This window comes from Exiguobacterium sp. SH3S1 (genome assembly GCF_004337105.1).
Taxonomy (GTDB): Bacteria; Bacillota; Bacilli; order Exiguobacteriales; family Exiguobacteriaceae; genus Exiguobacterium; species Exiguobacterium aurantiacum_A.
In genome coordinates this window covers 56648-98148 of the sequence record NZ_SJUW01000009.1, presented here as the reverse complement: position 1 = coordinate 98148, position 41501 = coordinate 56648, and the positions used below count along the sequence as shown (strand labels likewise).

Sequence of the window (41501 nt, the reverse complement as noted above, 5' to 3'; positions counted from 1 at the left end):
TGGCGCGAAACAAAACGTCAGACCTGAAAGGCATGACGTTACAGAGCGTGATGGCGATCATCGCGGTAAACCTGAAGCGGATCATCACCCTCTCAAAAGAAAAAACAGGATAAGGGCAAGGAAAAAGAGCGATTGTCCCGACTTGAGTCGGTCCAATCGCCCTTTTTTCTGTTCACGCTCGGATAGAGCGGAGGTTTTTCAGTGCCCTCGTGAGAACGAGTTATCGTTCTTCCGTAAGGGGTTTTGTCATGTCTTCTTCTATCAGGTCTTCTTCTATCGCGTCTTGTCGCTCCCGCGCCCCGAGCACGCCGTAGTCGAGGACGACGATCAAGATGGCGATCCCGGCGAGCGTCCAAGCGGCGTCGATGGCGAACTCGCCGACGATGAAGCCGAACAGGACGAAGGCGCCGAACGTCAGGTAATAGCCCTTGCGCCAAAGCGATCGGTATTGATTGGCGACGTCACGGTCCCATACGTAGAGGGCGACGTAGCCGACCAAGGCGATGAACAATGTGGCAAACATCCAATAGAGAAACGACTGCAGCGTCAAGCCGAACAAATACGCGAATAAAGGTTGATTCATGGAAATCCGCTCCTTCGGTGTATGGTCGTGTATGTCATAGAACTTCCTTCTATTCCATTTTCTACCTAAACACCGAATGCGTCAATACGCCTATTCACCAAAAACAATTTTTGATTCAAAAGACCTATTCTTGTTTGAGCCACATGAAGTCGTACGCCTCGAGCACGACCGCCTCGACCCATTCTCCCGTGAACAAGTTCGTCCCGCTCGCAGCGATGACGACCCGTTCGTCGGACACGTTCGTATAGAGCGCAAGCGTCTCGCCGCCCCCGCTCCGCTCGACCGTGAACACGCGTTTGTCCGTCGCGACGATGCGCTGCTCGGCGTACGGCGAGAAGGCCGGGTGCGTCCGCTTGACGTTCAGCTGGCTCAAGATGCCGGAGAACACTTGCAGGCGGTACGGGTCCGTCTTCAACTCTTGGACGAGCGCGGCCCGCTCGACCGGCGTCGTCACCCCGAGCAGCGTCCGGTAATCGACGGCCGGGATGCCTTGGAGCGAGAACAGGACGCTATGGGCGGCGAGCAACATGTCGACCGACGGCTCGAGCAAGTTCTTCTCGAACGGGTCCCGCTCCGGGGTCGACAAGAAGTTGAAGTACGTCTTGCCGTCCCCGGGTGCCTCGATGCTGTCGGCCCAGTCCGTCAACCCTTTGGCGTTGCCTTGGGCGAAAGCGAGCAGCGTATGGGACGCCAAGTCGAAGTGACAGATGACGTCGGCGACTTCGAAATAGGAACCGGTCCGGTCGGCATCCCCTTCATAGGCGAGGACGAGCTGCCCGTGCGGTTTATAGTGGTGGAGAATCAATTGCCATAGTTCGAGCACGTGCTTGATCCGCTCCTCGGGCATGCCCCGGAACGATTGGACGTGGACGCGGACTTTCGTCGCCCCTTGCGCGAGCCGTTCGATGAACGCGTCGGTCTCGTCGAGCAAATCGACTTGCAGCTCGTTATAGACGTCCGGCGTCATCTCATACATGAGATCGAACTCGTCGTGGAAGCGCCCGAGGTCCTCGAACAGACGGATGCGCGGGTTGACGGCCGTGTCGGTCGGCTTCACTTGATGCGGGAACAGCGACACGAGATACAAGTCGCTGATCGACGATCGGACGTGGTCTTTCAATAGCGTGTGCAGCGCGTCGAGGTCTTGCGTCCCGTCGGTCGTGACGGCGTTCGCGTCGACGATGAGGACGTTCGTCAGCTCGCTCGGCGCCTCGTGGTCATGCCACGTGTGGCCGGCCCACTTGTCGAACAGACGGCGCCAGTCGTCGGTTGTATGATCGTCTTCGAGTCGGTTGATTATCGGTTCAAGTTTGTCCCAAATCATGTGATCCCTCCTAGTACTGTCTCTATTAACAGTCCCACCGATGTGCCCGTTTCAAACGCACGAAAAAAGCCACCCAAGGGCGGCTTCAGTCCATCAAACGCTTCAGTTCGGTCTGGACGCTTGTGAGCGAGTCCTGATTTGGGTTCCAGTAATAAATACCGTCTGACTCCAGCCCGCCCGCCCCCTCGATCCGGAGCGTGCTGGCGTTGCGGAACGCCTGCATGTAGTCCGTCGACAGACCGATGAGCTCGTTGAACTCGATGTTCGTCTTGGCACGGTTGCCGGCGACGTCCAACAGTTTCGTCACTTTATCGACCGAGAAGTCGGAACGCCCTTTCTCGACGATGGCCGCGACGACGGCGCGTTGCCGCTCCTGGCGGCCGAAGTCCCCGTTCGGGTCGTTGTAACGCATGCGCGTATAGGCCAGTGCCGACTCACCCGTCAGCTCCACTTCACCGACCGGATACGAGTAGCCGTCCGACGCGAACGCGAGGTTGTTCGTCACCGTGATACCGCCGAGCGCGTCGACGACCTCGGTGAACGCCTCCATGTCCGTCTCGACGACGTAGTCGATCGGGATGTCTAAGAGTCCTTCGACCGTATCCATCGCCATCTCGGCCCCACCGAACGCGTAGGCGTGGTTGATCTTATCACGCATCCCGCGCCCGACGATCTCCGTCTTGGTATCCCGCGGGATGCTGAGCATCGCCCCTTCATCCGTCTCCGGGTTGAGCGTCATGACGATGATCGAGTCGCTCCGCCCTTGCTCAGTGCCGCGGCGGTCGACGCCGAGGAGGAGGACCGATACGGACCGTTTCTCTTCGATCGTCTGCACTTGTTTGCGTTCTTCAGAGATTTCCAAATTATCGTTCACCCGTGTCACCGTCTCATTGACGTCCCGGTACATCGACCAGACGAACAGCCCGCCGGCGATGAGGAAGACAGTCATGACGCCTACTGCGAGCAATACCCATTTCTTCCATGATGATTTCTTGCGATGTCTCGCCATCGGACCACCTGCTTTCAGTTAACTTTAGTATGAATAATTCCCGCTTACCGTGTAGTATTATAGCACGTTGCCAAAAAATGCTAACGATTTCTTTCGGATTTTCATGGGAAATGTGTGCGCTGTGGCCGGCGTCGCATCTGACCGGGCCAAGCCGCGTTGATCTCCGCCCCGAGCAGCATCGTCGCCGCCGTCAAGTAGAGCCAGATCTGCAGCAAGATGACGATTCCGATCGTCCCGTACGTGTCGCCGAACATCGAGAACTGGTCGACGTAGATGCTGTAGGCGGTCGACAACAGCTGCCACGAGATGACGGCGAAAGTGGCGCCTGGGAGCGTCTCCGTGAATTTGACGTGTTGCTGGGGCGCGAACTTATAAAACAGCGAGAACGCGAAGATGAGGATGACGGTCGAGACGGTATATCGGGCGAGCGTCGCCAACCGTTCAAACTCCTCGAGCATCGGGAACCACGCGTACACGAGCTCGACGAACTCGCGGCCGAAGATGTGGAATACAATCAAGATGACGGCGCCGACGCTGAAGGCGACGAGCGTCAACAGCCCGATGAGCCGACGGACGATGTAGCTGCGCGCCTCGGTCTCGCCGTAGGCGAACACGGTCAGCTTGACGAGCCGGGCCGCCCCGTTCGAGGCCGACCAGACGGCGATGACGGCACCGACCGAGATGAGCCCGGCGTTGATGTCGCCGCTGACGTCATAGACGACCGACAGCATGTCACGCACACTCGCACCCGGGATCAAAATCTCGATCTGCTCGATCAACAGGGCGTCGTCGATCCCGAGCCACGCCATGACGGCGAACAACAGGACGAATGTCGGGAAGATGGCGAGAAACCAGAAGAAGGCGAGCGTGGCGCTATAGTCGTTGATGTGATGGTCTTTGAAGCGATGGCGGACGTCGATGATGAGACGGAACAGTCGGTCGAGCACACGGGTCACCCCTTTTTCTTTTTATTATCGCACAAATTAAAACGCCCCATCCGCTTTGGATGAGGCGCCATTGTCATTGTTCCATCAATTCGCCGAGGTACGACTTCACGTCTTCTAGTGAGGCCGCATCCGGGTTCCAGTAATAGATGCCGTCGTCAGCCTTGCCGCCCGTGCCTTCGAGTCGAAGGACGTCCTGGTTTTTGAAGGCGGCCATATAGTCAGCCGACAGTGTCCGGATGTCTTTGAACGTCATGTTCGTCTTCGCGTTATTGCCTAAGACGTCGAGCATATTGTTGAACTTCGAGATCGAGAAATCGTCTTTCCCTTTGTTGACGAGCGCCGTGATGACGTCACGCTGACGCTCTTGGCGACCGAAGTCGCCACTCGGGTCGTCGTAGCGCATCCGCGTGTAGGCGAGCGCCTCGGGGCCCGACAAGTTGATAGTGCCCGGCTCGAACGAATAGTCGCCCGACGTGAAGGCGAACTTGTTCGTCACTTCGACGCCGCCGAGAAGGTCGACCGTGTCTTGGAACCCTTTCATATCGACTTCGGCGACGTAATCGATCGGGATGTCGAGTAAGTTCTCGACCGTCGCGAGCGCCATCTCGGCACCGCCGAACGCATAGGCGTGGTTGATCTTATCGGTCGTGCCTTTACCGACGATCTCCGTCTTCGTGTCGCGCGGGATGCTGAGCATCGCGCTCGCGTCCGTATTCGGGTTGAGTGTCATGACGATGATCGAGTCGCTGCGGCCTTGCTCATCGGCACGGCGGTCGACACCGAGCAACAGGACCGATACCGGTTTCTTGTCGTTGATCGTCTGCTTGTTCATCCGTTCTTGGCTGAGCCCGGCCGACTCGTTCAAACGACTGACCGTCGAGTCCACTTGGTTATACAAATAAGCTGCCACCCCGACTCCGATGAGCAGGAACAGTCCGACGACGATCCCCACAATCAACGCGATGCGTTTTGCGGGCGTTTTCTTCCTACGACGTTTCTTGACTCTCTTTTTCTTTTGCTCTTCCATGACATTGCACCTTTCCTCGAACCTGTAGTCAATTTCACATAGGTTTTATTTTAGCATGCACCTTATTATTAATATTTCCATTTTTTATAAAAGAGGTAAATGGTTGCCGATTGTTGTCGAATCATTCACTCGCTTATTTCTATCGGCCGGTTTTAAAAAAAGGTTTAGCTTTTCTAGCATATCTTTTTTAACCCTACCCTGAGCTCCAAAAACCGAAACCGCTACCATTCCGATCACCATGGGCACAAGGTCGCAGCACGCAGTTCTAATTCTGACGAAACGGATCGGGGACATCCTCGATCAGTTATTTTTTTAGGTCCGTTTCCTCATTTCTAAAAAATGTCATAGTACAAACGCATTATATTTTGTAATATTTGTATATAGCATCATGTAAATGTAATTGAAATCCAATTATTTTGCGAAGGGGATAGACGGATGCGTTTCGTCGTCACGTGTTTTATCGAGAAAAAAGAGCCATTTTCATTCATTATTTACGGGAGTTCGAGGCACCAGGCCGAACGGACGTTTAACCAGACGCTCCAGTTGGCCAGTCCGCTCAACGACTTCATCGAGGCGAGTGACGGACAGAAGATCCGAATCGGGTCGATCCTCGCCTACCGGATCGATGATATAAATCCTCTCTTTTGAATCCTCCCCATTTCGGGTAACCCTTATAAAGACTAAACCAATTGATTGGGGGAACGAATATGGAACTAGGAATGATTGGACTTGGCAAGATGGGACTCAACCTGGCGCTCAATTTGACGGATGGGGGCCACCGCGTGCTCGGCTACGACCCAGGCAACGTGTCGACGAGCCAGTTCGAGACGCTCGATTCGCTCGAAGCGGTCGTGGACGGGTTGAAGGCGCCGCGCGTCGTCTGGGTGATGGTGCCGGCCGGTGACGTGACCGAGCGTGTATTGAACGATTTGCACGCACTGTTGTCTCCAGGGGATATCGTCATCGACGGCGGCAACTCGAACTATAAGGAGTCGATGCGGCGGGCCGAGCACTTCAACGACAAGCTGATCTACTTCTTCGACGTCGGGACGAGTGGCGGCATGGAAGGCGCGCGCAACGGCGCCTGCACGATGATCGGCGGCGATATGGAAGCGTTCGGCAAGATCGAGGAGTTGTTCCACGACGTGTCGACGGACAACGGCTACTTGTACGCCGGGCCGAGTGGCAGCGGGCATTTCCTCAAGATGATCCACAACGGCATCGAGTACGGCATGATGCAGGCGATCGCCGAAGGGTTCGAGATCCTCGAGAAGAGCCCGTTCGATTACGACCACGAACAAGTCGCCCGTGTATGGAATCACGGTTCGGTCGTCCGCTCGTGGCTGATGGAGTTGACCGAGAGCGCGTTCCACAAGGACGCGAAGCTCGACGAGATCAAAGGCGTCATGCATGCGTCGGGTGAAGGCAAGTGGACGGTCGAGACGGCGCTCGAATACGGCGTCCCGGCACCGGTCATCGCCATGTCGCTCATGATGCGGCAACGCTCGCTCGAGGAGGACACATTCTCCGGCAAGGTCGTCGCTGCGCTAAGAAATGAGTTCGGCGGGCATGCGGTCGAGAAGAAATGACGAACTAGTATTAGAAAAAATCACCATGAAAATGCGATAAATTATATAAGAGACCAGGCCAATCCTTTCGAGGGTTTGGTCTGGTCTCTTAATGTTAAGTCTTTAACATTACTTAAATGCATTAGGATATTCTTTTAACAATTCAGTGGAGACGGTATTTTTAGGGATTTTTTTATATATGAATGTCTCAGTTTGTATCTTGCCGAAACTGTCAGTACCCACTTCAAGATTCACTGTAATTTCAGTGTCCGACACTTTTGTAACCACGTACCTAGAGCCGTCACTTTCAGGTAATTCCACCTTATTATTCTCTAGAAGAATTGATTCTCTGTAATAGTAATTATAACCACTAGAAGATGGTAAAATTTTACCTTCGTTAAGTAAATAAAATCCCCAAGACCTGTCTTCTTGAGTCTCTTCAATAACGAGTGTGTAGTAGCGCTCATCTTTCCATTCAGAAGATAGCTGCCAAAAACCAACAATACTATTCATGAAAGTAACATTCTTTTTCAAACGATTCATTTCTTCCTCTTCACGTTCTGCGAGCAAGGCTTCTAGTTCTGCTTGCGAATCTGGTTCTTCCTCAGTTTCGGTAACAATCTCTTCAATTGTCTGTTCTTCCACCTCATCTTCAGGTGTTTCTTCCCTACCAACACTCTCCTCAGAGGCACTCACTTGTGCCGCGAGGACACGTTTAGATTCTTGTGACGCGCTCTTCGAATACTGTTTATCTCCAAGTTTAAGTATTTCTTTATTAACGACACTCAATTTCGAAAGATCAATAGTTGCTGGTTTCCCTTCTATATAAACAACTATGGAGACCGTGTCACCTTTCTTCTGAAGCTCAATCACTTCATCATCAATAGATTTCCAGTATCCGATTAAATTATTTTGTACAAAGTTGACAGAGAGTGGCGTTTTTTCAGTTCCAAGCAAGTTTAATGCCCGTTCATTATTCATCTCATAAGCAATTTCTAGTGCCGTCTCTCCATCAACATTTTGTTTAGACATATCTGCGCTATCTTCTAACAAAGACAGCAACAATTTGTTGTCTCCTTCTTTTACAGCATATGTAGATAATGTTTCTCCGTTAAAATAAAGCTTATTTTTATCTACGCTCTGAGTAAGTAAATATTCGATGCGATCTGAATCCTTTTGTTCCATGGCTTTATTCATTGCATTTTCACCATAGCTATACCCCAAAACGCCATTTACACTTTTAACAAGAGTACGATCTAAAGAACTTGGAAAGGCTTCGTAGTTCTGAGCGAGCGTATAAGCATTTATTCCAAGGAAAGCTAATAGAACGACGGCTGAAGTAATTAATAACTTAATAAGCGCTCTTTTAAATTTCCCTTTTGGCTTTTTAGTATTTTGTGTCATTGAAGTCGTCTCCGTCATTTGATTTGCACGGTCTCGTCCAGTCCTAGTAAATTGTGATATTTCCAAACTAGACTCATTAGCAATGTCATCTTCTAAATCTGCATAGTTCACTTCATACAATGCAAGCTGATGCTTGAACTGATTTAATTCCTTGTCTTCCACCACAGGCTCGATGTAACGAAGTGGGCCATACTCGATTGTTCCGTAAGTCGTTGCAAACCAATGCATCAACTCGACTAGCTGCTCGTTCAACGAGTATACGTGCTGCTTGCTAAGCGAGGCTGTATGGTCGACTTCACGTAACAATCTCAGCTTTTCAGCGATTTCTCTAGGTACGTTTTCTAGTTCTTGGATTGAATTTAATCGATTTTCTGTAGTCATATGGCTAGAAGGCTGAGTATTATGCTTTTCAAGGAGATTGTGAACTAAAAGTTCGCTCAGCACCTTCATTTTTAGAACGGCCTGTTCCGGATTGCTCGCTAATTTCGTTTCAATGATCAGTCCTAAATTCGCATAATCAGGCCATTCTCTTTCTAAAAAATCATAATTACTTTCGTATATCATGTTCTTATACCTCTATTCGTTATTTTGGATAGTTATTCTCTAAATACTCATAGGCTTCCCGAATAAGTTTGAAACGATATTCGTCTCCTGTAGCACTATCTGGATGATAACGTCTTGCTAATTGCTTGTAGCGCTTCCGTATTTGGTCAAATGTGATATTATAAAGGCTTTCAAATTCCAACACTTTTAAATAAATCGCGAATGCTTCCCTACCGTAATCAGATTTTGATTCTGAGTTTTTAGAATAAGATTCTTTGTGTTCATGAGTAGCACTGTAGTAATCATAAAGTCGTTCGATTGAACTTTCTAAATAAATATCATAGTCATTCAAATATTGTTCTTTTTGTTCGACGCTACCTTGTTTAAAACGATCAAAGGATTTCACTTCACGAAAAAATTTGTTAAAAGCCATCACTTCTGCAACGACGTTCATTGCATTTCGAGCCACACTTTCTCCCAACGACTGAATTTCTCTTTCCTTCTCTAGAGTTGAAAAATAGTCAGAGAATTTCCCCACTGGAAAAATAAAATCACGAGAATTAATATTCATTTTTTTGATATAAAGCCGAGGTTTACCATTAACAAAGTGTTGAGCCAGGTTAAACATTACAACATCATTATGATGTACCAATCTTAACTGACCTTGCGTGTACCAAGCATACACACGATTTTTTGATGGAATAGAAAAGAAAGCTGCTTCGCCGCTATAAATCAAACCCTCGTTAGTTGTGAATGGTTGATTGCGTAAATCAATTTCTTCTACACCCGTCTTCACATACTCAGTATTTGAAAAAATATTAATTTCGTCTTCTTTCATTTTTTCATAAAATGAAAGACCTGCCCAAAATATAACCCCTAACACAATCAGGGTGAACATTTTTATACACTCCTATAAATTAAATATTATTTCGAATTTTCTCTAACCTTTTTGAATTTTATGGACTTTTAAAATTTAATGCAATGATTTTTTTCATGATAATGTCAATATATTGATAAAATCTATAGTTTCCCACTCGATTGGTACTTATAACTCTTACTTGCTATTAAAAAGGCGATGATTCTTTACACATCATCGCCTTTTCGAACTCGCTACCGTTTTTTTCTTTGGTTTTTCACTTTCTTCTTAGAAACTAAAACTTTATTTTTTTCTCTCAACAGCTCTTCTTTAGCCTCAATAAACTTTTCAAATTGCGCAAACCAGTCCGCATGTGCGCTGAATATTTCAGCTGATGGCCAAATCGAACTGGTTTGAACATGCTTAAGTGCAAGCATAAAGTATTGCGTCGCACGCTCCGTCTCATGTCGAACCAATAATTCTTTTAAATAGTCTAGCGCCCCAACTTCTTCTTTATCATATACAAGCCAAAGCTTTGAGAGTTCAAATGCTAAATCTTCTCTATTTTCGTTATGTAGATGTAGCATCAATTTCGTTGAAAGTTCTTTTCGTTTATCAAGTTGAGTATCCAACATGATTAATTCTTTCATCCAATTTTTCAATTTGATTGAATCTAAAGAACGAGCAGAGTGATTGAAGATTTGTTGAAGTTCCCTTTCGAGCTCTACAATAAATTTTTCTTCAATCATGTGGATCGTCTCATCAATCAAACCTTCCTCTGTCGTAATCACTACAGATTCATGTCTCAAGTTATAATCTCCCCGATAAGAGAGCCAATTAAATGAACCAAGTAACAACGTTTTCTTATCAAGAACAATCTCTTTGTTGTGCTGGTTACCGAACCACCTTATAAAAATAGCAGGTGTCCCATCTTTATGTTTTATAGAGCGTATTCTTTGAATCAATTCAGCATTAGGGGCTCGATCTTCATATTTAATTTGTTTAGCAATTCCCCAAGAAATATAGAGTGTCTTTCCTGAAGCAGCAAATTTCTCTAAACGATCAAACATTTCTCGATCCATAACCGAAGAAGATATCCAAGGAGAAACCATCAACATTTTCTTTTGAGTTTGCTCAAAAGAATCGATAAACCGATTTCGAATATCAATCCCGCGTAATAATTCGATGAATTTACCCTCTTGTTTCCCGTTCTGTTTCTCTGAATCAGTCTGCAACATTAATTCTCTTAACCGTTCATAGCGTTTTGGCATTTGATCAAGAATCTCTTCATGATATTGTTCACGCCATGTCTCGTTTTCCAATTCATTAATTTGATTCTCTAAAGATTCATCAAATTTACTGTTTGCCCCATTCCACACACGTGTGAACACGTGATCTTCGGCTAAATCATAAAGTCGAAATTCAAGTACTTTTCCATATTTTCTATTCATAAATTGCAAAGGGGAAATCTTTGAAATTATCTTCTCTTTCCCACCAATTTCGAAGGGTTGCCTACTACCTATCAAATATTGTCTGAATTCACTTTCTTCCAACACTCTATTTGTAAGACTAGTTTCACCTTCACTGTAACGATAGTATTGATGTCCCTCATCCTTTTCTGAGTGAATGAATGGGTTAGTATCAATATCGTTTAAAACTTTTTTCTGTAACGCATTGAACTGAAACTCAATTTTTTCTACTTGCGGCTCTCCAAGAACCGTTCCAGCAGCCAATTGTGTTTGACCAATTTTAGTTAGTCTATATACCTTACTGATTTTTTCTAAAATACCTGTTCTCTCCATTTGATTGATGAGGTCTTCTACAAATAGAGCGTCAACACGCAAGAATTCACTAGCGTCCGTTAAGCTAACTCCTGAATCGTTTTGTGCCAAAGTCATAATCATCTTTTTTAAAATATCTAATTTTGACTTTGTTGCTGATGTTACTTTAACCTCATATGAATCTATCGGCATTTCCCATTCGATTGTTTCAAGGATATGGAGATAATTTTTGTCCCCCATTGCTTCTTCAATAATTTTTAATTTTTGCTGATCATTACTTAGTTGTTCGCTTAACTTCCATAACATATGCTCACTTCTTCCTTATTTATTTCTTCCCATATGATCTCGAAGTCCATTATGTTCTTTTACAACATGCAATACATTTTTAAAGCGAGTTCGAGTTCTACCATTTTTAGCTCTTCTTGTAAACATTGCAGACGACCCTGTAATGATTAGCAGTTCTTTTGCACGCGATAAAGCCACATTTAATCGACGATATTCATTCAAAAAACCAATATCATCTTGTGGATTTTGGTGATTGCGCACAAAACTCGCGATTATAATATCGCTTTCCATACCTTGGAATCTGTCTACTGTGCCAATTCGGAAAGTTAAATGCTCAGTTTGAATTTCATCATCCACCAAGTTTTTTATTTTCTGAATCTGGTCCCCGTAAAAACTAATAATACCAACTTGTTTCTTTTCTTCTAACCCAATAAAACCATTTGCTTTCGCATTAGCTGTAGCTAATTCCAAATCTTCAATAATGCCTTGAATAAGATGTAATTCAGCTTCATTGTATTTACTAGTACTCCCCTGTTCACTTTTTTCAAAGAATTCAGGTTCATTTGGGAGATCAAACCACATCAAATGTTGGCCTCTTTTAACAATATTCCCTTCTAAAAAGTGATCTCTTTCCGCGTCTGAATCTACTAACCCACAACTTAGACCAAACACTGACTCTTTGGTCGATCCTTCATAAAATTGAGAAATTGTATTCATTATCGTTTCATGCATTCGATATTGAATCCGTAACGTTTGCTTATGGCGATTATCGAGCGAATTGAATAGACGTTCGAATAAAGATTCCTTCAAGGTGTTTTTTAAAGACTCTCGTTGTTCAATCGTCTCTTCTTTAGATGCAACTTCTTCTAGAGTTTCTTGACCCACTAAAGGCGGGAGCTGATGGTGGTCTCCAACAAGAATAATTTTTTTACCTTTAAGCATCGGCAATAATAATTCTGGAGGAGTTGCCTTTGATACCTCATCAATGATTACTACATCAAAATCGGGATATTCCTCTACGAAATCACGTCGTGCGGATTGGACACAAGTAGTTCCAATCACGTTAGCATGTTTAATATACATTTTTCGGATTTCTTCTAAATCATGCTCTTTTGCATCCTCAAGCATATCGCTCCATATTTTTTTCTGACGAAGAAGCACTTCGTCTTCTTTTATTGAAATTGTGTTTGTTCTAATAAGCCTTTGGAGCTTTCTGTTTTCTTTTTCAATTCCTTCTGGTGTTTTGTGAGATAGGAATTTTTCCAACTTGTCTATTTTTTCTTTCACTTCTCCCCGAGATTGCATTACATTTTCAACTTGTTGCGATAATTGCTGAATAACCTGTCGCACTTTTTCGAAATCAGCAAGATCGTTTTTCAAATATACGTGAGTAGTTTGAAATTCAATTTTCAATTGTTCGTTAGATGTATAAAGATTACGCTTCGTTTCTTCTATTTTTTCTATTTCTTCTAGCTCTCTGTCACATCTTTCATTTTCAAAAATGAGCTCCCTTAATGGATACGACATATACAAGTTCGAATTGCTACTTAGAACAACCACAGTCAACTCTTTTAAGCGACGGAATTCTCGTTCATGTTCGCTTCGTAATTTTAAGGAAATCGTTAATTCGTCATCTAGCAAACTTACTGCATTTTCATAATGAGCTTTCACCATTTTTTTATGTTCAGTTTTTAATTGGTCCAGCTTTTCAGACCATTTTTTTATTTGCTCATTTTTAGCCACGTCATCTTGAAGTCGTTTCGATATTTTTATTAGTTTCGTATAATCTTCAACTATAACGTCATAGTGCTCAGCATACTTGCCTGAAACTTTAATCCAGATTTTTTTTATAGGAGGAAGTTTAGGCACATTGATTATTCGAGAACTACTGGTTTCTAATAATCTATTAATATAATCCACCTTAAGAACTTCTTGCGTTGGCTGAAGAAGTTCTTTTGCAGTGGTTATATCGTATGCAATATCTCTTAAAAGTATTTCTTGCCGATTTAAAATTTTTTCGATAGGTTCAATAAATTGTTTTAAGTGTAAATCTGAAGCATAACTAGAAGTTTGTAATTCACTTTTCTCGCTGTTAATCCTTTTAATTTCTTTCTCCAGTTCAATCACTCTTGTAGATTTTCCGTCTATGTGTTGATAACTCAAATGATTTTCACTATCGTATTTGTTAAATCTATTCTCAGTTTCTTCTTTTTTAACTAATATTTTTTCGATTTTTTCGGTATAAGATTTTAATAATTCTTTTAATTCATTGAAGCGCTCAGTGTTATTTTTATAAGTGATTGCATTAGTGATTGCCTGTTTTTGTTCAAATAGAAAATTTTGTTTGTTTTCTTGACTTGCTTGATTAGACAAGTCAGTTAATCTAGTCTCATCGTTTTTAATTTTTCGTTCTATATCTTTCAATGTTTTTTCATGTTGTGTAATGTTCGTTTGGAGAATTTTAGATCTTTTTTGGTTATCACTAATTTGATTTCTGTAGTCTTGCATTGTTTCTAACATTTCATCGGATTTTTTTTGTAGAGAAGAAAAATCAAATGTTTTAGAAATGTAATTTTTATTTTCTTCAATAGTCTGTTTATATTGGTTTTCTTTAGTTCTTTTTTCTATTAATATTTTCTCCAATGTATAAATATCTTTTTTTACAGAAGATTGTGTTTGGTCTCTCCATGTAAATGCTACATTTTCCTCAATAAACTTTTTACCTTCTTCTTCAATACTATTCGTTCTACCTTTTCGAAGAATTCTAATTTTCGGATCTTCTAACAATTTACTTAGTGCATTATCAACAGCTAAATTAGATTGAGAAGCTACTAATGTTTTCAGTCCTTGAATCGCATTTTGATAACATATTTCAGCAATAACGGTTGTTTTCCCGGTCCCTGGTGGTCCTTGAATAAGATATAGATCACTAGCTTCTAATGCACCTTTAACCGCGTCCTTTTGATATGTATTTAAGTTGGATTGTAAAACATTATCAAATTCAAATTCTTGCTTTAACGACGACGTATCTGAAATCGGATCTTCCTCAAATAATAAATATTCAAGGTTAGGATTAAGAGATTTACCATTTTGAAGATTTTTAAAGCCATTTCTAAGATGACGTGCTTGAGATAAATCACCATAGTTGTTAAGTTTTACAGTTCCAATCTTTTTAGGAACCCATCTATTCCTTCTTAACAAATCTACATAGTCTTCATCTAATTCAATTGTGATTCTGTTTTTAAACAAATCAATTCTTTTGACCATCCCAACCTGTTCTTCAATTTCTCTCGAACTCTCTTCACTCTCTTTTGTATAAAAAGTTGCATTGGCCGATCGCAACTTTTTCCCCGCTACTTGTTCTTGTAGGTTATGGATATTCAAAGTTATCTCTCGCAAATTCGAACTAATACTTAACCCATGAAAAACAAGATCCGCTTGATTGCTTTCTGCTTTCTCTAACATTAAATCCAGATACACTTCCCAACTACGAAGACGTTCTTTTACAATCTTCGACTGTTCTCGCGCAACAGGTAGTGCTTCAATCTTTTGATGCAAATTTTGATCTAGAGTGAAAGAACTTTTTTCATCGATAAAAAAGTGTACCTCCTGACTGATTCTGCGTATGTTATCATCCCCAAAATGCTTCGGTACTACTCGACTCGCCATTACTAAAAAGCCATCTTCTTTCATAACTGTAGAAAAGACTAAAGCTTTATTATCTGTAATAGTTTTTACCGATTCATTCTTCAAAGGCGAAAGATAGAAGTTTAGATACAGACTTTCGTCCCTCCCGTTATCTTTCTCAATTTGAATATGGTATAAATTTTGAGTTGTCAAAAACTCACGAATCGTCAAACCGTTTAAAAGATTGTTTAAATCCATTTTTGCTTTATGTGTAAAATTTATATAGATTGGAACAGACTGATTTGTTTTTACTACTTCCATCTTATTCGGCACCTCTTATCAATAATTAATAGTTAAAATATCACAGCATTCTTTTAAAAATTATAGCATCGTCTTATATTTTTTGTAATTGTTTTCAAAAAAAGGGTTATTTTTATCGATTATTTTGAAGATAACTCAAAATAATATCTAGTGCAGGTTACCGGCACCCGTCATCGCCATGTCGCTCATGATGCGCCAACGCTCGCTCGAGGAGGACACGTTCTCCGGCAAGGTCGTCGCTGCGCTAAGAAATGAGTTCGGCGGGCATGCGGTCGAGAAGAAATGAACGGCCAGACCGATCCGTTTTGGATCGGTCTTTTGTATTGTGACATTTGTCCATCCGGCCTCGTCTCGTCAGTGGTTGATACACTTGGGATATATAAACAATGATGAGTAAAAACTTCTATTTTTTGTAAAATTAATCGCCGTATCGTCTGTGTATGATAGAGACAAGATCAAAATTATATCTAAAAGGGGACGGATCACTTTGCTCACACCATTCATTCAAGCAAACAGCTCGCAGACGCTCTATCATGCATTCGAGGAATTTGAATATTTTGAACTCACCGATGCCGGCTACGACATCGAGACGTGCTTCAACGAATTGATCCAGCAAATCATCGACATCGGTCACGAACGCAGTTACCTCTACTATGAGATGAACGGACCGCAAGTAAAGAATGTCATGTTATCCAACTTCTTATTCCAGATTTTAAAACATGATCGACCAATCGCCGCCATCACGGGTACGTACGATGAGGACACGCACGACGTTCTGTTCGAGTTCTCCCTTCTCGACCGTGTGACGACGGCGACTGCTGTCACCGGCTCATCGGGTATGATCACAATGCTGCCCGATGCCTCGAACAACGAGCTCGGATTCGAGCCGTGCGTGATCAGCTACAACTTCATCGAGAAGATGACGATCGCCTTGCTGGCCCGATTGCGTCATACATGAATGTTGCAAGTACGAGCAACGACGTCGCTCCACCACGCTGCTCTTTCCGGAAACGCGTGCTCGGCACGTATCGGACAATGTAGATGAGACTTAGAGGAGGCTGAGCCATGACCCGTTTCATTCACATCGCCGATATCCATCACGCAAGATATGACGACACGAACATCCTTGTAGAACATTCAAGTTTTGATATTCAGCGAGACAAACTCAATCAGTTGGCTCACGTCATCCATACCGAAAGCATCCAGGCAGTTCTCGTCGCCGGTGACATCGAAGTGAGCGATCCGAATGACTTCCTTCCATATTTACGAGACTGGACAAGACTCGGTGCATCCGTATACATCATCTTCGGTGACCACGATGTACATCGTTCAGTCTATACGGATGTATGGGAGACGGTTGAGCACGTCCATTGTTTCTTGGAACCCGACTACGTCTTCGATGTACGACTCGGTGCCGGTATATATGGTCTTAGTTGTGAAGCTAGACGAATTGGATTGTCTGAATCCTTTGTAACTGTGCCACAGCGACGAGACGCTTATCCGAATCTGTTTCTGACCCACGGCAATCGTACCGACTTCCCTAAAGACGTTGTCGCCTCGCTCGGCTACGACTACTATGCGTTAGGTCATTTGCATGAGTATAAACAGCCATTTACTCGTGGCGGTGTCCCGTTCGTCTACCCGGGCCATGTCTTCTCCGTCTGGGACGGAAGCGGCAAGGCTTGGACAACAGGTTACGTCATCGGGACGATTTCTCCAGACGGTGTGACCCATGAGTTCCGTCCATTCGAAGGACCGGAGACAAGACGCATCGCCTTCAACCGATTCGACCGGAATGAGGACCGGATTCGCCTGTCGCTCGATAATATCGATTGGGACAACGACGGCTGGATAACGGATGATGATTCCGTCATGCGTTTCCTCGTCTGCGCCATTTTGACACGTTATCCGGACGATTACTTCGTCACTCCGAGTGACCGAAGTCAAAACGTCACGCGCGTCTGTATGACTGGTCGAACGCTGCTTCGTAATGAAATTCGATTCGAAGATTTTTATCGTCGTTCCTTCAAGGCGACAGCGACCACCCATTGAACTACCCCCACCTACGCTTCGCTTAGAGGTGGAGGATTCCTGAGTCATCCGGTCTAACGACCGGAACCTGATCAGGCTAGCCCCGTCGTCCCGACGGTTGAAGAGGCCAAGATTCGTTCAGCCTCTCGTTTCAAGTTCAGTCCTGCGTTCACATCGCGGTCGTGGTGGATCCCGCAGCCCGGGCATGTCCACTCACGTATAAATGTCAACGTCTTTATGTACAATTTCGTTCGCTTAATAATGCTCACTATTGCTCACTTCATCAGCCACAGTTTGTTCTGACCGATGGTCTTTCAATCGATAAGAGTCCCCGGTGATTGGCACCACGGTTGCGTGGTGTAGAATCCTATCCAAGATGGCGTTTGCCAGTTTCGGATCGACGAACACCTCCTCCCATGAGCCGAAGTTGATGTTCGTGGTCAGGATCGTGCTCTTTTTTTCGTACCGCTGGTCGATGAGTTGGAAAAAGATTTTGGCGTCCTCTGCGTCGATTGGGAGATACCCAATCTCATCGATGATCAAGAGGCGATATCTGGAGAAGTGTTTCAGCTTGCTCTCCAAGCGGTTCTCCTGCTTCGCGGTCCGCAACTTTTGGATAAGGTCGTGGCACTTCGTGAAATAAGTGTTATGGCGGGCGAGCGCCGCCGTCACCCCGATTGATGTCGCGAGGTGCGTCTTCCCGACACCGCTCGGGCCTAGGAACACCACGTTCTCGTTCCGCTCGATGAAGCGAAGCGTATGAAGGTCTAGGATCTGTTCCCGGTTCAAGGACGGCTGGAAAGAGAAGTCGAACGTATCGAGCCCCTTCGGGCTGGGCAGGGCTGCCGATCGAATCATCCGGTGCGTCTTCTGCTTTTCCTGGACGTCGATTTGGTGGTTCGTGAGCTTGACGAGCACCTCGGTCAGCGACGCCCCGCTCTGAATCCCGAAGTCGATTACCTCATCGAGGTGGATAGCCATCTGATCGAGGTTGAGTGACATGAGGTTCTCTCGTAGCTGCTTGTAGCTGTTCGTCTCCCTCATGACCGGTACCTCTCGTCCATGAGCTGCAGGTTGCGCCGAGCCATCTCGTCGATGCCGCCCCGGTCGCCGACCGTCTGGCTAAGCTGTTGAAGATAATGGTGCTCCAGATAGTTCAATTTGTTGTCGCTAAGACGATGTTGGGCGATCGGTTTCGTGTTATGATAAATCCACAAGTAATCGTCATGCACCTCGAGTGCCACCCGTTCGCCTTCATATCCGGTTGGTACGGAATACTGGTTCGAGCGGTACGAGACCATGTTGGAGTGGTTCACCTTGGCCCGGGCGTGCTTGATGCGATAGGAATCTCTTACTCGTTCAGTTGGTAGCTGGAGTAGGAGGTTCCTTTCTTTTTGTAGCTCCAGAATCGGGATCTTTCCGGTCCCTTGATGGATCTCGCTATTGATTCGTCTACACAGTCTCTCGATGTAGTCGTGCAGCTCCTCGAGGTTATATTTGCCCTGGTAGGCGTGAATCTCGTCCAAGATTTTCATCGGCGCCTCGACCTTCCCTTTCGTCTGCGGCCGCCCGGCGATGCAAGGTTTCACCTGGAAACCGAAATCCTTCGCGAACTCCTCGAACCGGCGGTTCACGACGCCCTCGCCGTATCGTGTACGCGCCTCCGTCATGACGGTGCTCATATTGTCTGTAACGAGCTCATCGGGAACCCCGTCGAGTTTCTCGAACGCCTGCGTCAAAAACGAGAGGACGACATCTTGCGATTTTGACAGACTGAGGTGGAAGAAACGAAAACGGGAATACGAGAGTATCAGCACCGCCACGTTCACCTCGATCGTCTCGCCGTCGCGTGTCTCGTAACGGATTGACTCTTTCCAGTCTAGTTGCGCCTGTTTGCCGGGGGCCGTCTCGAAGCGGACGTGTTGCCCGGCTGCGGGCATTTTTTTATTCTCGTTGAAATAGGCGGCGAACTCGGGATGCCGTCTGATGTAGCTCCGGAATGTCGAGTCAGCACACTCCAACCCATGGTTGTCTTTCAGGTATTGCCAGAGGATGCGTCGATAATAGAATCGTTGCTTGGAATCCTCCGACAGGAGGGCCCGGATGATCGGATAATACGCATCGATCACCGATTCCCGGTTTCTCGTTGTTGGCTTCTGGTAGCCGTTGAGATATTTATTGACCGTCCTCCGGTCGACACCCATCTCTCTGGCGAGTTGGCTCTTGTTGATTTTCATGTTCATCTTCTCCATCATGTCATTGAATGTCCGTAGGTCCGAAAGTTCGTTTACCTCGAACGTCGTGTCTACGTTTAATTGAATTTGCATAGTCGTTCACCTCGTGAACAAGTATGCGAGAAGGAGACGAAATTGTACATTGTTATCCCAACGTTTTAGGACATCTTAAAACTATCATTTATACTCACGCAGACCAAGATGCTTCACGTCTTTGTGTTGATGGCCACAACTCGAACAGAGCTGGCTCGAGGCAAAGGTCTTGCCGACCTTCACGACGGTCTTCCCGTACCAGTCCGCCTTGTATTCGAGCATGCGGAAGAACTCCGACCAACTGACTTCGGAGATGGACTTGCCCAACTTGCGGTTCTTCTGCATGTTCTTCACCTGCAAGGTCTCGATGCCGATGACGTCGTGGTTTTTGACGATCTCGGTCGATACCTTGTGCAGGAAGTCGGTACGCTTGTTGGCGATCTTCTCATGGATGCGGGCGACCTTGCGTTTTTGTTTCTGATAGTTTCTCGCCTCGGACAGCTTGATGTTCTTGTCCAAGGCAATGAGCTGACGGCGGGAGAGCTTGCGCTGCTCGCGCGCCAGTCTCTTCTCAAGCGTGCGGAAATAGCGGTCGTTTTGGTACACCGTGCCGTCAGACAGGATGGCGAAGTTCTTGAGTCCGACGTCGACGCCGACGGTTGAGCCGGTCTTCGGCAGTTCGTCGATTTCCTGCTCGACGAGGAGGGAGACGAAGTATTTGCCTGAGGCGTTACGCCGGATTGTGGCGTTCAAGATGCGGCCCTCGACCTGCCTCGAGTTGGCGAACCGGACCCACTTCAATTTCGGCAGTTTGAGCCGGTCGCCGACGATCGACACCTCAGGAAGTTGAGACTTGCCTTGGATGTTGGTCCTGTAGGATTGGACAGGGTTCCGCTTCGACTTGAACCGTGGCCGTTCGTTCTGCCTCTTGAAGAAGCGTTCAAACGCCTCGGCCAGATGTTTGACGCTATTTTGCACAGAAGTACTATCGACCTCCCTCAGCCAGTCGAACTGTTGCTTCAAGGTGGGAATTTCTTTCGAACAGGAACCGTAGGACAAGCCTTTCCCTGTCGTCTTGTAGGTTTCTTCCCACTTCGACAAGAAGTGGTTGAAGACGAAGCGTGAACAGCCGATTGTCTTGGCAATCAGGGTTTCCTGCTCCGCTGTCGGATAGATCCGGAATTTATACGCTTTATGCTTCAACATGATGTTCACCTCCTTTAGGTATTTATACCCAAAAGAGAGATTGGCGATTCATCTCCCACTTTCACTAGGGCTTCACCCTTAACGTTTAGAAGTGGGCGTATTCTCGCCTAATTTTGATAAAGTTACGGGCGTCGTCTCAAAGAGCAAGCAGAGCAGATTTGGCAACTTGCCATGCATGACTCGCTCACGGGTCTGCCCTTGTCGCGTTTCTGCCTTTCAATACACATAACGACTCCTCTGAGATGCTCGGAGGAGTCGTTTGTTTGCTATCTACTTGGCATCACTCTTAATCTCCAGACTGACGTAAGACGTCTTCAATTTAAGTTGATACAACGTCCCGCTGTCCCCGAACGGGCGAACGTTTCCGAACGAGAACGTGCCCGTTTCCAAATATGTTCCTGCCTGCAGACGGATGAGCATCGTCGACGGAATCAGCATCTTGCGGCTGTTTATTTCAATCGTGTCCTCAGTATAAGCGACCTCGATGTCTGCTTGTTGATACAGTTCGTACTTTTGATAGGCGTCATACTGGGTGAGCGCCTCGAGATGCGGATACGTCCGGTCAATCATCTTGAACATGTCTTCAAACGAGTCTTTCATCGTCGCCCAGCCCTGTCCTTTCGAACGCCGTTCGTCCAGCACGTCGTCAGGATGGATAAAGTGCGACACGAGTCCAAAGTTCGCGATCGCGTCGACGACAACGAACTGGTCGTCTATCGTTTCATTATATCCGCTCGAAATGCGCGGAAAGTTATATAAGTGTTCTTGAACTACCCCCACCTACGCTTCGCTTAGAGGTGGAGGATTCCTGAGTCATCCGGTCTAACGACCGGAACCTGATCAGGCTAGCCCCGTCGTCCCTACGGTTGAAGAGGCTAAGATTCGTTCAGCCTCTAGTTTCAAGTTCAGTCCTGCGTTCACATCGCGGTCGTGGTGGATTCCGCAACCCGGGCATGTCCACTCACGCAGACCAAGATGCTTCACGTCTTTGTGTTGATGGCCACAACTCGAACAGAGTTGACTCGAGGCAAAGGTCTTGCCGACCTTCACGACTGTCTTCCCGTACCAGCCGGCCTTGTATTCGAGCATGCGGAAGAACTCCGACCAACTGACTTCGGAGATGGACTTGCCCAACTTGCGGTTCTTCTGCATGTTCTTCACCTGCAAGGTCTCGATGCCGATGACGTCGTGGTTTTTGACGATCTCGGTCGATACCTTGTGCAGGAAGTCGGTACGCTTGTTGGCGATCTTCTCATGGATGCGGGCGACCTTGCGTTTTTGTTTCTGATAGTTTCTCGCCTCGGACAGCTTGATGTTCTTGTCCAAGGCAATGAGCTGACGGCGGGAGAGCTTGCGCTGCTCGCGCGCCAGTCTCTTCTCAAGCGTGCGGAAATAGCGGTCGTTTTGGTACACCGTGCCGTCAGACAGGATGGCGAAGTTCTTGAGTCCGACGTCGACGCCGACGGTTGAGCAGGTCTTCGGCAGTTCGTCGATTTCCTGCTCGACGAGGAGGGAGACGAAGTATTTGCCTGAGGCGTTACGCCGGATTGTGGCGTTCAAGATGCGGCCCTCGACCTGCCTCGAGTTGGCGAACCGGACCCACTTCAATTTCGGCAGTTTGAGCCGGTCGCCGACGATCGACACCTCAGGAAGTTGAGACTTGCCTTGGATGTTGGTCCTGTAGGATTGGACAGGGTTCCGCTTCGACTTGAACCGTGGCCGTTCGTTCTGCTTCTTGAAGAAGCGTTCATACGCCTCGGCTAGATGTTTGACGCTGGTCTGGACAGATGTGCTATCGACTTCTTTTAGCCAGTCAAACTGTTGCTTCAAGGTAGGAATTTCTTTCGAACAGGAACCGTAGGACAAGCCTTTTCCTGTCGTCTTGTAGGTTTCTTCCCACTTCGCTAAGAAGTGGTTGAAGACGAAACGTGAACAACCGATTGTCTTGGCAATCAGGATTTCCTGCTCCTTTGTCGGATATATTCGGAATTTGTAAGCCTTATGCTTCAACATGATATTCACCCCCTTTGGGTATTTATACCCAATGGATAAACAATTCAGAGTCTAGCGGCAGATCGACATAGCCCGGGAAGAGTTCTCGTTCAAAGATAAGCCCGTTGACCCCGTCCAGAAAGTCCCCGAAATCGCTGACGCCGACGAGGTCGGCCCACTTCGCATCGATGAAACGTCCGGCGATATAGAGACGCCCCCCTTGTTCGACGAACTGTTTGATCGTCTCGTACGGCCACTGCTCCGTGTTTTCCCCGCTCAAGACGAGCACGTTATGCGGTGACGGGGCGAGCCCCTCGATTTGTGCAGCCGTGATCGATGTGTATGGGAGTTTGGCGTAGTCGAGCGCGTATTTGAGGTTCGTCAAAATCGCCTCGGACAATTCGTCCTCGTTTTGATGAATGTAGATATCGATCAGCTCTCCTTCAAGTTCTCTGCTCTCACCCACTAGCGTCCTGAACTCTCTCGCTTCATGGGTTTTGGTCGGAATCAACCGGTGACCATAGTCGAGTCTAAGCAACTGGACAAATAGAATTCCGACCAAAAGTAGCGAAACTAAGGCAGCGACATAGCTGATCATTGATTTGTTCACCAGACTGCACCTTCTAACCGTCTAAGAATGAACCGCCTGTCTTCTTGGATGGTGCTTTCCGGCACCATATCTTTCATTCGGTCAAGCAACGGGCGAAGGTCAGCCCCTCCCCCGTCTGCGAGCACAAGTTGCCCCGAGCTCAAGGGACAAGGTCGATTTATCCTCACGTTTCGTCCGTGGCATGCATGTCACCGCACGAGCCGGGTCGTCGATCATGTGATAGCACATCGCTTATATGAATTCCATGACCGTTCCTTAAATTAGGTGTATACTTTGAGACGCATGATTTACTTATTTTCGTGTTATGGGTATGCTGGTCTGTCGGCTGACACGCTCAGTGCTTCGAATCACAGTCTGGCTACGCTTACTCCGCTATCATTATATGGAAATAATATACATCGAAAATATATAGTGTGATGTCATTCATGTTGGTGTATACATATAAACGATTGCCCGATTCTTCTAATATCGCGACGCTTTAGGTCTATTTTCCCGTTTTCCCGACTCTTCACTCAAACATATTTACTACTCGTCAAATTATGCGTATATTTGTAAACGCTGCTGTTTTTGTAATGATTGGAAATAAAAATCTGGAATGTTTCACCGTTCCTGACTCGATATATTCAGATTAAGGAGGAAACTATGACTCGGTTCAACTGGATCAATCCGCTCAAATCTCGATTGGCTGCCACTGACTTACCGATCGCACTCGCTGACGCCACGAACGACCGCCACTTCATCGAAGGACACCTCGACCCGGTCTTCTTGCTCGACATCCACGGGAACATCGTCGACGCCAACGAGAAATTGTCGCTCTTGCTCGGCTACACGAAGCGTGAGCTGTTCACACACTTCGCCCGCTTCACGACCGAAGCAGACGCCGAACGGATCCAAACGTATTTCGCAAGCGCCCTTTCAGGAACTGAAGAGACATACACATGCATGGCGAAACAGAAGGACGGCCGCATGTTAAAGCTGCAAATCACCAACATCCCTGCCTATAATAACCACTCGATCGTCGGCGTGTACGGGATCGCCCGGGACATCACGCAAGACGACCGCTTAAAGAGCGAGGTGGAACGGCTTCGCGACTTATACAAGCACGTTGAGGCGTCCATTTACCGAAAAGATTTACGGACCGGTAAGCTCGAGTTTTATACCGCCGGATTTGAGACGTTGTTCCAGACGGCACCGCAAGCGATGAGCGAGGACCCGACATCTTGCCATCACGTGATCCATCGGAACGACTTGGCCAAAGTCCGGGCCGCCCATACAAGTGTCGAAGCGGGGCAGGAAACGACCGTGCTCTACCGGACCAACTTTACCGACAGCGTCAAATGGGTCGAGGAACGCCTCATCCCGAAGTTTGACGACGACGGTACGGTCATGGCCGTCATCAGTATCGCCCACGACATCACCCGTCTGAAGACGCAAGAAGAACAGATCTGGCAGCTCGCCATGCACGACTCGCTCACCGGTCTGCCGAACCGGAGCCTGTTTCTCCATGAGCTGGACGAACGGATGGAGCAATACGAGCACATCGCGGTCCTGACGATCAGCTTCAACTCGATTCACCGGATCAATCACGACTTCGGCTACACCGTAGGAGATGACTGGATCGCCGCGGCGACGTCGGCCCTGCTCCATCGATTGCCGAACGGCAGTTTCGTCGGTCATCTCGGGGGGGACGAATTCATGTTGCTCTTGCCCGATGTCACGGACGAGCCCTCGTTGATCATGAACTGCCAGTCTTTGCTCAAGCTCGGGGAGAAACATATCCAAGTCGGCCCGTACGAATGGCGCCCGCCCGTCTCGATCGGGGTCAGCCGCTATCCGCATGACTCGACCGTCGCCGAAGAGCTGCTGCAGTACGCCAACACGGCACTCGGCCGGACGAACTTGCCGGGCATGGACCGGTTCGTCTTTTACGCCTCGAGCTTCAATATCGACTCGTATCGGCGACATCAGCTCGGCAACGATCTGCGTCGCGCCATCGAAGAGGACGAACTCTTCCTTGAATTCCAACCGAAAGTCGACGCCTGGTCGGGCCGGATCGTCGGGGCCGAGGCGCTCGTCCGCTGGCAACATCCCGAATGGGGACGGATTCCGCCGAACGACTTCATCCCGTTGTCTGAAGAGAGCGACCTCCACATCCAACTCGCCGATTGGGTGCTCCATCATACGTGCGCCCATCTCCGCGATTGGCAGGACAAAGACCTCCCCGTCGTCCCGGTGTCGATCAACGTGTCACCGAAACGACTGTTACATGGGCACTATGCCGAGACGGTCACGCGGGCGCTCCGCCGCTATACGCTCACGCCGTCGCTGCTCGAGATCGAGATACTAGAGACCGATGTCTTGAGCGATAATCGGAAGATTCACGACACGCTCGAACAGCTCGACGCCGCCAATATCCGTGTCGCCCTCGACGACTTCGGGACCGGCTACTCGTCACTCTCTTATTTGCAGCAGTATCCGATCAAGACGATCAAGATCGATCAACAGTTCGCCGCTGACTTGCATGAGAACAAGAAGTCACAGGCGATCGTGCGGACGATCCTGTTCATGGCCGAGGAGTTTGCGATGGACGTCGTCATCGAAGGCGTCGAGACGCTCGAACAACTCGATGTCGTCCGACGCCTCAACTGCCGCATCGTCCAGGGCTACTTGTTCAGCCGTCCGCTCGGCGCCGAGCAGTTCGAACAGGCGCTCGAGGACCGCTTCCTAGCGACGACGGAGACGGTCGGCCCAGCCGTCACGCGACAAGCGTTCTCGCTCGAGGCGAGCGTGACGATCCACAAGTTCCACGACCGGGAGCTGTCGATCGGCTCGACCCCGATCCTCGTGACGAAGATCGGGCTGCAAGGGCTGTATTTTCACGCCCGGGTCCGCCTGCCGGTCAGCGAGGCCATCGAATTGAAGATCTTCTTGCCGCAAATCGGTGACAAGACAGAGCTTCTCGTCCGACTCGTCCGTGTGACCGAGCTCGAAAGCGGTCTATTCGAATACGAGGCGAGCTATCTCGATACGAGTGAATCGCACCGCATCATGATGACGCTTCAACAAAAAACGCAAGTCCCGAAAAGCCCTTTGTGATCAGTCGAACGTACTGAACAACCTCCGTTTTGTCCGAGCATCCTTTTTCCTTGCCCGTATCCTGTTTTGGACAGGCTACACGTAGCTAGACTTTAAAAAGAAAACAGGGTAGTGTCATCCCACGCGGGACGACACTACCCTGTTCAAAGTATTTAAAGTTTTTCCGCTGGGAAGCGTCACCTATGTGCTCCTCGTCAAACAAGATCACGGCTCGGCTCGGTACCTTCTTCACTCGATTTACTTTTCGCATCGAACTCCGCCCGCGTCATGACGTCCTCGACATGCATATTCACCTCGACGACATCAAGGCCGGTCATGTCATGCATCGCCTTCTTGATTTTGGCGACGGTCTCGTTAAAGATGCCCGGTATACTCTTTCCGTATTCGACGATGACCCGTAAATCGAGCGCGACTTGATGTTCGCCGACTTCGGCGTCGATGCCTTTCGTGATGTCCTCTGTACTCCGGAACCGGTCTGCGAATCCGCTCATGAAGCCACCGCTCATCGACAAGATGCCTTGGACCTCACCAGTCGCAAGTCCCGCAATCTTTTTGATGACTTGGTCTTCAAACGTCAACTTGTTTTGACGCACCGTTTCGTCTGACGCGCTCTTCTGGACATTCGTGTTTTCGCTTTGCATAGCCCTTCTCCCCTTCCTAATCCTCGAACTGACTCGTTCCGTTTACTTCCGCGTGAAAAATGACACCCATTCGTCTACCCGAAGCACACCGTCCGCCCACTTGCCGAGTAAAAATCCAACAAACGCCAACGACACGATGAGAAGCGTCTGGCCGAAGCCGATTGTCAGGAACAGTACCGCAATGACAATCCCGACAACGACTCCGAGCAGACGGAATCGGTAAGGAAACAACATCGTTTTCACATCCATCACAGCACCTCCTTATACGACTCGTTCTGACGTTTGACGTTTCGTATCTTGAATGTGGAGTGACACGTCAGTCACCGGCAATTCAAGCAATGCTTCAAGCCGCTCTTTCACGTGCGTCTGAATCTCTTTCCCGAGCGTCGGCAGCCCGTCACGATTGAAGACCGAACAATCGATATGGACGTGGACGCTCTCTTTCTTTGAATCGATGTCGACTTTGACGTCCGGCGTCCGCACGCCTTGGAACGTCTTCAACGATTCGTACACCATCTTCTCGATCTTCTCGGTCGAGATGGTGATTCGCCCTTCCCCTGTCTCGATCGTATATCGTTCCGATTTCGATTTGGCGATGAGTCCGGTCAGAAGCATCAAGATAAACACAATGCCAAGGAAAATGGAGATTGCGAGGATGGTGTATACGTACTCGTCTTGATTTTGCCACCGTTCTAGATAGGAACTGAGTCGTGGGACGTCATAGACTCCGAGCAACAGCACCCCAACACTGACCAACCCGACAATGCCCGTGATGACCAAAATGAATCGATTCAATCCATTCATGCCCCTATCCCCTTTACGAATAGCTTATTTCACGACATAACGTTCATTCTCTCTCTATGTATATACTTAGTATATACTTAATAATTTCCCTTTCAGACGTGCATAAAACATTTCACGTTATGAACTTGAAGATGGTTTGACGACAACCAAAAAGAAGCCCATGTCAGGCTTCTTCATCGTCCGGAATGGTTATTTTATCGAACTGTTCGTCGCGACAGAGCGTGATCGCTTGCATCGCGAGCTGATAGTCCTCTTGCGGCAGGCTGATCAGTTCCGTCGGCAGCACCCATTCTTTATGGTTGTACAGATGGATGACAAGTTTGACGAGGACGAGCTCGCCCTTATCGAACGTATTGTCGTCGATGATTGTCGATGTGTTGATTCTCCCTGTCTCGAGGTTGACGTACGGCAGCAGAATGTCACGCACCCGCTCGTTCCCCGCGATCACATACAGCGCCGAGAAATATTCTTTCCCCGCCGCCCCTGGGTCTTCTAACCGCCGTGCCAGTTGTTTGAACACGCGATAGTGGTCAGCCGACAAAAATTCGATGTTGTTCATAGTGTTCAGCCTCTCTATCCGTATTTCGCTAGATATGTATCATTTCCACGCTTTGTCAAAACATAACCCTATCCGCAGCCTATTCCGCAATTTTCACATTTCGCAATGACAAAAAAGCGGCAGCTCTTAGCCGTCGCTCGTCCCGAACAGTTCGGTCCCCGGCTTCACCCGTCCGTCGTCATACTTATAGATGATGTGCTCGGCCGAGAACTCGGTCGGTATCGTGAGCCCGGCCGCGGCCGTCAAGTTGTACAGCCCTTCGCGAAGCGAGATGATATAGTTCGTCACCCGGAAGCTCTTCTCGTCAACGACGAGCGCCCGTTGCAGCTTCGGGTCCGTCGTCGCGACACCGACCGGGCACCGGTTCGTATGACACACTTGTGCCTGGATGCAGCCGACGTTGAACATGAGGCCGCGGGCGATGTTGACGAAGTCCGCGCCGAGGCCTAAGGCGATGGCGACTTTATCGGCCGTCACGAGCTTGCCGGAGGCGAACAGTTTGATCTTGTCGCGCAGTCCATGCTCGACGAGGAGACGATGGACGTACGGCAACGCGGCGTGAAGCGGCAGTCCGACCGCGTCCGCGAGCTCTTGATACGTCGCCCCGGTCCCGCCTTCCCCGCCGTCGACGGTGATGAAGTCCGGATATCGATCGGACGTGGCCATGGTGGCGATCAAGTCATGAAGGTCATCGAGCCGACCGACGACGAGCTTGATGCCGACCGGCTTGCCCCCGACGTCGCGCAACCGTTCGATGAAGGCGAGCATCTCCGTGTTCGTATGGAACTCGTTGAACCGGTTCGGGCTGTCGATGCTGACGCCGACTTTGACGTTGCGGATCTTGGCGATCTCCGGCGTCACTTTCGTACCTTCGATGTGGCCGCCCCGCGTCTTCGCACCTTGGGCGAGCTTCAGCTCGAAGGCGCGCACTTGTTTGATGGCACTCTTCTCCTCGAACGCCTCCCATGAGAACGCCCCGCCCTCGGTACGGACACCGAACAATGCCGGTCCGATCTGATAGACGAGGTCGACGTCCCCTTTCAAGTGATAGTCGGACAAGCCGCCTTCCCCGGTGTTCATCCACGTCCCTTTCGCCCGGCCGAGACCAATCGAGAGCGCGCTGATGGCGTTCTCGCCGAGCGAGCCGAAGCTCATCGCCGACTGACCGATGAGGCCGCGCACTTGGAACGGCTCCCGGCACGTGTCTTTGCCGATGACGGGCGCGTCTGCAAGCGGCAACAAATACGGTGACACCTTTTGCTCGACGATGTGCTCTTTTCGCGTGAACAGATTGTCGGCGTCGAGATGATACATATGCGTCGTCACCGTCTCGTCTCGGGCAATCTTCAAGTCGGTCCGTTGCGTCGGGAACAAGGCGTTCTGGACGTAGAAGCCGTTCGCGTCGAAGTCCCGTTCCGACCCGAAACCGATGAGCCGCGACTTATATTTCCCGGAAATGACGGCCGACTCGTACTCGTTCCGCGAGAACGGCGTCGCTTCGTTGTCGTTCGAAAATAGGTATTGGCGCAGCTCGGGGCCGATCATCTCGAGGATGTAGCGGACCTTGCCGAGGAGCGGGAAGTTGCGGAGGACGGCGTGCTCGCGCTGATTGCGGTCTTTCATCCATAAGTAAAACAGCAGCATGAACGGCATCGAAATCAAAAGCACCATCAATATGAGCAGTACGACCAGCATCGTCGTATTGAGCGACATCGTCCTCTCTCCTCCCGTAGCGTTCGGTTGTCCTTATCCGATACCACGTCGGGTGAACGATGAAACAGCTCATTCATCGTCTCCTAACTTCCCGTCGTTCCAATTGCCGAGTTGCTTTCCTTGTCTCGTCTTGTCGATCAGGTTGCGAAGCGTCGCCTGAGTGTCCCGTCCACATTCTTCACTTGTCCGTCGATCCAGCCGAAACAGAGTGCCTCATACACTGACTCGAATATACTCCATCCCTTCGCCCTTGCGGAACTCGACCCAAAGCTCGCGCTCGTCAGGATGATCCTGCAGCCAGTGACGGAACGTTTCTGCCGTCCCAAAGTATCGCGCTTCGCTCACTTTCCTCCCTCCCCTTTGCTAACAGTATTCCCCTATGCGAACGGTTTCGCGTCATCCAATCAGGGAATTAGACAGTGTCAGGTGCAACGATTGTCAGGTTAGCCATTCTGTTATAAGGAAGTGATTGTGTGTACACCATTGGCGTCGACATCGGGACGACGAGCACGAAAGCCGTCCTGTTTCAACATCACCAACAACTCGCGGTACATAACGTGCTGTACCCGCTCCTCACCCCGGACACGGAGACAGCCGAGCAGGACCCGGTCGTCATCTACGGAGCGGTGCTTGAAGCAGTCAGTGCCGTCCGGGCGCAAGCCGACGGTCCGATCCGCTTCGCTTCGTTCAGCTCGGCGATGCACAGCTTGATCGCACTCGATGATACAGGGCGTCCGCTCACGAACAGCATCACCTGGGCCGATAGCCGGGCCAACCCGTACACGCAGGAGATCAAACGCGACTTTGACGCGCGCGCGCTCCATATGCGCACCGGCACACCGGTCCATCCGATGGCGCCGCTGTCGAAACTGCGTTGGTTAAAAGCGGAACATGCGGACGTGTTCAAGCGTGCCGCCAAGTTCGTCTCGATCAAAGAGTATGTCTTCTATCGCCTGACCGGACGCTTCGTCGTCGACCATTCGATCGCCTCGGCGACCGGTCTGTTCAATTTGAAGACGTGCGACTGGGACGCGGAGGCGTTACATATCGCCGGCGTCACACCGGACCAACTGTCCGAGCTCGTCCCGACGACCGAGATCATTCAATTGAAGCAAGACGTGCGTGAGACGCTCGGCTGGGACTTCCCGCTCGTCATCGGGGCAAGCGACGGCGTGCTGTCGAACCTCGGTGTCGGGGCGTTCGAACCGGGCGTCGTCGCCGTCACGATTGGGACGAGCGGTGCCATCCGGACGGTCGTCCGTGAGCCGGTCGAGGACCCAAAAGGCCGGATCTTCTGTTACGCCTTGACCGACAAGCATTGGGTCATCGGTGGACCGGTAAACAACGGCGGCATCATCTTGCGTTGGCTCCGGGACGAGTTCGCGGCGAGCGAGGTCGAGACGGCGAAACGGCTCGGCATGGACGCTTATGACATCCTGACCGATATCGCCGAGACGGTGCGGCCGGGTGCCGACGGGCTGTTGTTCCACCCGTACTTGATGGGCGAACGGGCCCCGCTCTGGGACTCGAACGCGCGCGGCTCATTCTTCGGCCTGAGCATCCACCATAAGCGTGAGCACTTCATCCGCGCTGTCTTAGAAGGCGTCATCTTCAACTTGTACACGGTCATGCTCGCACTCGACGAACTGACGGGCGCACCGAACCGGATCCATGCGACGGGCGGTTTCGCCCAGTCGAAGCTATGGCGCCAGATGATGGCCGACATCTTTGACACGCCGGTCGTCGTGCCGGAGAGCCATGAGAGTTCGTGCTTAGGTGCGGTCATGCTCGGCGAGTATGCGTTCGGTGACATCGACGACTTCACGGCGGTGCCGCAAGTGACGCATGAGCACATTCCGGACGTAGAGGCGACGACAATCTACCGGGAGTTACTCCCGATTTATATTCGCTTATCGCGTCATTTCGCGGAAGAGTATGAAGCGATTGCTGCGTTTCAGCGGAAGCATGTATAAGAAGAGGCCAAGTTCATCGTGAACTCGGCCCTTATATTGGTTAAATCAAACAACTATGCTAAATATGGGCTTCAAATGGAAGAAAGGCATGATATACTTTTTCTCAGGACTACCAACCACATATTTCCATTCTGAATTATAAGAGACGAGGCAAAATCGAATGAGTGACGAATTGAGTAGTGTACTTGAATCTTTATTTGCGGCAATCCCTTTTCTCGTCTTTGGCGTATTGCTCATTAAATCAAAAGATCAGACAAAATCCAAAGAAACAGGGACACCGACAGATGGAGTTGAAATCTTGTTTAGTTTCTTTCTCTCTTGGTTCAGTCCAAAAATCTTAGGTTACGCATTCGTCTTACTCGGTCTATCATTTGTCGTGATCACATTTCTTGTAAACTTCTTATAAGCTATTTCAATGATGAAACGTCACATGTCGTTTTATATTATCCATGTGACGCTTTTATAGACTAAGTCGACTCTTTGAGGGTCGACTTTTTTGTTTATCGTTCGTACGTAACCATAACGAACTGTCCCGACGCACGTTGTCTCGTCAGTTTCAACTTCGTCTCGTTCGTGCCTTCTGGGAAGAGCGGAATCCCTTCGCCTAATACGACCGGAGCGATGGCAATCTCATAGCTGTCGATCAGGTCGTGCTCCATCGCTGCTTTGATAACCTCGCCTCCCCCAACAATCCAAATATCTCCGTCGACGTCTTGTTTCAATCGTTCGATGAGCTGCTCGATCGGCTCGTCCGTGAACGTGACGTGCTCGGCTTCCCGGTCTGGGCTCCTTGTCAAAATGTAGTTCGGGATGTTCGCGTACGGGTAATGATTGTCCTCGAGCCGGAGCACTTCCTCATACGTCTTCCGCCCCATGATGACCGCACCGACCGTCTTGAAGAAGTCGGCGTAACCGTTGTCCCCTTCCCCTTCGATTTCGAACAACCAGTCGAGCTGATCGTTCGTCCGAGCGATCTTTCCATCTAAACTCATCGCGATATATACGACGACGTTTGCCATGATGTATTCCTCCTTGGTTCGTGATACATTCAGCTTAATCGACAAACACGACAAAACATGACGGGAATGGTTCATTTGAAAAAACGACATTTGCAGTTGATCCGATTGCTCAACCGGGGACGACGCTTCACGGCGGACGAACTCGCGACAGAGACGGGTGCCTCGGTCCGGACGATTCAACGGGACATGTTCACGCTTGAAGAACTCGGCTATCCGATATGGAGCGTCCCTGGCACGGGCGGCGGTTATGAGATGTTGCCGAACCGCTTGTTGCCCCCGCTCCAGCTCCGGGAACAAGAAGCGGTCGCCTTATATCTCACGCTCAAATGGATGGAACAGATCCCGGACGTGCCGTTCGGCGACATGCGCGACACGCTATCCGACTGGTACGTGAACGAGTTGCCACATGATCTTGAGACGAAAATCGCCCGGCTCGAAAAGAACATCCTTTGGCTCGGAAACAAGACCGTCCCATCGGCCCCCTTCACAAAAGACGTGTATGAGGCGGTCGAACGAAAACGAAAAGTCGAGATGACGTACGCGACGACGAAAGGACAACGGACGTTCACAATCGAGCCGGTCGGGATGGCGCTCCTCAACTTCAAATGGTACGTGTTCGGTCGATCGGACTATGGATTGCGTCAATATCGGATCGACCGGGTCGAAGCGCTACGTCTGCTTGAAGACGTACTACCCGATATCTCGGAAAAGAATGAGTGGGTCGTGCCGGAAGCGGAACTCTCCTTCTTGTCGCGGCAGTTGCTCGCGGCCGGCGCGGAAGTCGAGGTCGTGGCACCGCTTGAATTGCGAGAGATGATGCGGGAGCAGGCAAAAAGATTATGGGATCTATATCAATAGAAAATGGACTCATACCGGCAAAGGTGTGAGTCCATTTTAGTTCGGTCGAGTGTTTACTAGTTGAAGCTGTCGAACAGATTCCTGAAGTCGCTCAGCATTTTTCGGACTTTGCAACAAATACATCGTTTCCATCAACCGGTTGTATTCTTGCTCAGGCATGATGACCGCATTCCGTCCATTTTTCCGAGCGATGGTGATTGCTCCGCTATTGTCGCGGACTTGATTAAGGACTTTCTTCAAGTTTTTCCGCGCTTCATTATAAGCAACCGTAGTCAACTGATTCACCCCTCTCTCATATCGCCTTTACCTTGTTATACCCAAAAACGACTGGTGACTTCAAGAGTATCCAGTTCTTCAAAACACCGTCAGCCATCAACTGAGACGAGCAACGCGAATCATCCATTTCTCGTAAAAAAATATGCTGTTTGACCTTCTAATCGGGTAAAGGATAACGTATATTTCATGCCGGCACCGTCTAGTTAGGAGGGTTTATACGATGAAGAAGAGCTTGATTTTGTTCGTGTTGGCCTGTCTGTTGCTCAGCCCGTTGTCGCCAGCATCCGCGGCGACAACGAAAGCGTACAACGACCGCAGCCTCATTTATTTGACGTTCGATGACGGGCCGCATCGTCAGACGGGCGCGTTGCTAGACGTTTTGAGGAAGCATAAGGTCAAGGCCACGTTTTTCATCCTCGGCAACAATATAAAAGGCAATGAGAAACTGCTGAAGCGGATCGTCGCCGAAGGACACCTCATCGCTCTGCACGGGATGACGCACGACCGTCATAAGTTTTACCGGACGCCGACGACGGCCGTGCGCGAGATGCAGACGGTCCAAAAGCTCGTCTTCCAAGTGACAGGCGTCAAATCGAACATCGTCCGCACCCCGTACGGCAGCAATCCATACATGACATCAGCACACCGGCAAGCAATGGCGAAAGCCGGCTTCCAAATGTGGGACTGGAACGCCGACAGTCTAGATTGGCGCTATAAGAGCGATAATCGTCGCGTCCAAAATCAAGTGTTCGCCCGGCTCAACGCGAACTACAAAGCGAATATCGCCTCCATCGTCCTCGTGCACGATCACTCGATCACACCGGCTACGCTCGACTACATCATCCGCCATTCCAAAAAACGCGGCTATGAGTTCCGGACGCTACAAGGCATCAAAACCCCGCACAACTTCTTCAATAAATGGAAACCAAAGCAGTAAAAAATGCCGAGTCACGTGGACTCGGCATTGCTGTTTACATTTCGAGCTCTGTGAACGCGAGCGGAACGAGTTCCTCGAGCGTCACTTCTTTGACGTCGGCGTTGCCGTTCGTGAGCAACACTTTAAAATCCGGGTCACCGAACTCGACGAGCACTTGGCGGCAGATGCTGCACGGCGGCAAGAAGTCGACCGTGTCACCTGACACCGCGACGGCTTCGAAGTCACCTTTTTTATAGCCTTGCGCGATGGCCGTGAACACAGCCGTGCGCTCGGCACAGTTCGTCGCTCCGAACGAGACGTTCTCGACGTTGACGCCGTCGATGACCGTTCCGTCCTTCATGAGCAACGCTGCTCCGACGCGGAAGTTCGAATACGGTGAGTAGGCGTTCTCTTTCAATTGACGGGCGCGCTCGACTAATTGTTGTTGGTTCATGGGATCATGTCCTCTCTGACTCAAAATGAACTGATGCCAGTTCCCGTGCCTCGATTTTTGGGCAGGATTTCTAGCATACACCTCGTACTTGAGACAAGTCAACATTTTTTTGTTGACGCTTTCACCTAGACGAAACAGGAGCCGTGTCCCACCCGACACGGCTCCTCTCTCGTTACAACTCCCCTCTCCGGTTCATCCGGATCAAGAGGTAAATCAAATACGGCGCGCCGACCATGCCGGTGATGACCCCGACCGGATAGCGGACGGTGAAGGCGAACTGACCGATCAGATCGGCGGCGAGCACGAGGACGACGCCGACAAGTCCGGCCGGAATGATCGTCGAGCGCCCATCCCCGACGAGCCGTTTCGCGATTGGCCCAGCGAGGAAGGCGATGAAAGCGATCGGTCCGGTCGTCGCTGTCGCCAAGGCGAGCATGAGCACCGAGGCGATGATCAAGAGCACCCGGGTCTGGTTCGTCTTGATACCGAGCGACGTCGCCGTCATCTCCCCGAGCTCTAAAATCTGCAGCTGCCGGCTGAGGCGGAGGATGACCGGGAGACAGAGGGCGACCGCGAGCATGAGCGGCGGTAACGTCTCCATCTTGACCCCGTTCAAACTGCCGCTCAGCCAACGCATCGCCGTCCCGACATCGTTTTGGCGACTGATGAGCAATAAGTAGTTGATGACCGCGGTCAGCATCGCTTGGATGCCGATCCCGACCAAGACGAGACGTCCGATCGAGAAGACGGCGCCTTTTGATAAGACGTAGAGCACGATGACCGTCGCGAGTCCCCCGATGACCGAGATCATCGAGACGAACGTGTTGCTCGCCTGCAAGACGACGATGCCGAACACGGCGGCCGCACTCGATCCTGTCGTGATGCCGATGACGTTCGGGTTGGCGAGCGGGTTTCTGAGCATCGTCTGGAACACCGTCCCGGCGATGCCGAACGCGAGTCCTGAGAAGACGCCAGCGAGCATGCGCGGCAGACGGATCGTGCCGACGGCGAACGACGCACCCGGTACTTGTTCCCCGAACAAGACACGGACGACATCCGCGACCGGATAGATCGTGTTGCCGAGCATGAGCATCGTCGCGCTCAAGGCGAGCACGAGCACGAATAGTACGAGTGTCACGAACACCGTCCGCTGCCGGCGCTTGCGACTATTGTGAATGATAGGTTGAACTGACTGCTTCATCATAGGCCACGCACCTTCACTTTCATCGTCAAGGCGATCAAAATCGGTGCCCCGACGAACGCCGTGACGATCCCGACTTCAAGTTCGCCCGGACTGCCGAGCAAACGCCCGACCACATCGGCGAACGTCAACAGGATGGCACCCGATAAGGCTGACATCGGAATGATATACCGTTCATCCGGCCCGAGCACGAGACGGATCAAGTGCGGGGCCAACAGACCGATAAAGCCGATCGGACCGGCCAATGCCGTCGCCGCGCCACACAAGATGACACCGGCGAACGAAGCGATGACTTTTAACGAACCGATCCGGACCCCGAGTCCCGTCGCCATCTCTTCGCCGAGCGCCATGATGTTGAGTGACGGGGCCGCGAAAATGGCGATAAAGATGCCGGCGATGAAGAACGGGAGGAACGTTACAATCGAGTCCATCGTCCCCGCCCCGACGCTGCCGACTTGCCAGAACCGGAACTGGTCCATGACGTTCGAGCGCGGGATCATGATCGCCATGACGAGCGAGGACAAGGCCGCACTCGTCGCCGCCCCGGCCAAGACGAGCTTGAGCGGGGTCGAGCCGCCCCGCCCGAGCGAGCCGATACCGAACACGAACGCGGCCGTCAAGAGTGCACCGACGAGGGCGAACCAGATGTAGTCGCCCGCAGTCGAGATGTTGAAGAACGCGATCCCGACGACGACGAACAGCGCCGCGCCCGTGTTCACCCCGAGAATGCTCGGGTCGGCGATCGGATTACGTGTCACCGACTGCATCAAAGCACCCGACACACCGAGCGCCGCGCCGCACATGAGACTGAACAGCGTCCGCACGACCCGTTGCCGGACAATGTCCGCTTCATACGACTGAACAGCCGGACGGAATAAACCGTCAAGCAGTTCATCCCATCCGACTGTCCGTGAGCCGAAAGCAAGTGAAGCGAGCATGCAGACGACGAGCAGGACGATCGATCCTACGAGCAGGAGCGGGAAATGTCTCGGCGTTTGCAACTTCTTCAGCGTATTCATATGATTACTCGACTTTCCCGATCGCTTCTGACACGAGCTTCAAGTAGTCGTCGATCGTGTATTCGATCGAGAGCGGTGACGGTGTCCCGGCAGCCGCGAGCGGCGTGTTGTCTTCGATCATGACGACCGATCCGCGCTCGATGGCCGGTACTTTGCTGTAGAGCGGGTCCGCTTGAAGTGCTTTCAACGTCTCTTCGTTACCATAAGTGACGAAGAGGTCGACGTCGTTCAAGATGTCAGCGTTCTCCGAGCTGAGCTCGAGGTAGAAGCTGTTCTCGTCTTTAATTTGGTCCGTGATGTTTTCTGGGTACTCCATACCGAGTTCTTCGATGAAGGCGCCACGCGGGTCACCTGTCGTGTAGATGTAGAACTTCGAAAGGTCGTCCGGGCTGAGCGCGATGAAGGCCGCTTTCTTGCCAGCCATGTCCGGTACTTCAGCCGCTTTGTCAGCGATGAGTTTTTCTGTGTCTGCGATCAACTGTTTGCCTTCTGCTTCCATGCCCATGGCGATCGAGTCGTAGAGGACCGTGTCCTGCCATGATGACACCCAAGGCGTTTTTTGGTAAGCGACGACCGGTGCGATCTCGCTCAACGTGTCGTAGTCTTCTTGCGTGATGCCTGAGTAGGCAGCCAAGATGACGTCCGGCTGTGAGTCAGCGATCGCTTCGAAGTCGAGACCGTCTGTGTCTTGGTAAATGTTCGGGTTGTCTTCCCCGAGGTCTTTTAGCTTCTCAGCCGTCCATGGCAACATGCCGCTGCCGTCTTGGACACCGTAGTTCGCAGCCGAGAAACCGACTGGGACGACGTCAAGCGCGAGCGCGACGTCTTGGTTCGCCCAAGCGACCGTCGCAACGCGTTCCGGCTTCTTGTCGATGACCGTCTCGCCTAACGCGTGTTTGATTGTGATCGGATAGCCTTCCGCTGTGTCTGTCGATTCATCGGTCGTGGCCGCGTCTTCATTGTTCGAGCCGCATCCGGCGAGCACGAGCACGAAGGCAGACATGACGATGAACATATGTAGCATCTTTTTGTAGTTTTTCACGTTCTGATCCCCTTTTCGTATGACAATGCCGTTTAATCGACATTGATAATCATTATCATTCATGAGTATAGGCTGAACGGCTTGACATTGTCAACGTGAAATACGCAAAAAACCCATCGACTTCACGTCGACGGGTCTCGGTTATCTCGCATCACATCCGCCACCGGACATCCTGCCTGCTCTAACTCCGAGACGATGCGCGTATAATCCTCATCGTTCCGGTTCTGGCTCAGCTTGAACGCCGCCTGCATTTCATCGATATCGATACGGAAACCGACGACGCCATGTTTTTGCCGTTGCACCGGCTCAGATAACTCCTCCCAGACGACGGCGTTCTCTCTCTCCCCTTCATGGTCACGGAGCAGTCCGACCAGGTCTTCCTCGAGTTGTTCCGCGTTTAAGAGAGTCGCCTTCCCATACAGATGGACGGCCTGATAGTTCCACGTCGACACGTCCTCGTGGCCATACAAGGACGCCGAGATATAGGCGTTCGCTCCTTGGACGATAATGAGCACGGTCTGGTCTTCGATTGACTGCCATTGCGGGTTGTTTTTGGCAATATGCGTCGTGAACCAGATGTGATCACCTTCATGGTGAATTCGGAGCGGCACGTGTGTCGCGTGCGGCTTCTGCCCATCATGTGTGACGACGGTGCCGAACGGATGGGCTTTCAAAAAAGCGTGGACTTCTTCAGCGTCGTTGACGGCATATAGTTTTGGAACGTACATCGAATTCCTCCTCCATTGTTAGCTAGCTTACAAACAAAGCGACCGATGACATGGTAGGATTGCCTCCTCGAAACAACATAGAGGAGGAACCCCAGTGGCTACACTTTTCAACTTACGCGACCAAGCCCCAAACTTCAACTTACCGGACGTATCCGGTGACACGTTCTCACTCACAGACTCGATTGAACGGCACGATGGTTGGCATCTCATCATCTTCTTCCGTGGTGCCTGGTGTCCGGTCTGTGTCCAAGATTTGAAAGAACTCGAGATCCAACAAGGCTACTTCCGCGATAAAGGCATTCGGCTCGTGACGATCTCGACCGACCGCGCCGAGGACTTGAAGCAAATGGCCGACGACAATACGCTCAGCTTCCCTGTCCTCCGAGACGAGTCGCTCGAGACGCTGCTCGATTACGGCGTTCAGTACCATGGCGCCGACGCCCCGTACGCCGACCACGGCGAGCACGGGGAACCGGCTTACTTCCTCATCGACGAGACTGGGCGTCTGTTGTATCAACAGATTCAGACGAGCCCGTTCGGCCGACCGACCGCGACCGAGCTCCGGAAAATCGTCCAGTACATCAAAAAGAATCTGAAATGACAAAAAAGACGTCCATTACGACGTCTTTTTTTCTAAATTGTAAGGCCGGTTACAGAAATCAAAATCTATTCGCTATACACTTATTGTATCAAATTAAAAGGAGTGAGGAAGATGAAACGGTATGTGGTCAACGGTGTGATTGGCGGGGTCATCGGCGGGATCTTATTTGGTCTACTGATGCAGATGATGGGCATGATTGGAATGATCGCCAGCATGGTCGGGAGCGAAAGTCTCGTCGTCGGTTGGATCGTCCATATGATCATCAGCATCATCTTCGGCGTCACGTACGGATTAGGTCATTTGGTCATCTCAAACGTTTGGGCGCTCGCCGTCTTGTTCGGCATCGGCATTTGGATCGTCGGTCCGCTCGTCATCATGCCGCTCATGATGGGCATGGGGACGAACCTCGCGAACGCGTTCGCACCGGATCAGCTGATGAGTCTCGTCACGCATCTGTTCTTCTCGTTCATCTTGGCCATCGTCTTCAAACTACGCACCGAAAAACAAGTCGTGCCGAAAGCGGCAACTCGTTAATAAAGGGCAGCGTATGAACAGCACGACGGAACAGCAATTTGCGCAAGCATCTCCATAGCGCGAACGCGAAGACGCCAGGTGAAGTCACCCGTTTCCTAACCGAACACGTCACAATATGACAAAAGGGAGTCACCCTGCTCCCTTTTTTCGCCTGTTCACTTTGTCAGTAGCTCGAGTTCGTCCCATAACTCGTCTCCCGTGAAGACCCTGGTCTCGTTCACGAGTGCCGGGGTGACAAGTTCGCGGTTCAAGTTGATCAATTCTTCGGCAAAGCGCTGTTCTTCGAATAGATTTTTTTCGACGAACGGGATTGCTAATTCGTCTAAGCGCAATTTGACACGGTGACACCGTGAACAGCCGTCGATCGTATAAAGTTCGAGCACGAGACTCCCCCCTTTTTCCTCATTCTATCGCTTATAATCAAGAGAGACAGTAAGACAGATTACACGAAAGCGAGGTGTGAACGATGGACAAATTGACGTTACTCTCACACATCAGCCTGTTCGACGAGCTGCCGATGCAAGAGTTGAAAGTGATCGATGAGATGAGTAAGATGCGTCCTGTCAAGAAAGGGAAAGTCATCGTCTCCCCGGACGCACCGATCCCGGCGTTGTTCCTGTTGAAAGAAGGACAAGTCCGGCTGTATCGGATGAATCAGCACGGCAAACAGTTCACCGTCGACATTT

41 protein-coding genes and 2 pseudogenes (1 of these 43 cut by a window edge) are annotated in these 41501 nt (G+C 49.9%); 13 read left to right on the top strand and 30 right to left on the bottom strand.

What is annotated here, in order from left to right; all coding sequences use genetic code 11:
• Window positions 1-220: 220 nt before the first annotated feature.
• The 5 genes from EVJ26_RS11145 to EVJ26_RS11125 form a co-directional block, all read right to left on the bottom strand.
• Entirely contained in the window at window positions 221-583 is a 363-nt protein-coding gene (locus tag EVJ26_RS11145) for a hypothetical protein (protein ID WP_131470444.1), read from the bottom strand.
• A 124-nt stretch (window positions 584-707) separates the two neighbouring features.
• Window positions 708-1907 carry an alpha-amylase family protein gene (locus EVJ26_RS11140; RefSeq protein WP_131470442.1) on the bottom strand — a complete coding sequence of 400 codons (1200 nt, stop codon included), beginning with the start codon at window positions 1905-1907 and terminating at the stop codon, window positions 708-710.
• Between the two features lie 85 nt (window positions 1908-1992).
• Window positions 1993-2916: an LCP family glycopolymer transferase gene (locus EVJ26_RS11135; protein ID WP_131470440.1), complete on the bottom strand. Its 924-nt coding sequence runs from the start codon at window positions 2914-2916 to the stop codon at window positions 1993-1995.
• Window positions 2917-3017: 101 nt separating this feature from the next.
• Window positions 3018-3863 (bottom strand): YihY/virulence factor BrkB family protein, encoded by an 846-nt coding sequence (locus tag EVJ26_RS11130; RefSeq protein ID WP_131470438.1) that lies wholly within the window; start codon window positions 3861-3863, stop codon window positions 3018-3020.
• A gap of 73 nt (window positions 3864-3936) precedes the next feature.
• A complete protein-coding gene (locus EVJ26_RS11125) occupies window positions 3937-4890 on the bottom strand; it encodes an LCP family glycopolymer transferase (RefSeq protein WP_131470436.1) in 954 nt (317 codons plus the stop codon).
• Window positions 4891-5325: 435 nt separating this feature from the next.
• Between EVJ26_RS11125 and EVJ26_RS11120 the strand changes: the two genes are divergently transcribed.
• Together EVJ26_RS11120 and gnd are read left to right on the top strand one after the other, a co-directional pair.
• Complete coding sequence (locus EVJ26_RS11120) at window positions 5326-5538, top strand: hypothetical protein (protein WP_131469540.1); 213 nt, start codon at window positions 5326-5328, stop codon at window positions 5536-5538.
• Window positions 5539-5597: 59 nt separating this feature from the next.
• Complete coding sequence (gnd, locus tag EVJ26_RS11115) at window positions 5598-6479, top strand: phosphogluconate dehydrogenase (NAD(+)-dependent, decarboxylating) (protein ID WP_131470434.1); 882 nt, start codon at window positions 5598-5600, stop codon at window positions 6477-6479.
• A 108-nt stretch (window positions 6480-6587) separates the two neighbouring features.
• Here gnd and EVJ26_RS11110 read toward each other — a convergent pair whose 3' ends face one another.
• From EVJ26_RS11110 to EVJ26_RS11095, 4 genes are all read right to left on the bottom strand, one after another.
• Window positions 6588-8426, bottom strand: coding sequence for an ankyrin repeat domain-containing protein (locus EVJ26_RS11110; protein ID WP_131470432.1), 1839 nt, complete (start codon window positions 8424-8426; stop codon window positions 6588-6590).
• 19 nt (window positions 8427-8445) lie between these two features.
• The gene (locus EVJ26_RS14490) at window positions 8446-9303 is read right to left on the bottom strand and encodes a J domain-containing protein (protein ID WP_201738366.1); all 858 of its coding nucleotides are present in this window, start codon (window positions 9301-9303) and stop codon (window positions 8446-8448) included.
• A gap of 212 nt (window positions 9304-9515) precedes the next feature.
• On the bottom strand, window positions 9516-11348 hold the full coding sequence (locus tag EVJ26_RS11100) for a phospholipase D-like domain-containing protein (RefSeq protein ID WP_131470430.1): 1833 nt from the start codon (window positions 11346-11348) through the stop codon (window positions 9516-9518).
• 15 nt (window positions 11349-11363) lie between these two features.
• A complete protein-coding gene (locus EVJ26_RS11095) occupies window positions 11364-15275 on the bottom strand; it encodes an AAA domain-containing protein (protein WP_131470428.1) in 3912 nt (1303 codons plus the stop codon).
• 157 nt (window positions 15276-15432) lie between these two features.
• Here EVJ26_RS11095 and EVJ26_RS11090 point away from each other — a divergent pair.
• The 3 genes and pseudogenes from EVJ26_RS11090 to EVJ26_RS11080 form a co-directional block, all read left to right on the top strand.
• Window positions 15433-15561 (top strand): annotated as a pseudogene (locus EVJ26_RS11090) (phosphogluconate dehydrogenase (NAD(+)-dependent, decarboxylating)); the annotation flags it as partial.
• A 201-nt stretch (window positions 15562-15762) separates the two neighbouring features.
• Window positions 15763-16233 (top strand): hypothetical protein, encoded by a 471-nt coding sequence (locus EVJ26_RS11085; RefSeq protein WP_131470426.1) that lies wholly within the window; start codon window positions 15763-15765, stop codon window positions 16231-16233.
• A gap of 107 nt (window positions 16234-16340) precedes the next feature.
• Entirely contained in the window at window positions 16341-17327 is a 987-nt protein-coding gene (locus EVJ26_RS11080; protein WP_070328393.1) for a metallophosphoesterase family protein, read from the top strand.
• Between the two features lie 71 nt (window positions 17328-17398).
• Here the strand turns inward: EVJ26_RS11080 and EVJ26_RS11075 are convergent.
• The 7 genes and pseudogenes from EVJ26_RS11075 to EVJ26_RS11045 all read right to left on the bottom strand — a co-directional run.
• Window positions 17399-17527 (bottom strand): annotated as a pseudogene (locus EVJ26_RS11075) (zinc ribbon domain-containing protein); the annotation flags it as partial.
• A 34-nt stretch (window positions 17528-17561) separates the two neighbouring features.
• Window positions 17562-18350 carry an IS21-like element helper ATPase IstB gene (istB, locus tag EVJ26_RS11070; RefSeq protein WP_131458834.1) on the bottom strand — a complete coding sequence of 263 codons (789 nt, stop codon included), beginning with the start codon at window positions 18348-18350 and terminating at the stop codon, window positions 17562-17564.
• Entirely contained in the window at window positions 18347-19633 is a 1287-nt protein-coding gene (istA, locus tag EVJ26_RS11065) for an IS21 family transposase (RefSeq protein WP_131458835.1), read from the bottom strand. The genes istB and istA overlap by 4 nt, the downstream gene beginning before the upstream one ends.
• Window positions 19634-19717: 84 nt before the next feature.
• The gene (tnpB, locus tag EVJ26_RS11060) at window positions 19718-20779 is read right to left on the bottom strand and encodes an IS200/IS605 family element RNA-guided endonuclease TnpB (protein WP_236635560.1); all 1062 of its coding nucleotides are present in this window, start codon (window positions 20777-20779) and stop codon (window positions 19718-19720) included.
• A gap of 270 nt (window positions 20780-21049) precedes the next feature.
• Window positions 21050-21559, bottom strand: coding sequence for a DUF2194 domain-containing protein (locus EVJ26_RS11055; RefSeq protein WP_131470424.1), 510 nt, complete (start codon window positions 21557-21559; stop codon window positions 21050-21052).
• Window positions 21560-21619: 60 nt separating this feature from the next.
• The gene (gene tnpB, locus EVJ26_RS11050) at window positions 21620-22792 is read right to left on the bottom strand and encodes an IS200/IS605 family element RNA-guided endonuclease TnpB (protein ID WP_131470423.1); all 1173 of its coding nucleotides are present in this window, start codon (window positions 22790-22792) and stop codon (window positions 21620-21622) included.
• A 22-nt stretch (window positions 22793-22814) separates the two neighbouring features.
• Window positions 22815-23381, bottom strand: a complete 567-nt coding sequence (locus EVJ26_RS11045) for a hypothetical protein (RefSeq protein WP_201738365.1) — start codon at window positions 23379-23381, stop codon at window positions 22815-22817.
• 642 nt (window positions 23382-24023) lie between these two features.
• Here EVJ26_RS11045 and EVJ26_RS11040 point away from each other — a divergent pair.
• On the top strand, window positions 24024-26477 hold the full coding sequence (locus tag EVJ26_RS11040) for a sensor domain-containing protein (protein WP_131470422.1): 2454 nt from the start codon (window positions 24024-24026) through the stop codon (window positions 26475-26477).
• Window positions 26478-26671: 194 nt separating this feature from the next.
• Here EVJ26_RS11040 and EVJ26_RS11035 read toward each other — a convergent pair whose 3' ends face one another.
• The 6 genes from EVJ26_RS11035 to EVJ26_RS14570 form a co-directional block, all read right to left on the bottom strand.
• Entirely contained in the window at window positions 26672-27118 is a 447-nt protein-coding gene (locus tag EVJ26_RS11035) for an Asp23/Gls24 family envelope stress response protein (protein ID WP_131458525.1), read from the bottom strand.
• Window positions 27119-27160: 42 nt separating this feature from the next.
• A complete protein-coding gene (locus EVJ26_RS11030; RefSeq protein ID WP_131458524.1) occupies window positions 27161-27367 on the bottom strand; it encodes a DUF2273 domain-containing protein in 207 nt (68 codons plus the stop codon).
• A gap of 12 nt (window positions 27368-27379) precedes the next feature.
• Window positions 27380-27922, bottom strand: coding sequence for an alkaline shock response membrane anchor protein AmaP (gene amaP, locus EVJ26_RS11025; protein WP_070328388.1), 543 nt, complete (start codon window positions 27920-27922; stop codon window positions 27380-27382).
• Between the two features lie 163 nt (window positions 27923-28085).
• Window positions 28086-28481: a hypothetical protein gene (locus EVJ26_RS11020; RefSeq protein WP_131458523.1), complete on the bottom strand. Its 396-nt coding sequence runs from the start codon at window positions 28479-28481 to the stop codon at window positions 28086-28088.
• Between the two features lie 126 nt (window positions 28482-28607).
• Window positions 28608-30194: an FMN-binding glutamate synthase family protein gene (locus EVJ26_RS11015; RefSeq protein ID WP_131470421.1), complete on the bottom strand. Its 1587-nt coding sequence runs from the start codon at window positions 30192-30194 to the stop codon at window positions 28608-28610.
• Between the two features lie 213 nt (window positions 30195-30407).
• A complete protein-coding gene (locus tag EVJ26_RS14570; RefSeq protein ID WP_255569959.1) occupies window positions 30408-30539 on the bottom strand; it encodes a hypothetical protein in 132 nt (43 codons plus the stop codon).
• Between the two features lie 128 nt (window positions 30540-30667).
• Between EVJ26_RS14570 and gntK the strand changes: the two genes are divergently transcribed.
• Both gntK and EVJ26_RS11005 read left to right on the top strand, forming a co-directional pair.
• Window positions 30668-32167: a gluconokinase gene (gene gntK / locus EVJ26_RS11010; RefSeq protein WP_131470420.1), complete on the top strand. Its 1500-nt coding sequence runs from the start codon at window positions 30668-30670 to the stop codon at window positions 32165-32167.
• Window positions 32168-32327: 160 nt separating this feature from the next.
• Window positions 32328-32573 carry a hypothetical protein gene (locus tag EVJ26_RS11005; protein WP_131470419.1) on the top strand — a complete coding sequence of 82 codons (246 nt, stop codon included), beginning with the start codon at window positions 32328-32330 and terminating at the stop codon, window positions 32571-32573.
• A gap of 94 nt (window positions 32574-32667) precedes the next feature.
• On the opposite strand, the gene EVJ26_RS11000 is transcribed toward EVJ26_RS11005, so the two are convergent.
• A complete protein-coding gene (locus EVJ26_RS11000; protein ID WP_131470418.1) occupies window positions 32668-33186 on the bottom strand; it encodes a dihydrofolate reductase family protein in 519 nt (172 codons plus the stop codon).
• Between the two features lie 66 nt (window positions 33187-33252).
• Here EVJ26_RS11000 and EVJ26_RS10995 point away from each other — a divergent pair, with 66 nt between their 5' ends.
• Entirely contained in the window at window positions 33253-34044 is a 792-nt protein-coding gene (locus tag EVJ26_RS10995) for a helix-turn-helix transcriptional regulator (protein WP_131470417.1), read from the top strand.
• Between the two features lie 36 nt (window positions 34045-34080).
• On the opposite strand, the gene EVJ26_RS10990 is transcribed toward EVJ26_RS10995, so the two are convergent.
• Complete coding sequence (locus EVJ26_RS10990) at window positions 34081-34320, bottom strand: type II toxin-antitoxin system Phd/YefM family antitoxin (RefSeq protein WP_131470416.1); 240 nt, start codon at window positions 34318-34320, stop codon at window positions 34081-34083.
• 220 nt (window positions 34321-34540) lie between these two features.
• Here EVJ26_RS10990 and EVJ26_RS10985 point away from each other — a divergent pair, with 220 nt between their 5' ends.
• Window positions 34541-35257: a polysaccharide deacetylase family protein gene (locus EVJ26_RS10985; RefSeq protein WP_131470415.1), complete on the top strand. Its 717-nt coding sequence runs from the start codon at window positions 34541-34543 to the stop codon at window positions 35255-35257.
• A gap of 34 nt (window positions 35258-35291) precedes the next feature.
• Here EVJ26_RS10985 and EVJ26_RS10980 read toward each other — a convergent pair whose 3' ends face one another.
• From EVJ26_RS10980 to EVJ26_RS10960, 5 genes are all read right to left on the bottom strand, one after another.
• Entirely contained in the window at window positions 35292-35690 is a 399-nt protein-coding gene (locus EVJ26_RS10980) for a cytidine deaminase (RefSeq protein ID WP_016507888.1), read from the bottom strand.
• A gap of 172 nt (window positions 35691-35862) precedes the next feature.
• Window positions 35863-36894, bottom strand: a complete 1032-nt coding sequence (locus EVJ26_RS10975) for a FecCD family ABC transporter permease (protein WP_131470414.1) — start codon at window positions 36892-36894, stop codon at window positions 35863-35865.
• Complete coding sequence (locus tag EVJ26_RS10970) at window positions 36891-37910, bottom strand: FecCD family ABC transporter permease (protein WP_070328124.1); 1020 nt, start codon at window positions 37908-37910, stop codon at window positions 36891-36893. Before EVJ26_RS10970 ends, EVJ26_RS10975 begins: the two co-directional genes overlap by 4 nt.
• 4 nt (window positions 37911-37914) lie before the next feature.
• Window positions 37915-38934 carry an iron-siderophore ABC transporter substrate-binding protein gene (locus EVJ26_RS10965; protein WP_201738369.1) on the bottom strand — a complete coding sequence of 340 codons (1020 nt, stop codon included), beginning with the start codon at window positions 38932-38934 and terminating at the stop codon, window positions 37915-37917.
• Between the two features lie 140 nt (window positions 38935-39074).
• Complete coding sequence (locus EVJ26_RS10960; protein ID WP_131470413.1) at window positions 39075-39680, bottom strand: FMN-binding negative transcriptional regulator; 606 nt, start codon at window positions 39678-39680, stop codon at window positions 39075-39077.
• A gap of 94 nt (window positions 39681-39774) precedes the next feature.
• Here EVJ26_RS10960 and EVJ26_RS10955 point away from each other — a divergent pair, with 94 nt between their 5' ends.
• Both EVJ26_RS10955 and EVJ26_RS10950 read left to right on the top strand, forming a co-directional pair.
• On the top strand, window positions 39775-40281 hold the full coding sequence (locus EVJ26_RS10955; RefSeq protein ID WP_131459042.1) for a peroxiredoxin family protein: 507 nt from the start codon (window positions 39775-39777) through the stop codon (window positions 40279-40281).
• A 111-nt stretch (window positions 40282-40392) separates the two neighbouring features.
• Window positions 40393-40815 (top strand): hypothetical protein, encoded by a 423-nt coding sequence (locus tag EVJ26_RS10950; protein ID WP_131459043.1) that lies wholly within the window; start codon window positions 40393-40395, stop codon window positions 40813-40815.
• 155 nt (window positions 40816-40970) lie between these two features.
• Here the strand turns inward: EVJ26_RS10950 and EVJ26_RS10945 are convergent, their stop codons facing one another.
• Window positions 40971-41198, bottom strand: coding sequence for a glutaredoxin domain-containing protein (locus EVJ26_RS10945; RefSeq protein ID WP_070328128.1), 228 nt, complete (start codon window positions 41196-41198; stop codon window positions 40971-40973).
• A gap of 83 nt (window positions 41199-41281) precedes the next feature.
• Between EVJ26_RS10945 and EVJ26_RS10940 the strand changes: the two genes are divergently transcribed.
• Window positions 41282-41501: the 5' end (the start) of a Crp/Fnr family transcriptional regulator gene (locus tag EVJ26_RS10940; protein ID WP_131459044.1), read on the top strand. Its footprint extends 461 nt past the window's final position; 220 of the gene's 681 nt are visible here — the first part of the coding sequence; it begins with the start codon at window positions 41282-41284; its stop codon lies beyond the right edge, outside the window.

Bases quoted from the DNA above. Each gene is read 5' to 3' on its own strand.
- EVJ26_RS11145 (WP_131470444.1), bottom strand. From the start codon at position 583: ATGAATCAACCTTTATTCGCGTATTTGTTCGGCTTGACGCTGCAGTCG.
- EVJ26_RS11140 (WP_131470442.1), bottom strand. From the start codon at position 1,907: ATGATTTGGGACAAACTTGAACCGATAATCAACCGACTCGAAGACGAT.
- EVJ26_RS11135 (WP_131470440.1), bottom strand. From the start codon at position 2,916: ATGGCGAGACATCGCAAGAAATCATCATGGAAGAAATGGGTATTGCTC.
- EVJ26_RS11125 (WP_131470436.1), bottom strand. From the start codon at position 4,890: ATGGAAGAGCAAAAGAAAAAGAGAGTCAAGAAACGTCGTAGGAAGAAA.
- EVJ26_RS11120 (WP_131469540.1), top strand. From the start codon at position 5,326: ATGCGTTTCGTCGTCACGTGTTTTATCGAGAAAAAAGAGCCATTTTCA.
- gnd (WP_131470434.1), top strand. From the start codon at position 5,598: ATGGAACTAGGAATGATTGGACTTGGCAAGATGGGACTCAACCTGGCG.
- EVJ26_RS11110 (WP_131470432.1), bottom strand. From the start codon at position 8,426: ATGATATACGAAAGTAATTATGATTTTTTAGAAAGAGAATGGCCTGAT.
- EVJ26_RS14490 (WP_201738366.1), bottom strand. From the start codon at position 9,303: ATGTTCACCCTGATTGTGTTAGGGGTTATATTTTGGGCAGGTCTTTCA.
- EVJ26_RS11100 (WP_131470430.1), bottom strand. From the start codon at position 11,348: ATGTTATGGAAGTTAAGCGAACAACTAAGTAATGATCAGCAAAAATTA.
- EVJ26_RS11095 (WP_131470428.1), bottom strand. From the start codon at position 15,275: ATGGAAGTAGTAAAAACAAATCAGTCTGTTCCAATCTATATAAATTTT.
- EVJ26_RS11080 (WP_070328393.1), top strand. From the start codon at position 16,341: ATGACCCGTTTCATTCACATCGCCGATATCCATCACGCAAGATATGAC.
- istB (WP_131458834.1), bottom strand. From the start codon at position 18,350: ATGAGGGAGACGAACAGCTACAAGCAGCTACGAGAGAACCTCATGTCA.
- istA (WP_131458835.1), bottom strand. From the start codon at position 19,633: ATGCAAATTCAATTAAACGTAGACACGACGTTCGAGGTAAACGAACTT.
- tnpB (WP_236635560.1), bottom strand. From the start codon at position 20,779: ATGTTGAAGCATAAAGCGTATAAATTCCGGATCTATCCGACAGCGGAG.
- tnpB (WP_131470423.1), bottom strand. From the start codon at position 22,792: ATGTTGAAGCATAAGGCTTACAAATTCCGAATATATCCGACAAAGGAG.
- EVJ26_RS11040 (WP_131470422.1), top strand. From the start codon at position 24,024: ATGACTCGGTTCAACTGGATCAATCCGCTCAAATCTCGATTGGCTGCC.
- EVJ26_RS11035 (WP_131458525.1), bottom strand. From the start codon at position 27,118: ATGCAAAGCGAAAACACGAATGTCCAGAAGAGCGCGTCAGACGAAACG.
- EVJ26_RS11030 (WP_131458524.1), bottom strand. From the start codon at position 27,367: ATGGATGTGAAAACGATGTTGTTTCCTTACCGATTCCGTCTGCTCGGA.
- amaP (WP_070328388.1), bottom strand. From the start codon at position 27,922: ATGAATGGATTGAATCGATTCATTTTGGTCATCACGGGCATTGTCGGG.
- EVJ26_RS11020 (WP_131458523.1), bottom strand. From the start codon at position 28,481: ATGAACAACATCGAATTTTTGTCGGCTGACCACTATCGCGTGTTCAAA.
- EVJ26_RS11015 (WP_131470421.1), bottom strand. From the start codon at position 30,194: ATGTCGCTCAATACGACGATGCTGGTCGTACTGCTCATATTGATGGTG.
- EVJ26_RS11005 (WP_131470419.1), top strand. From the start codon at position 32,328: ATGAGTGACGAATTGAGTAGTGTACTTGAATCTTTATTTGCGGCAATC.
- EVJ26_RS11000 (WP_131470418.1), bottom strand. From the start codon at position 33,186: ATGGCAAACGTCGTCGTATATATCGCGATGAGTTTAGATGGAAAGATC.
- EVJ26_RS10995 (WP_131470417.1), top strand. From the start codon at position 33,253: ATGGTTCATTTGAAAAAACGACATTTGCAGTTGATCCGATTGCTCAAC.
- EVJ26_RS10985 (WP_131470415.1), top strand. From the start codon at position 34,541: ATGAAGAAGAGCTTGATTTTGTTCGTGTTGGCCTGTCTGTTGCTCAGC.
- EVJ26_RS10980 (WP_016507888.1), bottom strand. From the start codon at position 35,690: ATGAACCAACAACAATTAGTCGAGCGCGCCCGTCAATTGAAAGAGAAC.
- EVJ26_RS10975 (WP_131470414.1), bottom strand. From the start codon at position 36,894: ATGATGAAGCAGTCAGTTCAACCTATCATTCACAATAGTCGCAAGCGC.
- EVJ26_RS10970 (WP_070328124.1), bottom strand. From the start codon at position 37,910: ATGAATACGCTGAAGAAGTTGCAAACGCCGAGACATTTCCCGCTCCTG.
- EVJ26_RS10965 (WP_201738369.1), bottom strand. From the start codon at position 38,934: ATGCTACATATGTTCATCGTCATGTCTGCCTTCGTGCTCGTGCTCGCC.
- EVJ26_RS10960 (WP_131470413.1), bottom strand. From the start codon at position 39,680: ATGTACGTTCCAAAACTATATGCCGTCAACGACGCTGAAGAAGTCCAC.
- EVJ26_RS10950 (WP_131459043.1), top strand. From the start codon at position 40,393: ATGAAACGGTATGTGGTCAACGGTGTGATTGGCGGGGTCATCGGCGGG.